Raw genomic sequence first — 57,671 nt, 5'->3', positions numbered from 1 at the left:
TGGTTCTTAGGGGGACTCAGTCCCTTTATATTCCTTGCTCTCTTTGGTTTTCCCCGTATAATTCATCTAAATGCTGTGGCAATTGGACGCATGTAACTGCAGTTAAGAATAGCCTACTATCTTTTAGGCTGTTCATGATGATGCGTTTATTCGCAATACCTATCGCTTGTTCAGAATATCAGTAAATCCAGTCCGCCATGTCGGATATAGCAGTTTCCAGCCGTATTCCTCACGAGCCTTCCTGTTCGATGCCCCTCGCTCCCAAGCACGGCTATTCGGTAGAGCATCAGGGATAGGCGCTCCTATGGATTGTGCATAAACTGGGAGCCAGTCCATTCCTCTTGCCGGTTCCTCGTCCACGATGTTCACTGATCCAGAGGGCCATTGTAAGGCAAGAAGTGCTGCCTCAGCGGCATCTTCCACACAAGCATAAACGGCTTCGCCGTCCTTTAGCAGCGATGAAACGTTTAGCGTTGAAATATAATCCTATGTATAAGCAGAAATACTTATAAATTCTTATATTTTGAAGAAAAGAAGTAACCCCTTTGGTTGCAGGAACCTGACCTTGATGAATTTGTTCTTCCATAAATCCATTTTCCTCGTACCAAGTGCCCGGACCATAGAACTACTAAATTTTCTGTTCCTTCTCTACGTATCCTTGTGTTGTCTGCAAAATTACAATTACTCAAAGAGGTCAATTGATGAATGACAACCTCGGGTTGAGATTCATCTAATGCGGATCGTATTGCCTCGCGATCAAAGACATCAGCGATTAATACACTTGCTCCCGTGTTCTTGATAATCGATTTCTTACTCTCGCTTTGCGTGATTCCAATTACTTCATGACCTGCAGAAATCAATTTTGGAAGCAAGTAACGTAGCTTCATACTGTTGTAAACCAATGTTGCAAGGTTCAAATGCAGTCTTTGACGATTCAAATGTACATTATATAGAACGGATAAAACTACTTTATGTGTTTTGTCTCTATTGATAGATTCAATCTGTAACAATATGTTGTAATTATGTATTTTTCATAAAAATTCTCGGATTATATGGATAATCATGTATAATATTGTAACAATCAAGTAGTTAGTGTTCTTGAGCTAACTTGTGGGTCAACAGGAGGTGATTGTTAATCCCCCGCACACTTGATGCCTCTCTTCTACTTCAAGAGTCTTGTTTGGATCGTTATTGAATTGCTCTTTTGATTGGTCGATGGTTCATTTCTCTTTGATATATTTATATAAGAGGACACTTTGTATTCATGTCATTCAGAAAAGCTAGAGTTATATAAAATGTTAATAAACCGAGGTGTAAAATGAAGAAAGCAGTACTATTGTTTTTATTTAGCGCACTAATACTATTATTCATGCCAGTTCAGTCTCATGCAGCAACATCTCAAATAAAAATCATTTTAGATGGCCAGGAACTAAATCTACCTAATGATGTTGAAGTCGTAAATGCTGGCAACAATATTATGATTCCCATTCGAGTGGTAGCCGAGAACTTAAAGTTTAATGTGAATTGGGATAAAAAAGCACAGAATGTAAATATTCAACAAGGCTCTAAATCAATTGCATTAACTGTTGGAAAGCAAGAAGCGACCGTGGGAAATAGTACGGTTTCGCTCAATATTGCCCCACTAATAAGTAAAAATACCGTTGTGGTTCCAATTCGGTTTGTTAGTGAAGAAATGGGTTTGAAGGTAGACTGGAATAACAAAGAAAAGTCAGTTACTCTAGCAAGCACTATTTCTCCACCATCGTCTCCTGCCAACGGTAGTCAGAATGACGAGACAACAAACCTTATTCACGAAATACATTACCTGAACAATCAACTCGAAGTCTCTTTAGACCGTGAGGTTACTCCAATGATTACCACACTGAAAAACCCCGACCGTATTGTTGTGGATTTCCCATCTACAAATTTCGGTAATATGAATCAACCTGTGCCAGTTGAGTCCATAGAAAGGTTGGATACTGGTTATATTCCGAATCTTACTGATGTGCGCTATTCTCTTTTCAAGAACGATCCAGCCCAAGTTCGAATAGTTATTGAATTAAACAATGTAAGTTCGGTTAATTATAATCAACAATACATCGCAGGCAAATTCATTCTTGATCTGAATATGGTTAACGATCCGACACTAGCAACCCCGATTAGTGGTTCTGGCAAAAAAATTGTAGTTATTGATCCAGGGCATGGAGGAATTGATCCAGGTACAACAAGTATTACAAACAAATATGAGAAGCAATTTAACCTTGCTTTAGCCCTTAAAGTTCAGGCGATCTTGTTACAAGAGCCCGGAATAGAAGTGGTCATGACTCGCGAAACAGATGTTTATCCTACACGTCCAGAACGGGTTAAATTAGCTAACGATTTAAATGCAGATGTATTTGTATCCATACATGGAAACAGCGTACCTTCTTCCCCACTGGTAACGGGAACTGAGACGTTCTATTACCAGCGCGCAAATAGTAAGGAACTTGCAAACATCGTTCATAAGTATTTAATCAATGCAATGGGACTAAACGATCGTGGTGTGAAAAACGGTAGCTTAGAAGTCATTAGAGATACAACGATGCCCGCAGTTCTTCTCGAAGTGGGTTTTTTAAGTAATAAGTCTGATGAAGAGGCTATGATGTCAGAGAGCGTTCAATCTAAAGCAGCTCAAGCCATCGTAGATGGGATAAAAGAGTATCTGAAGCTATAAGACAGCAAAAAAATAAAGAGGATGTGCTTCTATGAAAAAAGGAATTCATCTTGCTATCTTGGTATGTGTAATCAGTTTATTAGCCGTAGGTTGTGGAAACAAGCCCACTTCTTCAGGGCCGGTGCAAGGTTCTAATCCTGCAAGTACTGGAATTCCACAGGGAGCTGATCAGGAAGAGAAGAACAAGAAAACTCAAGAAATTCAGGTTTATTACGGTGATGCTCAACTAACCCGACTAGTGAAGAGTACGAAGGAAATTACTTTTGAAGATAACTCTGACAAATACAGTGCAACATTTGCCGCTTTCCAGAGTAAGGATCAAACCGGGTTGATCTCCTTGTGGAACAAGATTGACTTACTATCAACAAAATTCAATCAAGGAATGTTGATATTAGATGTGCATATTCCGGATGAAGCAAGATTAGGTTCTGGAGGAGAGCTTCTAGCTCTAGATGCACTTAGAGAAACATTTTTTCAGTTTGAGGAAGTTCACAGCATCGATCTGCTTGTCGATGGAGAATCACTTGAAAGTCTAATGGGTCATGCAGACTTGGTTCACCCATTAAGCCGTGAATAAGTTTTTTTAATAAAAGACATAATTCCGAAAGAATCTCGGGATAATCCTCCTTAATTTTGCTGAATTGCATTTGAGAAATTTGTAGTAATCTTTTTGAAAACGATCATCCCCCCATCAAGGTTTTAAAAATAAGAAATCAGTCTACAACTTCATTAAAAGGAAACCATTAAACAAATGCCTACAGATCATTAGATCTGTAGGCGTATGCTCAACCATCAGTATTTTTATACAACCAAATGTATAATGTTAACTTTTCTTAGTTTCTATGATTCACTTTTCGCAACTTTTGTAGATATTTTCGCAGCTTTCATGATCCATCACAACAACATTAAGCCTATTGTAAATTCACTCGAAGCTTACGAACACTTACTATACCCACAGTTACTGCACGTCTTACATCCCTCGACATTAATCAAAGATGCCGTACCACAGGCTGTACACAGGTCACGTGATGTTTCTACAGCGCTATGTTTATGACCACCGTCTCCACTTCCGTGACTCACGGTCGATTCCATCGCAAGCGTTGCTGCTACTGGTGCTGGATCATGTTCTCTACCCACATCAATCTGAATATGAGCTTCCAATGCTTTGGCTACAGCATCCGCAATCGATTCTACGCGATTCACACCGAAGCCGATAGCACCGGAGCCACCGATTCCTTTGAGATGCTTAATTAGAAGTTCTACTTTAAATCCATGGTCTCCATAACGAAGGAACAAGGAACATACACGGCCTAAGGCCTCTGCCATAGCAAATACATCAGAACCCGCTTTACCTACATTCAAGAATATCTCGCTAGGAATACCATCCAGATCATTAATAGTTATATATGCCATTCCGAATGGTGTGTTGATCTTATAAGTTGCACCACGAAGAACTTGTGGGCGACTCTTATACTGCTTATCTAGCACTTTCTTACTTGTGGATTCTACACTCTTCTCAACAGTTAGATTACCACTTAATGATTCAAGCGCTGCATCTTCTCCTGCGAAATGATCTGCAGCCTGCTGTTCTGCTTGCTCTTCAGATACCGAAACATCTGCTGTTTCTGGCTCTTCCTTCTTACTCGTATTTAAGACTTGTTGATCGCGGCTACCATCACGGTAGATCGTCACGCCTTTACAACCAAGATCGAATGCCATCTCATACAACTCTGCTGTTTCTTCCACTGTAAAGTCCGAAGGACAGTTGGCTGTCTTTGAAATAGAACTATCTACCCAGCGTTGAATCGCTGCTTGTACACGAATGTGATCTTTTGCAGATAGATCCATTGCTGTTACATAATAATCTGGCAAGGCTTGACCAGGATGTGCTTCAAGCCATTCTTGCGCGATCGGCACGAATTGCTCATCGTAACCTAAGCGGCTCTGACGGAAATATTTGAAAGCAAAGTACGGTTCAATACCCGTTGATGTACCAACCATCGTTCCTGTACTGCCTGTAGGAGCTTGGGTAATCACGGTAACGTTACGCATTCCCTTGTTTTTAATAGCTTCCCCTACTTCTGGGAACTCCTCTGTCATATTACGCATAAATCCGCTCTGTAGGTATTTCTCCGCATCAAATGCTGGGAAAGAACCTTTCTCAGCCGCAATATCCGCTGACGCCAAATAAGCTTCACGAGCCATAAATCCATAGATTTTATCTAAGAAAACTAAAGATTCTGGACTACCATAACGTATGTTTAACTTAATCATTAACTCTGCAAGGCCCATCGTACCCAGACCTACACGTCGTTCATTCTTCTGGTTCTTCTCATTCTCATCAAAGTGATAAGGTGTTGTATTAATAACATTATCCAAGAAGCGTACTGAATAATGGGTCGTTGTTGCTAGGTCGTCCCAATTTACATCATGTTTCTCTTCATCGTAGAACTTGGATAAATTAATCGCAGATAAATTACATACTCCCCAAGCCGGTAGACCTTGCTCACCACAAGGGTTCGTACAAATAATCGGATTAAAGTACCAACTATTCGACATATCATTATAGTGTTCCATGAAGACAACACCAGGTTCGGCAGATTTCCATGCTGCTTCAATGATCGTATTCCATATTTCACGTGCTTTCACCGTACGATAAGGAATAACTTTACGACCTGCTATCTTCCATTTCTCTAGATCGCCATCCCATACTTCATTGTAGTCAGGCTCCGTAGTGTCTGGAAATACCAATTCCCAATCTAAATCTTCCTTAACCGCCTTCATGAATCCATTACTCACACACACAGAGAGATTCGCATTCGTCACCTGTCCCATGGTCTGTTTCACGGTAATGAAATCTAGAACGTCGGGGTGCCAATCATTAATCATCAACATCAGCGCGCCACGTCGGCTTCCGCCTTGTTCAATTAAGCCTGTTGTATAACTAAATAACCCTCCCCAAGATACTGCACCGCTTGAAGAACCATTCACACCTCTAACAATAGCTCTGTGCGGACGAAGAGAAGATAAATTAATCCCTACGCCACCACCACGCGCCATAATCTCCGTCATTTCAGATAGGGTCTTCATAATGCCACCACGACTATCTTGCGGAGAAGGTATCACATAACAGTTAAACAGTGTTAACTCTTCACTCGCACCCGCACCTGCAGCAATTCTTCCTCCCGGTACCAGCTTCCAATCATCCAATAGATAACGGAACTTGTCTTCCCATTCAGCTTGAAGTTCAGGTGTTGCCTCTGCTCTTGACATCGCCTGTGCTAAACGGTCCCACATCTCTTCAGGAGTCTTCTCAATATTTAATGTAAGTTTATCTATGTCTGACTCAACGAGCTCTCCGCTCCGTGTTTTTACGGTTGCAATTCTACCTTCACGTTTTACAATTTCCCCCACTTCTTTTGTAGGGAACTTTGGATCATCCTTCGTCAAGACAAGAACAACATCGCCTACCTTGGCGTTATTACTATCCGCATCTTTCCAAGCATATCTATCTAGAAATATTTTCTCACTTAAGCCCTCTAATCGACTTGTACGCTGTAAATCACTCAAAAAAAACACCCTCCTAATATATTGCTATAAAAACTTAATAAGGATAACCAAGACCGATATTCCTCAATATATTGTACTCATACCATTATACTACACTACATCTTGGTACTCTATCTTTCATTAGCGAAATTTAAGGCAAGAAAGCCCATCCATGTTAGACTATCTTCAGTTTTCTTCAATTTTCTCATTTTTTTACCCATAGATTAAGAAAAAACATTGAAAATTCACTCAAACTCATACAGCGCTAGGGATTCATGGCTACCATGAAGTTAAAATATGAACAACCTATGGATATCTATAGTTATGAACTTAACAACTTCCGTGCATACTACACTTTACAAGATTCTAATAAGGAGGGCTGAACCATGAATTCTCCATCCATTCAACATATGAAGACAGCACACGCTCTACCCATTCCACTAGAAATAGACAACAGCTGGCTTGAGAATCTGGAGAACCGTCTTGATAAAGGAGGGCCATGGGGCGATTGGCGATTGTTCCAGATGGCTATTCAGGGTGAAGAGTCTCGCTTGGTTACCAGCTTTGATGAATTACAATGTGTTAAATATCTGCAGGATCTAACGCCTCTTCCCCATCAAATTGATACGGCTCGTAGAGTGTTGTTTGAAATGTCCGGGAGAGCTATTTTGGCTGATGAAGTAGGTCTTGGGAAGACGATAGAAGCCGGACTTATTCTTAAAGAATATATCATTCGTGGACTTGTCTCTAAAGTACTCATTCTCGTACCTGCCTCTCTCGTGCTCCAGTGGGTTCGTGAGTTGAATAGTAAATTTGGTGTTCCTGCCATCGCACAGAAAAAGGCCTATTCCTGGGGTTCAGATATCGTTGTTGCGTCCATCGATACAGCGAAGAGAGATCCACATAAAGATATTTTGTTAGACCAAGAATACGACATGCTGATCATTGATGAAGCTCACAAACTCAAGAATAAGAAAACATCCAATTACCAGTTCATTCAAAAATTACGTAAGAAATACTGTCTTCTACTCACAGCAACACCTGTTCAGAATGATCTCGGGGAGTTGTTTAACCTGATTACACTTCTGAAACCGGGGCAACTAGGGAAACAAGGAGAGTTCTCATCGAACTTTGTTGTTGATAAGCGTATAGCTAAGAATGAAGGGCAATTAAAGGATGAACTTTCAAAGATCATGATTCGAAATCGCCGTGGAGAAGGACCTACTATTTTCACCAAGCGGACTGTTCGGAACGTTAATCTGCAACTATCCCCTGAAGAACAAGCACTATATGATGGGGTAACTTCATATGTCAAAGATCAGTATCAGGTTGCAGGAGGTAATCTAAGCAGTATGCTATCGCTAGTTACGCTTCAACGCGAAGTCTGTAGCAGTCGTGATGCTGTATTCGTTACATTGGTTAACTTGACCAAAAAAATGGCTGAGGATTCTCCTCAACGAGCTAAGATCTGGGATCTTGTCTATATGATCAAAGAAATTAAGGCCAACACCAAAGCGGAAAAAACGATAGAGCTCATTCGCGAAATGGACGAAAAAGTCATTGTATTTACGGAATACCGTGCCACACAAGAGTATTTATTACAGTATTTTCGTGCCAATGGGATTTCTTGTGTTCCTTATCGTGGGGGGATGAACCGTGGCAAAAAAGACTGGATGATGGATTTATTCCGCGGTCGTGTGCAAGTCATGATTGCGACGGAAGCCGGCGGCGAAGGTATTAATCTACAGTTCTGCCATAACATGATCAACTTCGACTTACCCTGGAACCCTATGCGTGTAGAGCAACGAATTGGGAGAATCCACCGATTGGGTCAACAGAATGATGTGAAGATATTCAATTTATCTACCACCGGTACGATTGAAGAACATATTCTAAATCTGCTACACGAAAAAATTAATATGTTCGAAATGGTCATTGGTGGATTAGATGTCATACTAGAACGTTTCGAAAAGAAAGAATCTCTAGAGAAGAGCTTATATAAGATCGTATTAGAGTCACAGTCGGATGAGGAAATCCGTCAAAAAGTGAATTCGTTAGGACAGTCATTAGATGAAGTAAAGAGACAAGTCGAAGATGAAGTCGAGGTCGTAAGAGAGGAAGAAGCCTGAAATGAGTATGTCCCCAGATCAAGTACAACAACATGTCATGACTTATTTAGAGGTAACCGACTGTCAAGTCATCGAGAAGTCTCCCTTCCATATCACGGCGAAGCTGTCCCCCCAAGCGGATAAGCAATTAACGAATCGCCCTTATTATTGGGGATTTGTCGAACGGACGGGAGTTGAACCTGAGACTCTGTCCTTCACCTTTGTATTTGATCCTGAACGTTACACAGTTCCAGATGTGCCGGTCAATCCAGCTCCCAATGGTGGACCGCAAGACAGCATCCTGTCTCGTTATTTCGGAGTAACGCCTACGGCACCCCGAATTGGTCCTGGACGAATCCAACGTGAAGATGTGAGTTATGGTAGTCGGAGACTTCAACAAATATGGGATGCTGCTCGCCAAGATGGCTCCTATGTTTACTTATTTGAACAACCCGGTGACCTTCAACGCCGAGCTTTGTTCTCTGCTGCCTATGAACCTTGGCTCGCTGTTTGTTTCAAAGTAGAAATGACTTGTGATGTGAAGAAGGAAGAACTTCATTTCATGGGCATTTCATTATTGAGTGGAGAAATTACCGATGACTTTCGCCACTTATTGGTAGGAAAGAATCTAAGTCCTAGACTTCCAGAGAACGTTCACATCAATCCCGCAGAGTTATCCGTGACTAAAGCTGCTGAGATATTACAATCCAGCCTAACATCTAAGCTTAACCAGCTTGATTATCAATGGGCAGATCAAGCTCAAGAACGATTAAAGGACGAGCTCGCGATTATCGATGCGTATTATGAGAATATGATGAATGAACCTGAAGAAGAGCAGAATGATCATATCCGTGAGCAATATACTTGCAGACGCAGTGAAATGACATGGCAATACGAGCCGAAAGTGAAAATATCCGCCATAACCTGCGGTCTATTTCACCTTAGACCAATCCAATAGGCTTAGTATGACCTTCATCGCTAAAAGAGGGCAAAAAAAGCCCTCTCTTTCGAGGGTCCTCGTGACAGTTTGTAACACTCTTTTTAAAGCTTGTCCGTTACACTGTAATAAGTTACCTATATAGAAAGGTGGATTGTATGAAATCCTTGCCTTCAACCTCTAAAATGATTATCGTCCTACTTAGTCTTCACATGTTAATGCCAGCTATTCAAGCCTTTGCACCTGTATCTGCAGCTGACAATTCCATATCGAGTCCTAGTCCGACTATCGTTGAACTATCCAAAGATGGGGCACTTTCCATGGATCAGAGTCTTCTGAATCCTGCTCCTACGCTATTAAAGACATTCTCCGAGACCATCGTGCAACAACTCTCTGAGCAACAAGTATTTACGTCGTGGGCCCATTCTGAGCTTCAATATTTCCCACTCGGTCCTGGTACACATAGTTGGCTCGTAACGGTATCTAAGGATGATAAAGAGCTTGGATATCTTATTCTCACAGCAAAAGACACGGATTCTGAGGAATATGCTCTCAGCGAATATGGAACTTCTGCATCCGTACCCTATCATGTAACATCACTGCACCAGACCCTGGAGCAGTTAGAACTCATATCATCTTCTTCTTCTAAAAAGACCTTACATCCAATCACCATTGAACCTCTATACTCTCCACTTCTGCCCTTATGGAAAGTGTCATATGGACAGCAGGAAACATTATACCTGAACGCACTAACTATGGAGGTTCTACCATGGGATGAATCACACTGGAAGAAACTCAGTATGCAGAACACTGGGCTAAGTGGCGCCCATTTCTCTATAACGGATGCCTCTTACACTTCCTCGCAAGCGATATTGCGAAAAGGACAGAGAGACCCATTAAAGAATCTAATGTGGATTACATCACCTAAGTTAGCTGTGTATTCGGACCAAGAGTTTGAATCTTACATCAATCAACACAACTCCTTAATTTTCACCTCACCTAACCGTAATGATGAGTATGGAGGACCCTTTGCCATATCAGGCTTTCAGAAGTGGCATTCGAATCAAGGTGTTTCAGAACAGACCATATATGCAGGGACAGGTCTTAGTGGGCAGCGTTACCTCCCTCTATCCGTCCTACGAGCTCAAGGTGAATTCCATGCTTTTTCTACTGCAACGAAATAATAAACACAAGAAAGAAGGGACTATCCCAATTGTCAAACTACATTGACTTCTGGGATAGTCCCTTCTTATGTTCTAGCTAATTCACATGTTCTTGCTCTTTATGACTTTCCTCTTGCCATGAATCTTCAATGGCTGAACGTGTATTTGTTCTCCACAAGCTAAGACTAATCGGAATCATACCGAACCATTTCGTCGTCCAGGGTTCTTTTACAGTTGTATGCCGTTCTTCTCGTGGCGTTTCAATGTATGTCACTACTTGCTCTGTAATGTATTTCACTAATTTCAGTTCATCACCCATAACCGTTCATCCCCTCTATCTTGTGATTAGTAAGATGTGTAAGGTAACCTTATCTATAGCTTGCGCAGTTTCGCGCGAAATTAAACTTCCAACGAATGATATAAATACACAACAAACCGCGTGCTAACCGATACACGGCTAGCACGCGGTTCATGGTTATTACTGACCTAATAAAACTTTGGCATAAGGTGAATCAATCGGGATCATGATAACAGGTTCATTCTTCAAGGTCGTCACATAGCTCTCTAATGTCCGATATAGACTATAGAATTTGGGATCTTTGCCATAAGCAAGATTGTAGATTTTGGCTGCTTCTCCCTCACCTTCGGCAATGATCTTCTTAGCATCGGCTTCCGCTTGGGCAAGAAGCTCAGTCGATGTACGATCTGCCTTAGACGTTCTTTTTCGTGATTCCTCATCCCCTTCGGATAAATAACGAGCTGCAATGGATTGCCGGTCCGAAATCATTCGATTATATACACTTTGTTTATTTTCCTCCGGTAAATCCGTACGCTTAATGCGTACATCAATAATCTCAATACCATAATCATCACGCGTTAATGCATCAATAACATCCTTTGTGATCTCATCATTGATGTTGCCACGTTCTGTTTCTTCGCTGATGATATTCTCATAATTCACTTCAGATAACTTACGACGAACAGAGTTATATACAGCTTCATCTATTCGTGAAACACCGCCACTAACGGTTTGAACCGTTTTTAAGAATTGGGAAGCATTCTTAATACGCCAAACGGTATAATTATCCACCACAATAGGCTTCTGATCCTTCGTAAGAATTGTCGTAGGACTGCTATCATATGTCATCTGATATTTGGGTAGCATGGATACATTCTCGATAAATGGAATCTTGAACTTCAATCCCGGTTCTTCTACAGCTCTCATCGCTTCACCAAATCTTAGAACAACTTTATACTCTCCTTCCTTAACGATGTACATCGACCCAAATCCCAAAATGACTAGGAGTACGATAGAAATAAATGCTATCCATTTATTTTTCATTGTCCGTTACCTCCTGCTGGAGCCGTTGTTGTAGCTGAACTGGTGGTTGGAGTTGTTACACTTTTTGAACCACTAAGCAGTTCATTTAAGGGTAGATAATTAACCGTATCGCTGTTAGAGTTCGTAATAATAATCTGGGCATTAGGTAAAATTTTCTCTAACGTCTCTAATATCAGTCGACTTTCGGTAACACTTGAACTCTTCTTATACTCTTCATAAATGGCATTAAATTGAGCTACATCACCTTGTGCATTCAAGATCCGCGACTTTTTCTCACCTTCAGCATTTTCAAGAAGAGCCTGTGCTTCACCACGAGCTTTCGGAATGATGTCATTCTCATATTTCACGGCATTATTGATCTTCGTATTTTTCTCTTCCCTAGCATTGGTTACTTCACGGAAAGCTTCGGATACCTGCCCACTGGGTGGTTCAATATCCTGGAATTTAATATCGATAATCTGAATACCCGTTTGGTATTTCTTCTGAAGTTCTAATAACTGAATTCTAACCTTGTCTTGAATAACAGTCTTACCATCTGTAATGGCATAGTCTAATTTCTCTGATCCGATGACCGAACGTATAGAGGAGACTGCGGCATTACGTAGGAATGTCTCTGGGTCATCGATATTGAACAGGAAATCTTCAATATTGCTTATTTTCCATTGCACGACTGCGTCCGCTGAGACGATATTCTCATCCCCAGTAATCATCATCGCTTCTTCTTCAACGGGAACACTCTGACCATTCTCTTGACGATAACCGATATGAATTCGTTGCGTCAGTTCCGCCGGTACGGTAATAACCTGTTGGATGGGATTAGGCCATTTAAAATGTAATCCTGCCTTCGCCTCATTTGAATACTTACCAAATGTCAGTATGGCTGCACGCTCTTGCTCTTGTACCGTATAGAACGAGGTTGAACCTACAAAGATTAGGATCACTACTGCAATACCAATAACGACTTTTTTAATGACTCCCGGCTTTAAATCCGAGAACTTAAACCCTTTGTTGCGATTAGCTTGTGGGTTGTTATCTGGTTCCATGAAACTCAATATAATCTCTCCCCTCTAGAACGACTACTCATTATAGAAGGTATTACGTAAGACTGAGGAAAAGGTTACCAATTAAATTAAATAACATTCAGATGAATTTTTTTCCCATTTTTGTACATTCTAACTTTTAATTGCTTTTACCAAATTAGCTTAATTCAACCGGGAGGCACATCACTTCATGATCACATACCCAAGGAAGAAATACCTACTCATCTCCATCTTAGTTATGAGTCAACTTATCTGTTCTCTATTCCATTTAAGCCCTTTGTTCGCAGCACCAACCGAAGATCCATTTCTCCCAGCCTTTCCCAAGGAAATTATTCTCATTGATGTCGGTCATGGGGGAATAGACGGGGGAACATCTTTTCAAGACATTATTGAGAAGGATATTAACCTAAGTGTTGCTAAAAAGGTCTTCCTGCTTCTAAGAAGCCAAGGCTACGAAGCCGCAATGAATCGCTCAGGGGATTATGCTCTTAGTGATGAGAATCATTGGTTGAACAATTCCTCACGTCACAAACGCGATTTAGCACAACGTAAAGAGTTAAGTCGTACCGTTCCTACAAAGATAGTAGTAAGCCTACATGTCAATTGGGGGAAAAGACCTCAGAATCGAGGACCGTTAGTACTTTACCAGAATGAAGGCCGCAGTTTCCTTCTTGCCAATGTGATCCAACAACAATTAAATCCGTTATATGGCACTCGACTACAACCTGTTTATGGTAAACCTTATTACCTTCTTAACTATGTGAAAGACCCCGCTGTTATTGTGGAGATGGGATTTATAAGTAACGCTGAAGACCGCGCTATGTTGTGTAACCCACGCAAACAATTAGCAATAGCCGAAGCCATCGTTGCAGGTATTATTGGTTATCTGACGGTAACATAGGTGAAGGATTCCAGCCCCAGACATCTTTCACAAGATCACGGATCCCAACGAATTCCACACGTTCTTTCATCTGTGGAATTCGGGTTCTAATTGTCTCAGCGGTCTTATCACCTGCCGCACTCACATGACCAATCGTGATACAATATCGATTCTTCACAGCCCATGATTCAACCTCACGTAATTGTTTGCTGATGTGACTAATCGTGTGAGCATCATCTAGAAAAATGTTATTATTTACAGGAGGCATTCCCCTCTGGACTGCAAGTTGACTTACAATGGAGTGATAATTGGTTTTACTATCTACAAAAAACAATCCTCTTTCCTGGCATACTGCAAGCACAATAGACATGATTCTATCGTCACCTGTTATTTTGGAACCCATATGATTGTTCATCCCAACCGCATATGGAATGTCATCAATCGCTGCTTCCACCTTCTTACGAACTTCTGCATCACTAAGGTCAGCTGTGATCGCTCCTGGACCCATCCAACTGGACTTACCCGTCTTTGGCTCCATCGGCATATGCACAATCACGTCATGTCCTTGCTTATGGGCTAGCTCCGCATCAGTATGGCTTGTAGGCAGAAATGGCATAATGGCTACAGTTAATTTGACCGGCATTTTAAACATCTCTTCCGTCCCCTTTTGCCCATTACCGAAGTCATCTATAATAATGGCCACTTTGGGTTTAGCTTGCGATTCCGATATATTAGCTTCCACCTCTGATGCATCTACATACCCGACATTCATATTCCACACCATACTCAAGCTAAGACAACCCATTACCCAGTTACGCTTTCTCAAAAAACGTCTATCTTTAAACAAGTGACTACAAATTGTTCTCATAACGTTCACCCTTTCTTACCTTTGCTTTCATTGTTTGAGTAAGAGGGACTAAATATGTATCCGCGACAGAAAAAGAAATAACTTTGAATTTAGGCATGAGTACAGCCCTTGAAGCCGTTAATGAATCGTTGATGTAATTCAATACAACAAAGGATAGATAAAGTGAAGTCGATTCCACTTTATCTATCCTTGAATTTAGATCTTGTTTAATTTTCTTTGGTAGCAACTAACATCAATCGATATAGAAAGTACAGTCCAAGATAAGCACCTGTAATAAGGAAGAGCGGATTTAGAAAAATCGCATGTATGTTTGTCATGAATACTGTGTTATCTTTTATGATTTCATAGATGGCTAAAGCAGCTATATCTCCAAAGACAACGGCCGATCCAATAGAAACGACGTTAAAGACAATCCGACATTTGATCCAAAGCCTTTGTATAATGACCATAACGATGGGAAAAAAAATACTGCCAAGAATGATAAGTAACTTCATCACATTCACCTCATCCTCATTCTTGACGTATTTCAACCGATCAATACACGGAAATTCTACTTATGAGCGCGTATACCCTTGAATTTGACCTGGAGACAACTCCTTAAAGTCAGGTAACCCGGTTAGACCGATCTCTGCACCCCCTGGATTGTAAAAGGCCAATAGTCTCAGAGGCTCCCATCCAATATTGTAGGTCGAGTGAAACACAGCTGTAGGAATATGAATGATATCTCCTGCTTTTACGGAAAAAGGAGCACCGTCATTAAGTGTCTGTACTCCTTCACCTGAAAGAACATACAGAATTTCTTCAGATTCCGGATGATTATGGCGATCATGCCCCTTTCCTGGCAACAACACAACCTCTCCACAGGTTACCTTTGCACCCTCTGTGCTATCCGGCGTTACAAACCACTTAATCAGACCCCAATCAAAAGAATGCGTTGGAATAATACTTTTATCGATATTTGTCATTTGTGATTCCCTCCAAGAATGGATTTGAATTGAACCATATTCGATGTCATAGCAAGTTCAGATGGGAGACGCTCCATGCTGGAAGCTCCAAAGAAACCCACAATGCCATTCGTATGCTTAAGTACGTAGGCTGCATCCTCTGCCGTAGCAATAGGTCCACCGTGACAGAGAACGATGATATCGGGATTGACCGATTTCGCTGCGTCGTGCATAGCCTGTACACGTTGGACTGCTTCTTCCAGTGTAATCGCCGTTTGTGCCCCAATCGTTCCTTTTGTAGTCAGCCCCATGTGTGGGACTAGAATATCTGCTCCGGCTTGAGCCATTTGGATCGCTTGTTTCTCGTCAAACACATAAGGTGCTGTCAGAAGATCCATTTCGTGGGCCAGCCGAATCATGTCGACCTCAAGGTCGTAGCCCATGCCCGTTTCCTCCAAGTTGGCGCGAAATACACCATCAATGAGGCCCACCGTCGGAAAGTTCTGTACCCCTGCGAATCCCATTTCCTTAATCTGCTTCAAGAATACGGACATGACCCGAAAAGGATCCGTGCCACAAACGCCTGCCAGCACAGGTGTCTTTTCAACTATGGGAAGAACCTCACTTGCCATATCTACAACAATGGCATTAGCATCCCCATATGGCATAAGTCCAGCTAGCGAACCTCTTCCTGCCATTCTGTAACGGCCCGAGTTATAAATAATGATAAGATCAGCACCCCCAGCTTCCGCGCTTTTCGCCGAAAGACCGGTTCCAGCCCCTGATCCGATAATGGGGTTACCTGCTGCAATTTCATTGCGCATACGATCAAGTAATTCTCGCCTAGTAGCCATGTCATCCTCCCTTTTTTAATAAATTCAATTAGTCTATTTACACTGTACTCATACTACTGCGACTGTGAAATCCACTCTTGATAAAGCTCATGTAGGCGGTCAGCCATGGCTTCTGCAAACTTCGGGTTATTAATATCTGTGTCCATTTCAATAATCTCCACCACATTCGGATCAAGGTATTCCTTCAGTGCATCGATGAGCGCTTGATCAGCTTCTTTATGATAGAAAATTTGACCTTCTATTGAGATTATAGAGTTTCCTTGGAGTGGAATAAAAAGTGTAATCGGACCTTTCGATGCATTAAGCTTATCCGCAATACTTCGGCCTAATTCCGTACACTCATCAGGTGTTGTACGCATTAAAGTAATGGTGTCATTATGTTTATAAAGTAGTCTATCTTTGAACTTGGTCGGTACGGTCTCCATCGGACCAAAATTGACCATATCCAGCGCACCAAGGGAAACCACTTGTGGAATACCTGTCTCACCTGCTGATAGCAGGCGATGCGGTCCTGCCGAAAGTACCCCACCCACAAGTTCATCAGCTAATTCCGTCGTAGTCACATCCAGCGATGCCGTAATGAACCCATCTTTGATCAAAGACTCCATGGATTGTCCACCGGTTCCAGTCGCATGAAAGACTAGAACCTCATATCCAAGTTGTTCTAGTCTTTCTCTTGCCACATTTACAGATGGAGTCGTCACCCCAAACATAGTAGCGCCGATAAGAGGTTTTTCACTGATCAATGACGGTAGCGCAATCTTCACCATTCCCGACATCGCCCCAGCTGCATTGGTTAGAATTGTAGCCGATATCTGGTTGATTCCAGCAATATCCACAACCGAATGCATCATGGTAATATCAGTTGCTCCTACATAGGAACGAGTCTCCCCTGATGCCATCGTCGATACCATTAACTTTGGTACTCCTATTGGCAATGCTCGCATAACTTGTGTGATAAGTGCCGTCCCACCTGAACCTCCTAGTCCCAAAATCCCATTCATCCGGCCCTCTTCATATAATCGTTGAACAATAACACCCGCTCCTTGTGCCATTGTTGTGATAGAGGCCCCTCGATCATTGGAGGCAACCAACTCCGATATACTGGTGCCCGCCGCTTCAGCAACATCATGATGAGAAAAGTCTACTGCTGTAAGTGCCTCTCCCAATATACCTGAGTCAATCAGAATGGTATGAACGCCACTCTCATTTAACCGATCTTTGATATAGGCGTACTCCGTTCCTTTGGTATCAAAAGTACCGAGTAATACGACCGTAGGATTTTTACGGAAATCATCATTTCCCATTTAGGATTCCTCCTCGCCAACTGTAAGCCCTTACACAAAATAATTCCGTGATATCATCATTTACACTCTATAGATCAATCTAGATCCTATGAATTATATATAGTGTCCTACGATTCCTAATATTCCATCTATACTAATTTCAATAGAACACTAGTCAAATGCACGCCATATTCCATTCCATTTCATACAACAACAATGCAGGAAAGGTATACCCTCTCTTTCTTTTTCTAAAACAACTAAAAACAAGGCCTCTCCCCAGAAGGACGGCCTTGGCTTAGTTAAGTCACTATTCCAGTGTACTTGTTTGTTGAACTTTTACTTATGCTGTAATAAAGATATAATCCATGTCGCTGCCTCTGCTCGGGTTGCACTCTGATTCGGTGCAAAGCGATTGCCACCAACGCCATGTACAAGGCCCGCTTCGGCTACGGCTGCGATATAAGGAACTGCCCATTTCGGAGCCTCACTCGCATCCGCAAAAGTTAGTTTCGCCGCCTGATTAACCTGAATACCCATAGCACGGCCAATCAATACTGCCATTTCTGCCCGACTAATCTGCTGAATAGGGCGGAATTGATGATCATCATACCCACTTACGATCCCCGCTTGTACCGCCTGAGCCACAAATGTCTGAGCATAGACCGGGATTTGCTTGTTATCTTTAAAATCCAATGATTTACCCGTGTCCGTTAACGCTAATGCTTTAGCTAGCATGGTTATAAACTCTGCACGATTCACCATTTGATCTGGACGGAATGTTCCGTCAGCATATCCAGTAATGAATCCAAGACTTGCTGCCTGCTTAATTACATCTGTTGCCCAATGGTTGTTGATGTCTGAGAAGGTCGCTACTGGAATAACTGGAGTTATTGGTGTTGTCGTAGTACCTGTATCGCTATTCCCTGTTGTGTTGCTGGTAGTGGAACTTCCTGTAGTAGTACTTCCGGTTGTACTACCGGTGCTACTACCCGGAGAACTTCCGTTATTACCACTTGGGTTACTTCCAGTACCGCTTCCAGGATTACTTCCAGTGCCACTATCTGTAGATTGTTTCTTAATACCAAATTGATCAATAATATAAGGCTTCCCGCCATCTACATTCTGATCAATTTCATAAGATACTGCCGTCAACTTATCCCCGTCAATGGTAATTCCCACGAAGTTCTGAACCTGACCACGCAGTGGACGCGAATTGTCGCCCGGATCTGCTCCATATTTAGCCGCATGATTCTCATCTGCCACATTAAAGAGGCTATAGTAAGTATCGTCCATTTTTGTATTTTTGTAATATACCTTAGGTCCAGCTGTTGCTGGGATCATATAGATTGTGCCATCTGGATTCACGGTATACTTCATTTCTTGTCCGTTTAACGTTTCAGAGATCATTTCGGCTTCTGTTGCTTTGCCTTCTTTATTAATGGGTTTGCTGCGTGCATAGATATGATCGTGACCTTGTACAACGAAGTCGATGCCAAGCTCCGCCATAATTGGGGCAATTTTATTTCGTACGCCGTTCGTTCCCATGATGTCTTTGTCAGATGCATGATTCGAAGTCGTATATGGTCCTTTGTGGAAATTCACAATAATCCATTTCGCACCGGCTGTGCGAGCAGCGGCCACATCAGCTTTTAGCCATGCCACCTGTGCTGGCGTGAAATTCGCATATTCTTCCGAATTCTCATTCGAGTTCATAATAATGAAATGAGTATTGCTGTAATCATATGAGTAATAAGCACCTGTCTCCGTGTTGGAATCCGTCGCTTCTTTTACATTAAAATGCTCATAATAACCATAATTTTTATCTTCATGATTACCGGCAGCCGGAGCTATAGTAATATTCATTAAACTTGGTTGTGCATGGCCTAGGAGCCACTTCCACTGTTCTTCTTTCGTCCCGTTATCGACAATATCACCACTATGTAAGATAAAATTCGCATTTGGGATGGTTGTCATTGCCTTTGCAATCGTCTGTGCTGAGAGATCAGCCTCATCTTCATCTTTTGCCTGCGTATCGGTTAGATCGATGAAGGTGAATGCACCACTCACTGGGGCAGTACGGAATGTACCCACGTCACTCCAACTATTCAGCGATTCATTACCGATACGGAAATAATAGGAGGTATCAGGCTTCAAATTCGTAGCTTCCGCCTTATACATTTTATCATTGCTCGAGTTCTTAGCTACGGATGAGCGAGCTATGAAATGTTGTGAGGATGTGAAGTCAGGTTGAATGTCCTGCAGCTCGACAACCTGTAAATCGCTATATACAGAATCAACAACGCTATACCAGGTAAATCCTTTAGCAGTTGTTGTATCCCCGTTAAACGTTACGGTCACTCTATTTATAGCTGCAGGAGTTGCAAGTACTTCCAGTCCCTCAGTAGCAAGAGTCGTTACTTCATTAATAGTTGATTCCACTAGGGACGCTGCTGGTGTACTGCTTGTTTCACCTTCCACAGGAGGCGTTACCAGAGTGCTGCTTACTTCAGTACGGGTAGTAGGATCTGTAGGTGTAACATCATCGGCAAAGGCAGGTACACCAGAACCCATCAGCGTAAATGCCATGATAACGGATAGAACAGGTTTCGTAACCTTTTTGAATAAAAGTGTCATTTGAAAACTCCCTTGGTTATATTTTATATTCCTAACTACTTCAGAGTAACAAAGGAATGTTTGCTTATTGTTAGCTGTAAGGCGTTCTTGTGTAAATCTTTTAATGCCGTTCATACGATTGTTGTTCATTGTTTACATGATCACCCTGACATAACCATAGGTGTGAGTCATCTACCTCGCTTACACATGATAAATGTTGATTACTTCAGCAACAAAAAAACCACTTCAATACCATGAATGTAGCTTCATGATAAGAAAGTGGTTTAACTTTTCCAAAACAGATTTAATTATTTCTAATATCATGCGGCCAAGAGGACTCGAACCTCCACGGTTGTTACACCACTAGAACCTGAATCTAGCGCGTCTGCCAATTCCGCCATGACCGCATACTACGTAAGGGTTTATCGGACCCTAACTTCTACATTATTGCTAACTATATAACGGATTATACACTCCGACAGATTCAAAATACAAGTATTTCGCTGTATCTTCTTGATTTTCAGGTGACATATCTTTAAACCATTTTTCTTCCATATTCTCCTCGGTTAAATTCATATCTCTCCAAAATGAAAGTCCAATTTCAGGAAAATAATAAATATAACCATCTGATTTTTCCCGATCATAAGGAGAGATTGTATCAATTATCGGAATCAATGTAGATACTTTAGTGTTGAACAGATCTAATCCTTCATACATACAGACGAATTCAATCTCTGCACCTTTAAATAAATCTATAAAGGAACATTTATCATCTTTGTATTCAACCTTGAAAAAGAGTGGCGAATTCTGTGTTAGTCTATCAATTTCACTCATACTCATTCCTAAATTCAACTCTCCGATGGAAATGCCAGGTTTGACTTGGACAGTAGGTATCTCAGATTTCATAGTAATATTCCTTTCTATATCTCCATTCCTCACTTTTCAGAGTATAAAAGACATTTAAACAATTGGTATATTTTGAACCATCTGAAACAATTAATATATACCTTATCCAAAATCCTACCTGTATGGTAAAATTATGTAGTTCGATGTTATCTTGCCACGCCACATAAAGGAGTTAACAAAATGGTTGAATTAAGGAATGTTACATTTGAGAATGTTCATAAGGTATTACAATTAAAACCAGAGGAACATCAAAAAACTTATGTAGAGGATGTATCTACAACAATAGCATTAGCTTATGCAGGGATAAACGAACAGTGTCCAGGTGAATGTTGTGTCATTTATTATGAAAATGAGCCCGTTGGAGTAATTCTTATTGGACAAAGTCAAGTTCGCGAACATGAACCCACAGTTCTTGGACCATATCATTTTGCTTATAGAGTGATCGGATTTTTTATTGATTATCGTTACCAGAATAAAGGAATTGGAAGAAAGGCCTTTCAAAAAGCCTTAGATAAAATTAAAACATTTCCTGATGGCACATCTTTACCTATAACACTTGAAGTAAAAATGCAAAATACCAATGCAATCAAATTTTATGGATGGTTCGGATTTTATGATTCAGGCGTAAAATATGATGATGACTGCGTCTTTATTCGTTTGCCACAGAACAATGAATCAAATCTTTATCTTCATACAGTAAAAAACGCTACATGATCATCATCTCTGACGAAGGACATGTAGCGCCTGTGATATTAAGTACTTATGCTTGTCCCTTATTCCAATTCAGGACGTGGTTCACTTGCTAATTGGTACAAGTAATTCCGATCTAACTTTACCACATTCCGATTGGGTCTCCGAATGAGTACCTGCTCAGCATCCCAAGCAACCACAATTCCTCTTACATCATTACTTCTCTCTGAATCTCGTACGACTCTTACCTTCTCGCCACCCACACGAAAAGCATCCAATTCTTCATCACTAATCATCTATACTCACCCCCGTTAGATCTGTCCCGCTGTATCAAGTGAACTTCTCATATTAAAAAAAAGACCTAAACAGTTTCATTTAGGCCATTATTATTTACTCTCTATAATTAAGGAAAGTTAAATGATTATTCCATGACTATCGTTGGGCATGTTCTTTACTATCGTTCTTCTCAAACCAGAAATCTAACACCGTAGCTGACATCACTCGACTGTTCAAGTACTCAAATTGTTGTGGGGTAAACATTTCCTTCCATGAGAAGGCGAGTTCCTCACATAAGCTAACAATGGTCAATAATTCCGACCAGGCGACATAACGTTTATACCAAAAAAATTGAGGGTGTTCAAGCATATAGGGATATAGATCATCAAACTCTGTGTGCTTACAATCTAATGCTCGCTCAAAATGATCCTTTGCTGTGGCCAACTTATCAATAAAGAATTGTTCTGATACCGATTCTTTCCCCATTGTGTTGCCTCCTCTCTCCTTCTTATACTTTTTATTATAAGCGATAAAATAGAAGCTGGAAAGCCATTGTCTAAAATTGGGCTAAGCTTTCTTCAGAAATTATTCGCCAAAAGTTATCGTCCCGTTTGCAAGAGATTTAATCTTTACAAGTGATTCTAAAACGATACCTTGTTCACGTATTGTTCGTGCACCCGCTTGAAAACATTTCTCGATGACGATACCTAAGCCAATCAATTCTGCTCCTGAACGTTCGATAATCTTTATTAATCCTCTTGCTGCATCGCCATTCGCAATAATATCATCGATAAATAGGACACGATCGTCACTGTTTAAGTACTGCCGCGATAACATAATGTCTGTCACAATCCCCTTCGTAAAAGAAGGTACGCGTTCACAATATGCATCTGGATCTGCCAGAAGTGTCTTTTTACGTCGTGCAAATACGAGAGGTACTCCTAATTCATAAGCTGTGGCAAAAGCAACCGCAATCCCTGAGGATTCTACTGTTACTACTCGTGTTATACCCGCTTCCGCAAATTTTGAGGCGAATTCACGTCCCATGGCCATCGTAAGTTGTGGATCCACTTGGTGATTTAATAATCCATCCAGCTTTAACACCTGATCAGATACAATTACGCCTTCTTCTATAATTCTTTGTTTTAGTAGTTCCATCATCGTTTGCCCTCCCAAGCCAATCCTTTGACGTTAAAGTACCATAGTTTTAACCCGTACATCAAGTAAATTTGGACAGGTTACAGTCATGTCCTATCGATTTCCAACATACCTTGTACTAATGCGAGTATAGGTTCAAGGAGGAAAAGGATGAAAAATACAGTCCGTACAATGCAAATTGCATTCACTTACATAGGTACCGTAGTTGGCGCTGGATTTGCCACAGGACAGGAAATTCTCCAGTTCTTCACCCAATACGGCAAATGGGCGACATTGACCATCATACTCTCAACAGTTCTCTTTATTTGGTTAGGTACCAAAATGATGATCATCTCACGTAGAATTCATGCTAAATCGTATGAGGATCTCAATAAGCATCTATTTGGAGCTAAATCAGGGGGTTACATAAGCATTGCTATGCTCTTTATTCTTATAGGTGTAAATAGTATTATGTTAGCCGGCGCCGGTTCCGTATTTGTCCAGCACTTTAATCTACATTACCAAACGGGACTTATTCTTACAGTGATTGCCGCCTTCTTCTTGCTGAATAAAGGCATGAGTTCTATTATGCACATGAATAGTATTGTCGTACCGATGATGCTTACTCTTTCACTACTGATTATCTCGAATACATTACACATGCCGAACGCTGACAGTTTCCTGATCTTATCAACAGATCGTAATCTAGGTATAGCATGGTTATCGCCACTTTTATATACAGCATTTAATCTTGTGATGGCTCAAGCAGTGCTGGTACCTTTGGGTAGTCATACGGAAAGTATCTCGGCTATCAAATGGGGAGGCATATTGGGCGGATTTGGCGTTGGCTTCATGTTAATGGCAGCTCATTTTGCGATGTCTGCACAAATGCCTGGCATTATGCAATATGAAATCCCCATGGGTAGCATAGCCTTTCAATTGGGTGTTGTCGTGCAAATGATCTATGTCCTACTCATATTTCTAGAGATATTCACAACATTCGTTGCAGATATCTACGGAGTAACCTTACAATTACAGCAACATTTTCCTTATTCGCCCAAAATCATCGCTATATTCGTTATGATGTTATGTTATCTATTCAGCCAATTCGGATTCAGTAATTTATTATCCGTTCTATATCCCTTGTTCGGTTCCCTTAGTTTATTATGGGTGGTCAAACTGATGGTTGTAAGGAAATAACATTGACGTTCGGAATCATATTTCGAATATGCTTAACCATGTATGGATGACAAGTCATCATAATAATCTGGCGTGTTGTTGCAATCTCCTGCAGTAGAGATAATGACGCTATCATTCTCTCCTCGTCGAAATTAACGAAAATATCGTCAAAGATTAGAGGAATTGAGGTCTTTGTATTCATTGTACTGGCAAGAGCAAATCTCATAGCCAAATACATTTGTTCTGCTGTCCCACGACTCAATTTGGCACTTTCTATCAGGCCAAGATGACAATGTTCAGCAAGTAATTCCTTCGCTCCTAATTTCATAACAATGCGAGTATAGGCACCTTGGGTTAAATGTTCGAAATAGTTAGAAGCCATCTTCAATACTTGTGGCTGCTTCTCTTCCTCATAGATCAGGCGAGTTCTGGAGATGAGTTCCGCGCAAATGGACATCACTGCATATTCTGTAGTCATTTCTTTTAGAGCCGCTTTCTGATCTTCAAGGTGCTGTAATGCAGAATCATGTAGACATAATAATTCCAATTGGTCTTTTTCCTGTAACAATCTACCGTGTTGTTGCTGTAACTCTTTCCATCGGGTTTCAATCTCATTCATCTTCTGTTCTTGGTTGTGGCACGCCAGTGTTAACTCATTCTCATCCTGCGTATTTAATATCGTTAGTAGATCTTTTCTACGACGATCATCTATGCCACTGAACATCGCAACTTCTAATTGGCGATTGTTTGCTTTTAACTCTTCACAACGTTGATATATTCTTCCTCGTTGCAAGAAATCTTCTCCGCTATTTGCTGCTCCGTCCCTGATCAGCTCTTCCTTCAGAGATGTCGTTCGTTGCAATTCCCCTCGAACAACTTGTGTATCTTCTTCGACTGCTTCTATTCGCGCTTGCAACATATGTCGTTTACGGACTACTTCTTCATACTCATCCCATTCTTTCTTCTTTAGCTCAATCCACGCAACAATAGATATCTCTAAACGGTCTGAACCTTCAGGTAACATGCTTCTACATTCGTTTTCATATTCAAGGCAATCCTGTTGCATTTGGGATTCTCTTCGACGTATTTTATCAAGTTTATCTATATACTCCAACCCTTGTTCAGCAAGACCAAACATATCGATCACAGCTTCTGGTGAGAGATGAACATTTAACTCCCGTTCTTCAAGCCAGTTCTCCCACTTGTTCTCAAGCTCTTCAAATGTTCTTTCTTCTTTCGCCATACTTTCTCCAACCCGCGACAATTCACGAGACAGGACATGAATCCGTTCTTGGCATGCTTTTTGTTCTGCGTAGAATTTATCCAGACTTTGCTGCCATGTTTGCCATACATCCATCATTTTACGTATTTCACGTACACTAGATTCGACTTCACCCGCATCATTAACGCCCTTCATATAACCTTCATGTCCCGCAGCGTTCCAAGGATCTGAAATAAGCTTAGACATGAGCTTATGAATGTGTTCAAGTTCATCCTTTTCATCAGTAGCAAGGCTTAACTCAGATCGTTTAACGCGCTGTCGCGGAGACTTTATAACCCCCTTCCAGAATAGAAGGATATCTACTAGCAATAACAGTATCGCCATGGACACAGCTGCAATTACAGATTTCATACTCCACAATAATAGAATAGGTATGATTACGGTTAGAATTCCACTACCCCAGAGAAATTGAAGATATAGCTTCTGTACACGCCGTTGTACAGCTATTTCACTATCTACTTGTCCTTTGGATGAAAGTCTTAGGATACGATTCTCACGCCATCGTTCAACAGCTCCCTGTAGCTCATTCCACAGGCTAGCCATTTCTTGAGAACTCTGAGGTACCATCATGACGAAGCGATTCCGACCTAATTCTACCTCTTCCTTGGTTCTCTTTTGGGAATTACGGTAATCGTCCTCTGCTAGATCCATCTGTCGTCGCAATTGTTGCGTCTCTAGTGCCAAACTTTCAATTCTTCGATCATACGCTGCGAATCCTAATGCATATCTGCGGACCGATTCACGTTCACCCACAGAAGTAGAGAATGTCTGAAGTTCACTTCTCGTCCAACCCGGATTAATCTGTCGTAAAATATGAGTTAATCGCGTATCCATGGCTGTTGCCTCAGCTTCAGCTTCTTGCCAATCTTTTTTTCTAGCTTCATAAGATTCTCTACGATTATTTAACCGCTCAATAAGAGTACCTTGTTCCTCAAGTTCCTGATCATAAGGTAAATGAATCAATTGAGTATGTAGTTCTTCTTTACTTCGTAATAGTTGTGTATGTCTTCCATCAATGACATCCCACTCTCCTTGAAGTGAATCCCATCTTTGCAATCCCTTCACCGGAAAGGACATGATCGTTGGAAGTGTAGATTGTTCCAACTCCGCTTCGGTCCATTTCAACCACATCGGCCGGATTTCTATAGCCTTTCTAAGAAGTTGAAATTCAGCCGATTGAATGGAACGGTCAACCTCTAGTTGTTCTAAGACGTTTACAGCTTCATTCAAAGTTAACGTATTTACATTGTATCGCTGAAGAAAGGAACGGCTCTCCGTTATTTCTTTCTCTAATTGTTCCATGGATTGCAATATTTTTGCAATTTCTTGTACACGACCTTTCGGCTTATAGATTTTGTCCATATCCTGAACAAGCTTCCGTTCCGCTTGAACAATCGCTGCACCGCCACCGATTCCTGCATGGAATAAGTAACTACTCATCTCATCCGATTGAAGTGTACGAATCTCCTGCAATTCACTTAGCGAAATGGCAAATAACTGATTAAATATTTCCCGGGACATACCTCCAAGAAGGTCACGCTCCATATCCTGCTGCGTTAACTCATGAAGTTGGCCATTCTCATCCGTTTTGACAATCTTAAGTTTCTCTGCGCTCTTTCCAGATCCATTCCCCTCACCAGATGATGTGAATCGCGAAATGCTCCATCTTGCACCCGCTTCGTCTATTAACTTCAATACGCCGCCATGCACGCCACCACTAAGCGGTTCATATCTTTCCGTAGGGTATGTACGACTTGGGATTCCAAACAACATGGCTCGTACAAATTGCATAATTGTACTTTTGCCTGCTTCATTCGGTCCCATAAACACTGTAATTCCTGACGGGATCGTTATATCTTGTTCCTTAATACGTCCGAATCCATGAATCTGAATCCTTTCAATGATCATCACTTACTGCCTCCATCAGCAGACTTGTCGAGAAGCAGTACTGCACCAAGCTCTCCAGCGCGATGTAACCACTCCTGTCTCTCTTGTTCACTAGTCTCGCTAATCATCCGTCTAATCTCTCGATTACTCATAAGGGGAGCCAAGGCTTTCTCCATAATATCCTTCGCCAATACAGGATCCTGCTCAGCTCGGTCCTCCAGACGTAACAAATCACCTAGAAAGCTCTCCTCAAGTATCATTTCAGCTACATCAATCTCGATTCCAGATTGAATTGAGAAGCCTTCGCTCCATACTAGTCCTTCGCAATGTCCACTCTCTGCTCTTCCTATTTCTCTCCGTCGAAGTTCTTGCTCCAGATCATCGGTAACATGTCCGGTTTCTAGAGCTCGATGCATTGAACTGCGCCCAGTAATAATCCAGCGCACGATGCTCATTTCTTCAGGTCGCTGTTTCCGAATATCATCCACTTTATCTTCTACACGAATTCTCCATTCATCTTCGTTATCAATACCTTCAATCGATACTTCCTCTCGGAACCAACGCACACTGTCTAATTCATGAAAAGTCAATTGAAGAGAGGCATCTTCCTTCACTTCAACAACATAACATCCCTTAGGTCCAGTCTCTTTCACGCTTCTACCTTGAATATTTCCTGCGTATACGATATGAGGATATTCTTGAATAACTCTACGCTGATGAATATGACCTAACGCCCAGTAATCATAACCTGTTATTTCTAGCTCCTTGCGAGTGCATGGGGAATATGTCTCATGAGTGGGATCTCCATCTAGATTGGCATGATGTACCGCAATATGAAATAAAGGAACCGCTGGATCTCTATGAAACTTTAGCGCCGTATTCTCCGATACCTTGGCCGTGGGATATGAAATCCCACTTATGATAGCAACCTCTTGTTGATCGCTTCGACGTGTAGCCGTGTAACTCTCCACCTCAGTACCGAATACATGTACATGACCCGCATTCTTTATTTGCAGCCTTGGCCCGTCTAAGGGATCATGATTTCCGTGAATAAGATACACGTGAATACCGTGGTTCCCCAGTTCTTCAAATGCAGCTTGTAAGGACAAATGAGCTCTTAGTGAGCTATCTGCCGCATCATAAATATCACCACTGATAACAATGAAATCCACTTGTTCAGCCACAGCTAACTCTATTAAATGACGCAATGCCGTGAAGGTTGATTCTCTTAGATGTTGGCGAATAGCTTCCGACAACCCTCTCATTCCAGCGAATTTGCTGTCAAGGTGAAGATCAGCACTATGAATAAATCGAAAAGGAATCATTATTCCTCACTCTTTCTATTGTCGAATTGTAAGTACATTTTTTTGAGTTCGTTGACCACACGGGTCAATGAATAGTGGCTCTTCGCCTTCTCCCAAGCTGAACGAGCCAATTCATAGCGATAGGAAGGATCACTAATCATCTTCTCAAGAGCTTCACTAAGCGCAACGTAGTCTTCTAAAGGAACAAGAAGCCCATTAACGCCGTCTTCTATTTGTTCAGAAATCCCACCTACATCACTTCCTACTAGCGCAAGACAACTTAGGGCAGCTTCGGCAAATACGGAACCGAATGCTTCAGCTCTAGATGGCAATACGAATATGTCAAAAAAAGGAACAAATTCTTCTGGATGTAGTGTATATCCATAGAAAATCGTTTCATTATAAATGCCCAATTCCTTAGCCAGCTCTTCCAATTCCTTACGAAAGGGACCATCTCCAATAATATGAAGTACATAATCATAACCCCGATTTTTAAGTTCCGCACAGGCTTTTAATAGAATATCTAACCCTTTAGCTGGAACTAGACGACATACCGTTACGAGCTGTGGAACTTCATTCTCGTGAGGGACAGGCTTGAAACGTTTCTCATCAAATCCATTCGGAATAACGTTAATATGTTCAGGATGATCCACATAAGGTGACATGTATTTCGCAAAAGAATCAGAGACTGTAATTAATGACTCACTCTTATTTTCTAATTCTCGATACAAGGACACTAGAAATTGATGTTCTAGCCCATTCTCTTGAATACGACCATTAAGAATCAGTTCACGCTCATAACTTGAGTGAATCGTTTGGATGAGTGGCGTATCAGGAAATACTTGCTTTAATGCGAGTCCAGCTATCGGATGATGTGCATGAATGAGTTCAAAGGAATGTTGCATACGCATACGGCTCCACCACAGATAATCCCTGTAAGTCTGAATATATTTCTGAACGATATCGCTCTCTGCATACTGAGTCCAATCGAACGTATCAAATACAACATCTTCTTTACCTTTATTCCGCAGTCTTTTGGGAAGCCAGAACAATTCCATCTCCCAACGAGAAGAGCTGAAACGTTCCTGCATATAGGGAATCATAGAAGATACACCACCTGGTTGTTCTGGTGGAAAGAAAAGTGCTTGCAGCAATTTCATCGGATTATTCCTTCTTTCTATTCTGTCTTTACCTATTCAGAATCTGTGGATTTATGGTATATTTAGAATATACTTACTCTTTAGGAACGGGGAATTTTGATGGTATCTTCTCCATGGTCGTCCCCTGTCATACCGGGGATCGCCGCAGCAAGTGGTCTATACATAGTACTCATTATGACGGTAATGTGCTTCATTATGTACAGCAAACAACGCAAAAAAGCTTATCTTTATATGGTGCTTGCTTTCCTCTTTATTATGACATATGAAGGACTGAACATCCATTTCAACCTTTCAAGTGGCGGATCGGAATTTTCCATTTGGTCAGCTAGAATGCAGGTCTTCTCATTTCTTCTTTTAAACGTATCTGTCTTTTTACTGTATCGCAAAATGAACCGAAGAGCTTATATCTTTCTTGGTTTTATGATCTTCCTATTTCTTGTGCCGCTATTTGCGACAGGACTGCCTCTATTTGACACAAGTTTAGGCCAACATCTATATCTCAGTTTGTATCAAGGAGTTATTATTATTATCGGTCTCTGCGTCATCTCGCCACGCATTGGGCAACGAAGTAAATACATCACAGGTATATTAATCAGTCTTATCTGGGTCATCATGAACATCATCTATCGCTATGCTGACGACTTAAGTAGTACTTTTAATACCGTGAGATTATTTCTTCCTCTGACGTATTACACCGTCATTTTCTTTATCTTATTTGAACGAATTGTTGAGCAGATGCAATCCATCTATCGTTCTTCGATTACAGATGGTTTAACCAATCTATATAACCGACGTTTTTTCATGAAGAATATGAAGCGATATGTGGATCAAGGGTTGAAAGTCTCTGTTATCTTTTGTGATATTGATAATTTCAAGAAATTGAATGATACGCAGGGACATGGTAAGGCTGACCAAGTACTGAAGCAAGTATCCGCCATCATGGAGGAAGAAGTATCTGGAGTAGGGCTAACTGGCCGATATGGAGGAGAAGAACTCGTAGCGGCATTAGTGGACAAACGAGCTAAAGTAAGTCAGATCGCAGAAAGTATCCGAGCCCGTGTAGAACATGAGACGATCGTGACGATCAGTGTAGGCTACAGTAGTCTCCGAAAGAATGTTACTGCAGATGAATTGATATCCCAAGCGGATCAGGCGATGTATCGCTCCAAAACAACAGGTAAGAATAAAGTCTCACCTTTTCACACCCCATCTTCAAAAAAAGAAGCCAAATCAGAACCTATCTGACGTCATTAACTAGGTATAGAGTAATTTCGCTTTATTTTATAAAGTATAAAGATTATATTAAAGATAAGTTTGATATGCTCACATATCAGATGGACTACGATTAGCTGGTGATATGATGAAAAATAACATTGAACATGTATTGGAGAATCAATTATGTTTCCTTCTGTATGCAAGTTCGAGGGAAATGACAAAAAAGTATAAACCGTTGCTTGAGAAGCTTGATATCACGTATCCTCAATATCTTGTCCTTCTTCTCCTATGGGAGCAAGATACACTGACAGTTAAGAAGTTAGGTGAACTACTTTCTCTAGATTCAGGAACGTTAACCCCTATGCTGAAACGAATGGAGCACAATGGTCTAATCATTCGGAAGCGATCTTCTCAAGATGAACGATCTGTTATGGTTCAACTGACAGACAAAGGCTTTGGTCTACAAGAAGAGGCTTGCCTCATTCCCAAGACCATTGCAGAGATGGCTGGTGATGATAAGAAAACCGTTGAAGAACTGAAAGCTTCCCTTCTTCAGTTACTACAAACTTTACAGTCATTCTAACCAAATACAAAAGAACGCTTGAGATCATCTCAAGCGTTCTTTTGTTGTTTATATATAAATGTATGCCGAGGATTAATCTACATTAATTTCAAACGCGACATCAACATTCCCGCTGATCGCTTTTGAATATGGGCACATTTGATGTGCTTTATGAACCAATGCTTCAAATGTGTCTTTATCGACTCCAGAACCCTTTACGGCTAACTTTACAGCCAAGTTGTACTCGTTCATTTCACCCATCATTAGGCTGACGCTTGCAGTAACTTGGGATTCAAAGTTAACACGCTCAACTCTTCCGACGGTCTGCAAAGCACTATCAAAACAAGCCGCATAACCCGTTGCAAATAATTGTTCAGGATTCGTTGCTTCTGGCATTTCTTTTGCCCTAGGGGTTCCAGGCATTGCAATATCCACTGTAAAGTTTCCATCTTCAGATCTAGCCGTTCCTTCTCTTCCTCCATCAACCGTTACTGTTGTTGTAAATAATGTCTTTGTCATCGTTATTATCCCCTATCCAAATTATATTAGTTGTGCACAATTAAATTTTACAACACTATTATGAGAATAGCAATAGCAAATCAACAAATCATTTATACAATAGAAATAGACTACCTCTGTCCACGAGTGTGGTTGCAAAGGTAGTCTATTTGTAGTTAATTAGCTCTCACATACAATTAAGAAAGACAATATTTAACGAGCGCTGCATGTACGCCATCCTCATTATTGGATAACGTGATCTCATCTGCCGCTGCTTTAACTTCAATCGGCGAATTATCCATGGCAATTCCTTTACCTGCATAAGTAAGCATTGTAATGTCGTTATAATAATTCCCTATAGCTAGAATCTCTTCCTGTTGAATACCTCTCTTCATAGCAAGTTGTTTAAGAGCGTTCCCTTTGGAGGCTTCTTTGTTCATTAGATCAATGAAAAATTCTCCACTGCGGAGCATATTAATTTCATGTGTCCATGTACTTAATTCCTTAAATGCATCATCCAATTGTTTCGGTTCACCAAACATCGTAAATTTGACGATAGGCTCTTTAAAATCTGACCATGCTGGCAAATTCTCTGGTAATGTCAGATAATTCTCATACATACTACGTACTACTTCATCTAGTCCATCTACATTATCCACGAACATTTCAAATGCCGTATTTACATCGAAATGAATCCCCTTATCTCGACAATAATCTATATATGGGCTTAATATCATCGGGTCCATTGGAAATTGGTGAACAATCTCTCTTGTTTCAACTTTTGCAGTCGCTGCTCCATTATGACTAATAACGTATCCCTGTAACCCCATCTTTTCCATAAAAGGAATGGAGTTCTGAGGTCCTCGACCTGTACATACAATGATTTCTGCACCCGCATCAGATACAGCTTTAACAGTTTTCATAGTCTGCTCATTAATATCATGATCATCATTCAATAGTGTGCCATCTAGATCCAGAGCAATCAATTTGTATTGCATTTCTCATCCATCCTTTACTATCTCTATATTTATCTATTTCTATTTATTGTGATTCCTTGACTAGCAAGGATAATTCCTCAAGGCTCAGTTCTCGATATGTCCCTATTTCTAGCATAGGATCCAGATGAAGATCTCCCATCTGAACACGTTTGAGATATATTACTTTTTTACCTACGGCTTCAAACATGCGTTTGACCTGATGAAACTTTCCTTCATGTATCGTAAGCGAAATTCTCGAAATGACTTGATCTTCATTCTGTTCATGACTAAGCACTTCTAGCTCCCCTGGTAATGTCTTATACCCATCATCCAGCGTGACACCCATAGCGAACTGTTCTATATCATCTGATCCAACATCCCCGTCCACATATGCCTCATACGTCTTAGGAACATGTTTTCGTGGGGATAATAAATTGTGTGCAAACTTCCCATCGTTCGTAAGAAGTAACAAACCTTCCGTATCTTTATCTAGTCTACCCACAGGGAACGGTTCAAACACAGCATGCACTGGATCTAATAGGTCTAGAACTGTAGCCTCTCGTTTATCTTCCGTTGCTGATACAACACCAGGAGGCTTATGCATCATAAGATAAATAAATTCCTTATATTCAATGATTTCTCCATCTAACTCCACAGCATCGTTGTAAGGATCCACATGCAATCCGCTATCCTTCACGATGGTTCCGTTGACCTTAATATTTCCTTGTTTCACCATTCTCTTGATATCACTTCTTGAACCGTGGCCCAGATGAACTAGAATTTTGTCAATTCTTTGTGTCTTCCGTTTCCCTCCACTCATGGTCATGCCACCTCCAACCTACGATTACGTACCCATATATTTATACTTGTTAAGTAATTTACAAGTCTCTCATACATATGGCTCCTTGTCCAATCCTTCTCGCAAAGGAAAATTCATACATACGCATTCATTTAACGAAGCAACCCGCTATTATGTACATAGCGGGTTGCTCCTTTCATTATTCCAAAGACAATACTCATGCCATTGGTTCAGATCATTAAAGCTATTTACCGTCATGTGTCTCCTTCTTGTTCCGACTGCGCTCAGGTCCCCTACGTTGTGGAATATTAGGTTTAAGATTAATTTCAGCATCCTCTACCGCTTGTCGAAGTTCTGGATCAACAATCACAATGGAAAGGTCATAATAAGGAAATGGAGACTCCTCATATTGCTCTAACGCCTTGTCATATTGGCGAACTTGACTCACTAATGAACCCAATTCAATACCAAGTGTAATGGATGGGTATTTCTCCAGTTGTTCTGCTGCACTATGCATCATTTTTCTACCGCCACTAATGTTATGATTGCGAAAATGATATAGTCCAACCGCTATCTGCAGTAGTCCTTTATATAGTGGATCACGATTATTATGAAGCCATAACTCTTCTAATACCTCATGACATTCGAAGTAATCTTGGTCACGATTGAAATAAATGAGGTAGAAAATGTATAGCTTCTCATATTTCATCCGGATCTTCACCTTTTTTGGTTGCAGCAATCAGTTGCTTCACTTCATCCAATAGCAACTTCATTTCATCCATTTCATGTCGCTGCCAGATGTCATTAAATCGATCTTGGAAGCCAATCGCCTCATTAACGAGATGATAAAAGTATAACTGGTGGATAAGTGATAACACTTGTGTTGTCACATTGGAGTCTTCTTCGAATTGTTTCTGAGCTTCTAATATATCTTCACGGATACTCGACATCTCACTATCCAATATCGATGCCGCTTCTCCAGCCTTCTTCAATCGTTTACGGATATTATCAGGTAAGCTTTCCCGGTATTTATAACTTAGGGAATGTTCTATGGTTGCCCAGAAGTTCATAGCCAATGTACGAATTTGAATCTCAGCTAGAACAATCTTTTGTCCAAGAGCCGTCTGTACCGGATATTCAATAATCATATGAAAGCTTCGATATCCGCTCTCTTTATAATTCGTAATATAATCCTTCTCATACAATACTTTCAGATCTTTACGATTACGTATATATTCAGCTACGCGTCGTATGTCCTCTACGAATTGACACATAATCCGAATTCCAGCAATATCCTCAATCCCACTCTCAAGTTGATCCATAGGAACATCAAGGCGTTTTGCCTTATTGAGAATACTGGATATTTTCTTAACTCTACCTGTTACAAATTCAATCGGAGCATATTCTTCACGCTTCTTCAATTCAGATCGCATCGTTTTAAACTTAACTTTAAGTTCCTCTACTGTCTGTTCATATGGGAGCAAAAACATGCCCCAATCCCTGTTGTCCATCCCCATATTTCAACGTGCCTCCTGTCTCTCCATCCTCAGTGATGATCAGCACCTACTGCTTCAGATATATGACTGAATCCATCCTGACGAAGCAAATTTCTTAACTCTGCATGTATTTTCCGATTCACATCTGGACCCTCATAGATAAGGGATGTATAGATTTCAACCAGACTTGACCCTGCTCTAATTTTCTCGTAAGCATCTTTACCAGTAAAGATCCCCCCTGAACCTATAATAGGCAGGCGACCCTGACTCTGGCTGTAGATCCGAGATATAATTTCAGTGGATCTGGTGCGCAGTGGTTTGCCACTCAGTCCTCCACTTTCCTTCGCATTACCATGATTCAATCCTTCACGAGATAATGTCGTATTACATGCTATGACTCCTGAAACGCCACTTGCTTCAAGAACTTCTACCATAGATTCGAGTTCCAAATCACTAACATCCGGAGCAATTTTAACCAGAATATGTTTGCTAACACCATGTTTACGTTCTTGTTCCTTCATTTCTTCCATAATATGATCAAGAAGAGATGAGAGTTCATTACCATATTGCAGATTACGCAGGTCTGGAGTATTCGGTGAGCTGATGTTCACAACGAAGAAATCACCGTAAGGAAATAATACACGAATGCATTGCTGATAATCCATATAAGCTTCTTCATTTGGTGTCAACTTATTCTTCCCTATATTTATTGCCACAGGAATTCGACGGTTGTGAATGACTGAAAGTCTTTGTGCCATCGCTTCCGCGCCTTCGTTATTAAAGCCCATCCGATTGATAAGCGCTTCATCTGGTGGAAGTCTGAACAGCCGTGGCAAGTCATTCCCTGATTGTCCTTTAGGTGTAACAGTTCCCACTTCCATAAATCCAAAACCAATAGAGGAGAACCCATCTACAGATTCTGCATTCTTATCTAATCCAGCTGCAAGACCCACCGGTGTGTGAAAATGTAATCCGAACAAATCAACAGCCAAATCCGGAGTCTCCTTAACTCCCCACATACTACTTAATGCATGGGGTGCACCCGGTATGGAGCCAACCGTATGTAAACCTCCAACGACAAGATGATGTGCTTTCTCTGGATCTATTTTGAAAAATAACGGTTTAGCCACATTTCTGTACAACACAGGTTTATCTTCAACTCCATCCACTGTTTTCTCTATAGTACAGTTTAGCCTTTTACGGACTAAAAAGAAAGTAAATCCACCTTCTAGAGTTCCACAATATCTCTTAAATAGCGCTATAGCAATTTACATATAAACCTATTACAATTGGGTTACGCTACTAAAAATGATAGAAAGAGGGTTGATCATTATGACAACCAAACGCAAACCACCGACACTCCATCACAACAGTAAACAGGAAGTGAATAAAAAGGCGGTTTTATGGGTTGGTCTTAGTCTAGCTTTGATCATCATAGTCATGATCGTTTTACTTATTGTAAACGGTTAAAGCCAGCGGTATGTTTTGCGGGGGTTCGTCTGATCATGCCTATGCTGTGCTTGATAACGTTCTGTTGGAACCAGCAAGCCATCAGGCAAGGCCCCCTTCACTATCTTCACTTTTGTCCCCATAGGAATAAGATCAAATAACTCCTCTACATCTTCTTTCGACATACGGACACACCCATTGGATTCATCCCGTCCAATACTATCAGGTTCATTCGTTCCGTGAATAGCATACCTACTATCAGATAACTGCATGCCACGGCTACCAAATTCACCATTAGATTTACCATTCGGATTTACCACTTTATCTGTAATAACGAATTCAGCTATTGGCGTTTTGGATCCACCTAATCCCACTTTATAATTACGTAACATGATGTTACCACTAACGACAGCCAATCGATGGTTTTGTACATCAACAATGACTTCTAGTGGTTCTTTGAAATAGACATCATTCCCTATCGCGCTCGCCAATGGTGTAATTTCATTTCCCTTCGTAGTCCCCGAAGGTGACGAAGGCTGTGCTTTCGATAATTCACTAGCATACGCTGCATTAAGTTCACCAAAGTGACTCCTCATAACTTCTGTAGATCCAGATAACCAATTCCGAGGGAAAGGTTGTACCAATTCACTCAGACTTATAGGAGGTCGCCCTTCTTGTAGTGCGAAAGATCGGATAGCCTTCGAGAGGACTAGAAGATCCTCCTGTTTTTTTATCCACAGACGTCCAGCAGCTTTGACCTTCGAATCCTCAGATGGTTCACATTCGCATTCAGCCGGATCATAGGATTGATACGTCACTGTTTTATCTTCATTTCTGTTTAATGTATACGCAATAGGCATACTACTTTTCCATAAGAGCCACTGATTTTGTTTTTCCATACCTAGAACAACAAGGTTGACAGGTATTGTTGCAGGACGAGACAACATATGAGATAAAATACGTTCCCTTTCTTGTAAGGAACCTACAGCTCGCGCAGTAAATAATGGAGTCGCAACAACATCAGAATTCAGCGTTGCTTTCTTATCGACCTTTATCTCTGATTGTTCCTCTACTTCACTTGTTACATCTTGATCCACAGTAGCTATAGGTTGATGGCCTGGAGCATTTAATGTTGTAGGTATAAAGATTAACAGCATCATCATAAGAGCCAGTAAAAAGATACGAGCTTTATTCGAACGTCGTTCTTGATCACGTGTTAGCTGTAATAATCTATATTGATATTCTTCCCACAAATCATCTGGAACCTTACTATGTTCGAAAGCTTCGTATACTTCACTAGATTGGTTAAAGCAGTAATTTGCTTTACCTTCTTCACCATTTTTTTCGTATTCCTTACCCAATAAATACCATCCCATTTTATTATCAGGATGCATCTGTACATATTTTTTGAGGTATAACGAATCTTTCATCTGGACCTCCAAAAACTTATTTTAATTATTATATCGGCACATTAGTCAAAAAAAAATAGGCACCTCCCTCACAGATGGTCCGTGTGGAAAATGCCTATCAAACCAATTTATTGGATTCATTCATTCTAAACTAGCTAATTAACCCTCTTTATTAAAAGGAACGTCTGCAATTTTAATGGAATCTGTTGGGCATCCATCACATGCATCATCGAGATCATCATATAACTCTTCTGGAATTTCTGTATCACCATGATTAGCATCATCCTTATAGATGACTTCAGCAATACCCTCATCATCATAATCGTAAATATCTGGCGCTGTTGCACCACATGCTCCACATGCAATGCATGTATCCTTCTCTACCCATGTATATTTAGCCATAATTTCCTCTTCCTCCTGTGTACCCATTCATTACTGACTGTGAGTCCAATATCATTTAGCCATAATATTAAACCAAAAAATATGAATTTTCAATTCATTTTCGACATATTTGCTAAATGTTCAAACAATTTTGCTAAATGTTCAAACAATTATACTGAATTTCCATCCTCTTTATCCCTGAAATCCATTTGTAATGATGTACCTCTAACTTTATGATTTCTAAGTAATACAGATGGGTCATCTCCTAACATACCCGCCGTCAGGACAGCATTCTCGCCAAATTTATTACGTAATAGATCCATTGCTTTGGTTAATGATTCTTTCTTAGGTTGTTGTTCATAATTAAACAGATCTAATTGAATGGCTGATTCTTCTTTTGGCGTAAGTTGTTGCAACGTAACACCCAATAATCGAACGGGCTTATCCCAGCTCCAGTGTTCATTATATAATTTACATGCTTCCGTATAAATATCCTCTGTGTTTTCTGTTGGAGCACTCAACGTATGTGTTCGAGTAATCGTCTTCATATCTGGTGTACGAATCGTGATCTGTACCCCCCCAGCGACTAACTGCTTACGCCGAAGCCTACGGGCAACCTGATCACTCAGATTGAGAAGAACACGGTTCACATCTTCTTTCAGATAGATATCCGAAGGAAGTGTTGTAGTATGTCCTATGGACTTGCTCTGTTCACGAATCTCCAATACAGGAGAGTGATCTATTCCATTCGCTGCCTGCTTCATCCATACACCAAGCACACCGAAGGCCTGTTTTAGTAAGTTTTCTTCACTTTTAGCTAATTGCCCTATCGTATGAATATTTAATTTACGCAATTTATCTGCCGTTCTACCACCAATGCCAAACAATTGATCACATGGCTTATCCCACAGCACTTTAGGAACGTCTCGAATGCGCAGTATAGTAAGACCGTTAGGTTTATTCATATCTGAAGCCATCTTCGCAAGAAGTTTATTCGGAGCGATCCCGATAGAACAAGGAAGAGCGAGCTCCTCATAAATTTTCTTCTGAATGATTGTAGCAATCTCCTCAGGTGTACCAAATTGTTTGGAACCTGTAATATCTAAATAACATTCATCAATAGATGTCGCTTCCATACAAGGTGTGTATCCATAAGCTATCTCCATAAAAGCATTTGAGTATTTACGATATATATCGAAATTAGGTGATATCATTATAAGAGTAGGGCATTTCTTCAAGGCTTGATTCACAAGCATTCCTGTGGAAATACCAAGACGTCTTGCAGCATATGAACACGTCACGATGATTCCTTTGCGGAGTTCAACACTTCCAGCTACAGCGGTTGGTTTACCACGGTATTTATTAGGTTCTTCCGCTTCATGTACTGAGCAGTAGAATGCATTCATATCAACATGAAGGATAACCCTGCCTTTAGCCGGATAATATTCATCAAGGTTTCTCACACTAAAATCCTTTCTTCATCTATTATATAAATGAACTTAATGTCAGCATACCCCCCCGTTAAACTACAGGTCAAGGGATCATGCTAAGACAAAATATTGAATTCTTTGTTACATTCCAGCATAGAAGTGATATAATGTTGAACTATAAAAATCACGTTAGGGAAAGACTTCCAAGGAGGATACCATGTCTACATCTATTTCTATATTTGATACAACTTTACGAGATGGCACCCAAGGTGAAGGAGTCAGTTTATCAGCTGATGATAAATTAAAAATCGCCAAAAAACTAGACGATTTGGGTGTTGAATATATTGAAGGTGGTATTCCAGGAAGCAACAACAAGGATATCGAATTTTTTAAAAGAGTTCAAGATCTAGGCCTTAACGCAAAAATAACAGCATTCGGAAACACAAGACGTAAAAATACAGAAGCAGCGCAAGATCGGAATTTACAATCTATTATTGATTCTGGCGCACAAGCTGCAACCCTCGTAGGTAAGTCATGGGATTTCCATGTTCATACCGCACTGCAGACAACATTGGAAGAAAATCTAGCTATGATCTACGATTCCATTGCTTATCTAAAACAAAATGGACTTGAAGTCGTATTTGATTCAGAACATTTCTTCGATGGATTTAAGAATAATCCGGAGTATGCCATTGCGGTTCTCAAGAAAGCGCAGGATGCGGGCGCCAATTGGTTGACGATGTGTGATACGAACGGAGGAACTTTACCACATGAGATTCATGATATCGTTTCCTCAGTAGTCTCACAAATCCCACAAGCGAAATTGAGTATTCATACACACAATGACTGTGAACTTGCTGTTGCCAATACACTAAGTGCTATTCAAGCAGGAGCGCGTCAAGTTCAAGGTACGATTAATGGGTATGGTGAGCGCTGTGGAAATGCCAATCTATGTTCGATTATCCCTACTCTTCAGCTAAAGATGGGATACGACTGTATCGAACCCACTTCATTATCTCAACTATCTAACACTGCTCGATTTGTAAGTGAAATTGCTAATGTTCACATGCCTGTGAACCAACCCTACGTAGGCAATGCAGCATTTGCACACAAGGGAGGCATTCATGTCTCGGCAATACTTAGAGATTCACGCACCTATGAGCATATTTCACCAGAACTTGTTGGTAACAAACAACGGATCCTTGTATCCGAATTAGCTGGTCAGAGTAATATTCTATCTAAAGCACAGGGAATGGGCTTAGAATTCGATCCAAGTAACGAGCAATCCCGTAAGGTCATTGATAAGATAAAAGATCTAGAACATCAAGGCTATCAATTCGAAGCAGCGGATGCTTCATTGGAGTTACTTCTGCGTGAAGCTAATGGACAGATATCTGAACTATTCAGCTTCGAATCATTCAAGATGCTTGTTGAGAAAAGTGCAGGTAAACCTGTTGTATCTGAAGCTTTTGTTAAATTAAACATTGATGGTCAGAGCGTCTATACCGCTGCAGAGGGAAATGGACCCGTCAATGCACTTGATAATGCGCTACGTAAGGCTCTTGTGCAATCCTTTCCAATCCTCAAAGAAATGCACCTTTCTGACTATAAAGTTCGCGTCTTAGATGAGAAAGATGCCACAGCAGCTAAAGTACGTGTCCTTATCGAATCCAAAAATGTGAATAGTACATGGAATACCGTTGGAGTGTCAGGCAATGTCATTGAAGCCAGTTGGGAAGCGTTAGTCGATAGTATTCGCTATGCCCTCTTAGGTCAAAGTCCACAAAATGCAACAGAAATGGACAACAACGGGCAACATGGCCTTGTTAATCATTAACTGTTACGAAATGTTCTAATGTTTTCATAAAAAGCACGGTAGCCAGGTGGCTACCGTGCTTTTTAGCAACAGTTATGATTGAATTAGCTTTTTCACCTTTTTCTCTAAATCTTTCTCAGATACGATACCAAGAATAATCTCTTGAATAACGCCGTGCTTATCAATCAATACATTCGTAGGAAATACTGCCCCTTTGTATTGATCAAATACCGTTGATTCTAAATCCAGCATCACTGGAAAATCGATATGATATTTATCTACGAATTTTTCAGCATTCTTCTTATTATCATACTTGGTAACATTTACTCCAAGTATGGTAAGTTCTTTTTGATACGTATCCGCCAGTTTAATTAATTCAGGAGCTTCTTCCTGACAAGGGTCACACCACGAAGCCCAGAAGTTCACAATAACAGCTTTCTCTTGCTCGCCACCTACATGATACTTCTCCCCATCCAATCCTTCTAAGGAGAACGGAGGAGCTAACAATCCCGCTTGTGGACCTGTCTCCGTAGGAAGAGGTCGATCCATCTGAAATACAGCTTGAATCCTCGAACTTGAACCTGTATTCTGAAAAATAGCGATCGCTATCAGAATTAATGCAGCGATGACAATATAACCATTACGTTTCATGACATATCGTTTCCTTTACGTTAAGTTGTTACCTATTATTCTACCCTCTTTCTTCAAGAACTTACAATTGATTCATACTATCCATAAACAAGTCTAACCGGCTTCGCCGTTCTTTAGCCGCAAAGCAACGTTTAGCGTTGAAATATAAGCTTAAATTATATATAAAAAGGACTTCTGCGAGAACGCAGAAGCCAAAGAAGAGAGAGGGGTAAATCAAAATGACCAAACTTCCAGTAAATGATGAAATGTTTATTGATGCTGCCGTAGCTCGGGAGCTTACAGCGCACACACTTCTTCAGCTACCACGAGAAGCTTGCGGGGTCTTACTGGGTACTGCTACAGCGGGCGGCATACGAATTGAGCAATTTCAACCCATCCGTAACGTAGCGCCAGACCCGCTGCACGCATTCACTTTCCATCCAGAAGAATGGATTCCGATCTGTCTGAAATCTGAAAAGTTAATAGGAATTGTACATTCCCATCCCCATTCACTTCCCATCCCTTCTCAAGATGATTTAACCCATCTACATGCGTATGGACATTTATTGGATGTATATTTGATCTGTTCACCTATTCAAGATGGCACATCTATTAACATCCAGGCCTATCGTATCGTTCATCCTACCTATCACTCTAATACAGAAACAACGCAAATCTATGGTCTCACACCCACCCAGTTAACACTGACTTAAGTAAGCATATAGATCTCCCAGGGTGTCTACCCTGCGCTTCGAAAGATCCTCCATATAAGATTGCCAGAGCTTGGCTGTCATCAATGCATCCTCTAAAGCATGATGTCTTCCTTTAATGGGAATATCATGATCCATTAGTAATTCATCGAGACCATATCCTCCTCGCTGCGGTTCAAGCCAGCGAGCGATCATCATCGTGTCAATCACACGATGGCCTAAGTTTACCTTTGACGTCTTCCACAAAGCCGCATTCAAGAATGCCTTGTCGTGAGCGCTACCGTGAGCGATGAGCACTCTTCCCCCGACAAAAAACATAAAGTCATGCAGACCATTCATTAGTGTTGGAGCGCCATCTGTCATCTCCTGTGTGATTCCTGTTAATTCAGTAATAGATTCCGGAACAAGCTTACGGCAATTCACCAATGAGTAGAACTGTTCTTCTTCTATAATCTCTTCACCCACCATTCTAACAGCACCGAAAGATAAAATTTCATCCCCGTGTTGATGAGCGAAACCTGTCGTTTCAAGATCGAATACAACGGTTTCGAGTTTAGATAAAGGAACACTAAGAACCTCAGGTCTACGTTGTTCTCTCATTAATGAACGAATAAATGCCATATGTTGAGCGGTAGGGGCTCCCATTACAGACGCTATAGCAGAAGGTATACCTCCCTGCCGAAACGTGCTCCATAATCCATTGTTACCCCGTACCGGCTCCTTCATGTATTTCTCCTTTCCGCGTAACGCAACTGACGTTGTAGTGCTCTATGTGTCCTTTTAACTACACCTAAGCATTCACGAAGTTCTTGCATTAGCGGTTTTTTCTTGAGCTCTTTCTCTGATAAATAGTTACTGCTGATGTACAGTCCATCTGATACTATAAATGGCGTACTCACCCTTCGTTTCACAGATATTTCAAAAGCCATTTGACAGCTTTCTAGCAACACATTGTCAGAGTCCAAAGATAATAACTTTTCTAATCTTTTTTTAGTGGAGGTTTCTCTCACACCAAATTGCAAAGCCATGAACCTCACGAAATTTACTAATGGGATATACAGCCCGTATTTAATATCAAAACCACCAGCATGCTCACCAAAACGTTCAGTCACCACTTGTCCTAGTACGTTTAATGTTGCCTTGTGCCTGACCGTATTCCGTAATATAGCATCATGAAGGTTAGGAACGTTCTTGAACCCGCGATAGAAAACTTCTTTCAACCCATCAGCTAAGCTCTGATCTCCAGCAATGTGACGCATATCCGCAGCAATAATTAGATAACGAATAGGTTCCCAACTCAGATCATTTTGCCAATTTGTTAAAGTCTCTTCCCATTCTTTCAAGGATTTCCTCCAAAGTGGTTCCGAGCACATGACCTTTCCCTTACATTTGTCATATCCTAAATACGCTAATTGATCACATAAAAGGTTAGAAAACAATTCAAAATATTGATCTTTATAGTCGTGTGACTCATCACTCAGAACAAGACCATTATCTTGATCACTCCACATGGTAGATTCCATGCGTCCTGCACTACCGAATACGATAAAAGAATAAACAACGGGAGGCAGACCATGTCCGCCCTCCATCATCTCTTTCTCACAAAGGTTCAATGCTCTAATTGTAATTAGATCATGCATCTGATTAATAAGTAACAACCACTCCGAGACCGGCATGATAGTCCTCAACTGTTGAAGATGACTCTGGTATGCGATACGTTGTTCCTTTAATTGGTCCCACGAGCTCGCATCTGTAATCCCTGTAAAATCTAAATTGGGATCCATTGAAGTCAGCGATTTCATGTTGTACGCCCCTCTCCTCCGAGCATTCTGATCTGTATTTCAACCAGAATATCAGGACATGATTTCCATTTAGTTCACAGGGGGAGTCGATTTATTCAGACGGGATAAAGCTTCAGCATCTGTAAGCAATTTCATTTGCTCTGGATATCCATAAGTTCCATGCTCACTAATATCTAGACCCATCATTTCTTCTTCTTCTGTAACACGAATTCCCATCGTAGCTTTCATAACTCCAAGAATAATAGCTGAGATCACTAATACAAATGCGAAGGTACCTGCAACACCTAACGCTTGAACTCCTAATTGGTGAAGACCACCACCATAGAACAATCCCGCTTGACCTACACCCGTCGATTCAGCCAATTCTGCTGTTGCGAATAATCCTGTTGAAATAGCTCCCCAGATCCCTGCAATACCATGAACAGATACAGCGTAGATCGGATCATCTAGACCAGCACGTTCTAACCATTGACCTGCTAAGAATGCTATCGTACCCGCAACTGCACCAATGAGAACTGCAGCCCAAGGTTCAACGAAAGCACAAGAACCTGTTATAGCTACCAATGCAGCAAGTACACCATTTAGCATACTTGGAATATCACCCTTACCAAATACCAACCATGAGATTGCAAGTGCCGCGAGTGCTCCTCCAGCAGCTGCAATATTAGTGTTAAGGGATACGTATCCGAAGAAATCGCCTAACCCTGATAACCCACTACCTGGATTAAATCCAAACCAACCAATCCAGAGAATAATAACACCCAGTACAGTATATACCTGGTTATGTCCTGGAATAACATTTGGTTTACCTTCTTTATTATATTTTCCTAGACGTGGTTTCAATAAGAATGTTGCTACAAGAGCCGCTGTTGCACCTGTCAAATGAACTACAGTTGATCCGGCATAGTCTTGCATACCCATTGTTCCAAGCCATCCTCCACCCCATACCCAGTGAGCTACGACTGGATATATGACAAGCATGAACAATGTACCAAAGATAATATAAACACTCAGCTTAGCACGTTCCGCCATACCACCTGAGGCAATAGCTAATGCGATCGCTGCAAAAGATAATTGAAATAGGAACTTAACGGTTAAAGATACATCCGAGAAAGCGAGGGAATCGAATGAACTAGCCATATCTTCTCCACTTAAGAAAAAGCCTGTTGTACCAATAATTCCATTACCATTACCAAACCCTAGACCGAATCCAACGGCCCAGAAAACAATAACGGAAATTCCTAAAGTTAATATTGTTTTACCTGCAACGTGACCGGCATTCTTCATTCGAACTGATCCAGCTTCTAAAAGTACAAATCCAGCTTGCATGAAGAACACAAGCATAACCGCTAGAAAAACGAAGACCGAATTAATTCCCGCTTGTAATTGTGCATTCGTTGCACCGTCATCTGCAAAAGCACTCAAAGGAAAAGCCAACAGCGCAAGCATTCCAAAAGCAATCCCCAACATTCTCTTTTTCATGATTCCCACTCCCTCTAATGTATTTATATGTTATATATGCTTACACAGGATGAAACTCTTATTGCCATTATAAGCAAAACGGGTTATTTTTGACAAGACTTTTTTTAAAATATTTATCATCTAACAATTCATGTTATGTATTGTCTTGATTCAACTTACATTAGAGAGCATAACGTTTGACTGTATGGTTATCCATCAGGTATCATAATTTAATGGATATGATGAGAGTTTCAATCATACTTTATATTAAACGGGGTGATTCACATTGGGGATATGATATTGTACCGGATCGGAGAGTTAGCAAAGGTAGCCGGCGTTAGCCAAAGAACAATCGACTACTATACTAAATTAGGATTAATTACTCCTGAAAGTCGAACAGAGAAAAATTATCGCCTTTATAGCTTTGAAACCTCTGCGCGTTTAATGCGTATTAATCAATTAAAACAAGAGAAGTATACTTTGGAAGAAATAAAGGAAAAACTCGACAAATGGAACACGATCACCGAGGAAGCTCAGGTATCGGACAAACTAACCCATCTAGAACAGTGTATGCTGCAGTTAGAGAAAGAGGTTAAGGAACTCAGTCCTTTCATTGAACAAATGAAGCCTGTGCAAGCTAAACGCATGCTGACACAGCTGCTCCCTTCGGGAGCAGCTTGCATAGAAGCATTGAAGCTCTTATTGGATCACGGACCATTGATGTGAATCCTTCAGAACAATTCGAGGTATAACTATTAATAGGAGGTCAAGTAAATGAATTCTAATTCCATGTTTATTCTCATCATTATTGCGTTTATTTTCTCACTATGGGCGCAATTTCGAGTTAAAGGTACATTTAATAAATGGGCAAAGGTAGAGAATCATAACGGTCTTACAGGATATGAAGCTGCTCGACGCATGCTCGATGCAAACGGTCTACAAGATATACCGATCGAACCTGTAAGAGGTTCACTAACCGATCATTATGACCCTATCCACAAAGTCGTACGCTTATCCGAACCGGTGTATTACGAGAACACTATCTCAGCTGTCTCAGTAGCCTGCCATGAGATCGGCCATGCCATTCAACACAAAGAAAGTTATCCCATGTTAGTCTTGAGACATCGGATGTTCCCTGTCGTGAATTTCGCTTCAGGATTAGCACCATTCTTACTCATTGCAGGAATTATTTTTTCTTACACCAATCTAATTGGTCTAGGGATCATTTTCTTCTCCGCTGCTGTTGCCTTCCAAGTTGTTACTTTGCCTGTTGAATTCAATGCCAGCAGTCGCGCTCGTAACATTATGGTAGAACAAGGCTACATTACGAACGATGAAGAACGTGGTGTTGCCAAAGTATTAAATGCCGCTGCTTTAACTTATGTGGCCGCTGCTTTAATCTCTCTTCTTGAGTTAATTCGATATATCATGATGTTCACTAGTAGTCGCGATTAATAGTTACAACAAAAGAAACCCCGATCGGTTAAGAACCGAACGGGGTTTTGTTATTTGTAGTTATAAGTTCGAAATAATGAAGTAAGAAATTACGAAATGCCTGAGCAACTAAAGGGAGCTTGTCATCTGATCTATGAATTAATCCAATCGTACGTGTGACTCTAGGTTCACTTATTTTAACTCGTGCAGGTTGTAGTGGATTACTTTGAAAGAAAGCCATTCCTGGCAAAAGACTAACACCCATCCCCGCTGCAACAAGCCCACGAATGGTATCTGTTTCCTCCCCCTCAAATGCTATCTGAGGTGTAAATCCAGCTTCAAGACAAGCTTGCCAAACAATGGGACGTAAAGAATAGCCCTTACTAAACAAAATGAATTTATCATCTTTCAATTGATCCAATGTTATAGACTCTTCTTGAGCCAGTGGATGGTTGAGAGGTAGAATAGCGTACATCTCTTCAGTTAGGACCACATCTCCCTCTACCTGATCATGACCTTCAGGAAATGGAGATATGAATGCAAGGTCCACTTCAGCAGATATAACGTCCTTTATCAGTGATGGATACATTCCTTGTTTGAATCGAAATTTCACATTAGGATAACGTTTTTTAAATTCTGACACCACCGATGGGATCAGATGAATACCTAGACTGTGTGGAAAACCAATGCGGATCTCCCCTCGCTCAGGATCCAGGAATTCATGGACCTCAGCAACAGCCTTATCTAAATCCTTCATCAGACTCTCAACACGTTTGCAGAATAAATGACCAACAGGAGTTAATTGCAGATTTCTTCCCTTTTGCATAAACAAATCTACGCCTAGCTCCTGTTCCAATTGATGGATCTGCCTACTCACAGCAGACTGAGCTACATGAAGTTCCTCGGCTGCTTGAGTTACATGCTCTTTCTGTGCAACTTTCATGAAATAGTGCAACTGTCTCAGTTCCACGCGGGTGATCTCTCCATTCTAGAATGTATGATCTTGATCTTTAGTTATCGTCGTCGTAATTTAAGCAATCTGATAATAAGTCCATATATGAAGAAACCTCCAACTAGACCGCCAAGATGTGCCATCCAGTTGATACTTGCAACAACGAATGAAAATACAACTCCAAACATAAGCATAGCATACAATGTCTTGCGTGAGGCCTCATCCATAATTTTTCGTTGAAACAATGCAATGTACAAGAAAGCACCGTACACCCCATAAATAGCCCCTGAGGCTCCTACAGATATAAACAACTCACCTATTTGAGTGAAGTAAGCAGATGATAGAACATTTGCTATAATGCCACTCAACATATACAACACAGCATATCTCCACCAACCCAGTAGTCGTTCAAGAGGTGGCGCAAATACTAATAAAGCAAAGCAATTAAACAACAGATGCTCAAACCCATTGTGAAGAAACATTGAGGTCACAAACCTCCAGCTTTCTCCTTCATATACCAACGCACCAAACTTATACAGCGTCTCTCGATTGGTAGATCCGCCATTGAAAGTTAAAACGAAGAACATAATAATGTTAGCCAACAACAATAGCGATGTTACAGGGTAATACTTCAAATAACTTTTCCAGTTTTCATATCGGATAAATATCATAGTACCCTTCCTTTACTCTATACTAACAACATAAGCATTGGTAATGCTATTCCAAAAAGACTATAATTACTTTGACAGTCTTTACTTAATTCAAAATATCAAGGAGGAAAATCACATTGGCACAAGAACGTACTGGTATTGCAACTTTTAAGAGTAACCCTATTACATTGGTTGGACCTAAATTAAAAGCAGGTGATTCCGCTCCTGACTTCACAGTTAGTAAGAATCTTCTTGAAGATGTTTCACTTAAAGATTATGCAGGAAAAATCAAACTTATCAGTGTTGTTCCTTCTCTAGACACAGGAGTATGTGATGCACAGACTCATCGTTTCAATGAAGAAGCTGACAAATTAGGTGACGACGTTATCATCCTTACGATCAGTATGGACCTTCCATTCGCACAAGATCGTTGGTGCGGTGCAGCAGGTGTAGAACGCATTGTAACACTATCTGACCATAAGTCAGCTTCATTTGGAGAAGCTTATGGTGTACTAATCAAAGAATTCCGTCTTGATATGCGCTCGATCTTTGTAATCGACAAAAACGATAAGATCACTTATGTTGAATATCTTGCTGAAATGACTGAACATCCAAATTATGAAGCTGCTGTAGCAGCTGTTAAATCATTGCTGTAATTTACGTTTTAAAAAAGCGGGAGAAAGAGACTATCTTTCTCCCGCTTTTTTCTTCATATAACGTGTACAAATTATTGCGATACTTTGTATTTAGCCAACTTCTTATCTAACGTACCAAATAAATGTAGAATGAATCGATAATTCGCTCCCAAATCACCAAGCGAACCTCTAGAGGCAGAATATATATCCACAGCACTACGCACAGGACCAACCGAAAGAATAGATACAGTAATGTCCACAGTACGTCCAAAAGAAGTCTTTTTCTCTAGAATAATCTCTCCAACAGATGGAACTTCATGCAGAACTTTGTACCCTGGAATTTTTTTGAGCGTGGACGAAATTTCCTCCCATGCCTTGTCTTTCGATAAATTGTAATAGCGCGTTTTCATTTTAGGATCTTTCGCTCGGTCACCCGTTCCTTCTTGACTACGTATGATCCCCACTAAAACTCTCTTTAACGACAAGACCGTTCCCCCTTTATATATATCCATCAATACCTAATAGTTTAACATTGAACTCTTCAGAACAAAAGAGGTTGACTACAGAATCTCATAATCCAACCAAAAATAGCATTCCAATATCGATAAATCTTCGACATTGGAATGCTACTAACAAAATCATTATAAATAAAAGGAATCCCGCTTATGCCGTCCGGTTAAATTGTCTTCTGAACCTGCAGTAGCAGGTGGGTGACCGCAGAAATGTTTTTGAAGTCCCCATGTCATATAGACAGGGCGTTTCAGCTACGCTTCTTATTGATCTCCCTAGACATCATCATTGGTTCAAAATAACGATTAACCGTGGCGAACATCGCAGGATGTGATTTTATTATAATCCCAATGAATATAAAAGTAAACTCAAATGAAGCCGTTTTCTCAATCCATTTTATTACAACTTCATTTCGCTGTTTATGATTTATGTCCAGTCATATTTTCTTCAATAGAAGATACTTCTATTTCATTCTCTTCGGCAATCTTTTCTTGTTTCTCTTCTTCCAACAATCTCAAACGTTCTGCTTGCTCCTGCATCTTCAGGAAAGATCCATGGAAATTAAAGAACGCCCACAAAGCGATGATCGTGATACTGAAGAAGATGATTACTACTGGGTACATTGAAGAAATGTATAACAATAACCCTGTCCCCAATACCGTAGCAATCATTCGAAATGGACGAATAATCGTTAGAAGAACAGCATTTTTAATAATAAGTAAAATACCCATGTGATAATGGACAACCATAGAGAAGAAATTAAACATGGATACAAGTAGTACAAATAACAGAAGGAGCATGACTCCACCAATTAACTGCAGGTTATCCATGGTCATATAAACCTTATAATCTACCCACATAATCACTACTAGTAATGTATAAAAGATACCACCAATCATCGATTGTTTATAATTATCTTTATACCCCTTAAAAAAGGTACGAAAGATTGGCACATCTGAATCACCCATTACCCATTTACGTACGACATTAAATAAAGCAGAAATGGCCGGGAACAATGTAAACGGTGCCAAGATACCCATAACCCAATTTAACAATACGTGATCATTTGCCGTCGCTTCCGTCTGCTGAAGCATAATAAATTTAAGTAATAATACAAGTAGAAATGGCGACGAACAGACTAGCCACAGAATGTTACTATACGCAATCCTCGTAATCCATTCTGTTAATTTATAGATTCCTCCCATGGTTCCTTTAAATTCCAAGAATTCTCCTCCTCAGTAAACAAGCTTGTACATAATAATATACCGTATTTAGTATGAACAATACCAGTGTCTAATTTCAAAAGATACGTTAGGTACTTTAGATCTCCCAATTTCTAGTTATGTATATGCTATCTCATGTAATTATTGAGCATAAAGAAAAAGACGAAGTGTATAATACTCTTCGTCTTTTATTTATGATCATCCTATTATTCGAAAGAACTGTCAGGACGTTTAGCTGGACGGCTAGTGTTGCTACTGCTTGGACGTGGTTTGTTCGTACGTGCAGAAGAATCACGACTAGCTCCACCATCTTTGTTGTAGCTGCTTTTACCTGCGTATCCACCGCGACTTCCGCCACCACTGCTATCACGATCACGGCGATAATTACCACTACCGCTACCACCTGAACCTGATCCATTACGTGAACCACCGTAGCTACCTGATGGTTTACGACCGTTACGAATGTCTGGTTTACGACGTTTCGCACGCATTGGATCTTCTGGAGTCAAATGGATATCTGTATCCTTTTTCTCACCAGTCAATAATTTCATAGCTGCAGTTAACAATTGAACGGAATCATATTGTTCCAACAATTGAATTGCAATGCCTTTGTACTCGTTCAAATCACCATTCTCCAACGTTTCAAGCAATCTTTCAGCTGTAACGCGTTGTTTACCTTCAATAGCCTCAGCCATTGTTGGAAGTGGTTTACGTGTAATGCGGTGACGAGTAACACGCTCGATGAAGTGGAAATGATCCATTTCACGTGGTGTTACGAACGACCAAGCCGTTCCTTCTTTACCGGCACGACCCGTACGACCGATACGGTGTACATAACTTTCTGGATCTTGAGGTAGATCGAAGTTAATAACATGTGTTACACCCGAAACATCAAGTCCACGTGCTGCAACGTCTGTAGCAACAAGAACATCAATACTTCCATCACGGAACTTACGCATTACTGCGTCACGTTGATTCTGTGACAAATCACCATGTAGTCCGTCTGCTGAATATCCACGTTTCTGTAAAGCTTCAGACAATTCATCAACACGACGTTTAGTACGTCCAAATACGATAGCAAGTTCAGGAGATTCCATGTCAATTAGACGGCTAAGTGCTTCGAATTTTTGACGTTCTGGAACTTCAATGTACGCTTGATCGATAAGTGGAGCACTTACGTGCTTAGGAATAACAGATACGTGTTCAGGGTTATTCAAGAACTGCTGAGCAAGCTTCTGAATGTTAGCAGGCATCGTTGCAGAGAATAACATCGTTTGGCGTTCTGCTGGAACCAACTTCAGAATGGATTGGATATCATCCATGAAACCCATATCAAGCATTTCATCTGCTTCATCCAATACAACAGTTTGAACATCAGTCAATTTAATTGTTTTACGGTTAATATGATCAAGAAGACGTCCAGGTGTTCCAATGATAACCTGAGGTTTGTTCTTAAGGGAACGAATCTGACGGCTAATATCTTGACCACCGTAAATAGCTAATGAACGAATTCCTTTGAAGCGAGAAAGCTTACCGATTTCTTCTGCTACTTGAATTGCAAGCTCACGAGTTGGGGTCATGATCAACGCCATAATTCTTTCTTCTTCTTTAGGGATTTTGGAAATCAAAGGTAAACCAAATGCTGCTGTCTTTCCGGTACCTGTCTGTGCTTGACCGATCAGATCTCTTCCTGACATAGCGATAGGAATAGCTTGGTCTTGAATTGGCGTAGATTCTTCAAATCCAAGCTCCGTAATTGCTTGGAGGATCTTAGGCTCCAAGCCAAATTCTGCAAATGTTTTCAAATATATTCATGCTCCTTCTATATAGTGGACATTCCACTTTGTCGTTCAAGTAGACATTCCACATTCATCTCTGTATTCTTAAGTAGCGGCATACGTATAGGGTAGCCATACATGCCGTAAATATTGTATGAACGAATGGTTGAATGTTCATACCTTTTATCCGGATTTTTAACCTTTTAAATGACTATTCGGTTATTATTTAGCCGAAATAATGCAAAAATAATACTATTGTACAACCCTACTCAAGAACATCCAATACATTATATCACAAAACAAATTGTTATTACTACTAAGTTACTCTGTTTTTTAAAAATTTAGCATAAAGCTGACATTAAGAGGTGGTTTATTTTGTTAAAAGATGGTTGGAATGCATTTGTTGTTATTCTCGGCGCCGTAGCTATAGCATGCGGTTTTAATTTATTTCTTATTCCGCACCAATTATTAAGTGGTGGTGTTTCTGGAGTATCCTTACTAATCAGTTATTTCAGTGATTTCAGTCTAAGTACTTTGTACTTAGTGATCAATATCCCTATTCTTATTGCAGGTTGGTTTAAATTGGGCAAACGTTTCATTGGTCTCAGTATTCTTTCCGTTGCGGCAACCACATGGTTCCTAACCCTTATTCCAGTGAAGCTTATTGTAACGGATTATCTTCTCGCTAGTGTATTTGGAGGGGTTCTCGTTGGTTTAGGAAGCGGCGTGTCCTTCCGAGTAGGAGGATCTTCAGGAGGATTTGACATCATTGGCTCGCTTGTCACACGTTACAGGGATTTCCCAGTTGGAAATATTATCGTTGGAATGAATGGCATGGTCATTCTTGCGGCAGGATATTTAAATGACAATTGGAATGTTGCCTTAGCTTCTATGGCTTCCATTTACATCAGTGGTAAGGTATTGGATCTCATCCACATTAGTCACATCAAAGTAACAGTATATATTGTGACCAATCAGACCGAAGATCTACTTTCTAAATTACTTAAAATTCCACGTGGTGTTACCAAGATCAAGACGGAGGGTGCATTCTCTCATGAACCCCGAGATATGCTGATGACCGTTACAACTCAGTACGAGCTAGCAGAACTGAAACGAATTATCAAACAATCAGATCCGAATGCTTTTGTTAATATTGTAGAAACGGTAGGCATTATGGGATCATTCCGCAGGAGATGATTTTTACGGAATGCCGTATGATGTCTTCACATAATGTGGTATATTAGAGATGCGCTATTTCCGTTCATATCCATGATTCTGATTCACCCCTTACAGCTAAGGTCGAAAGATTTTTCCTATTCGCTACTCAAGAAATTTGATGGTAAGAATTCAAAGGAGAAAGGGTGATTTTTGTGGAAATGGAATCGGTCAAACTGTCTCAGATTGTTAAGCGCTGGTATCCTGATATGTTACCTTTCTTAAAACAAAAAGAACTTAACTCCCTCATTATGTTACGAGACGGACTAAGTATTCTTGAACCCCATGATGCTATGGAGATTATTCAAATTAGTATTTGTGAACACCAGAATCTTGCACATCTTCATTAACAGAAGTTAGTTAGTTATTCATGCCGTCTCTTCCCCATTTTTGGCGGAATAGGCGGCATTTTATCTTTTATCTTTGTTTTATTTCTTGCATTTACGGTTAAAAACGACAATAGGTTGTTTTAGATTACTGAATGTTACAAAGATGTTGTTTTTAATTACTCACGATTTCTATATAATCATAAAAGTGAGAACGCATACGCCAAGGGAGAGATACATAATGAACATCATTTGGGCTTTAATGGTTTTATTAATGGGAAGTACGACGGGTCAGCAAGCAGAGAACCCGGGCTCATTAAGTACGTTGCAATCATCTATTCATTCCGTTGTAGCTGCAGCACAAGGTAAAGGGACCGAAACAACCTTAGGTACAATTGATCCATCTAAACCAACTGTCAAAGTTGACCCGCAGACGGATGCTCCTATTGTTAAGGGGATTTATGTCACAGCTTATAGTGCTGGTGGATCACGAATGACCGAGTTACTTGATCTGATTGATTCAACTGAACTCAATGCCATGGTTATTGACCTTAAAGATGATGCTGGATACATAACGTATAAGACCGAAAACCCAATCCTTCAAGAACTGGGTAAACCTCAACCTTTCATTGGTGATATTCAGAAACTTATGGTGCGGTTAGAGAAACATAAAGTATATCCTATTGCACGCATTGTCGTATTTAAGGACACGATCCTTGCTACGAAGAATCCAGAACTTTCATTTGTGAAAAAGGATGGAACACTATGGAAGAATGGAAACGGAGACGCGTTTGTCAATCCCTATAGCAAGGAAGTATGGGATTACAACATCGAACTAGCTAAAGAGGCAGCAAAGCTAGGATTCAAGGAGATCCAATTTGACTACGTTCGTTTTCCAGAAGGATTTGAGAAACGTGCCGACTCCATGACTTATGTTAAAAATGATGCATCTCGTGTCGATATCATCACTGAATTCGTAAAATATGCACGCCAAGAATTGGCTCCGCTCGGCATTCGTGTGTCGGTTGATATTTTTGGGTATGCTGCATCCGTTCCTGCTGCTGAAGGAATTGGACAAGATATGGTCAAAATTTCAGGAAATGTCGATGTCATTGCACCTATGGTATACCCAAGTCATTATTCCACAGGTTGGTTTGGTGCTACAAATCCAGATAAAGAACCTTATAAGACTATCAAAGGTTCGATGGTCGACACTCATAAGAAATTAGAGACGCTCGGAGAGCAGAAACCGATTATTCGACCTTGGATTCAAGATTTCACCGCTAGTTGGCTCGGAAGTGGACACTATAGCAAATATGGTAAACATGAAGTTGAAGAGCAAATTCGCGCAATGAAAGAAATGAATGTGAACGAATATCTTTTATGGAATGCTAATAATAGATATAGTAAGGGTGTAACTTACAAATAGTTTACATGTGCCGTAATCTTTGCCAAAAAGGCCCGGTTATTCTAACCTGGGCCTTTTGCATATGAATATATCTAACGTATTACAAGTTCATTAGCTTGGTAATCTAGAAAGGGATACGTATGAAACCAACCTTAACAATAAAAGAGAAATTCAAACAATTTCTAGTCATCCTAATACCTATTTTAATTACACAAATTACATTATCAGCTATCACTTTCTTTGACACGAATATGTCAGGTAAGTCTAGCTCCATTGATCTTGCTGGGGTTGCCATTGGTTCTAGTCTCTGGGTACCTATTCAAGTTGGACTTAGCGGAATTCTCATGGGACTAACCCCCATCGTGTCTCAACTAATAGGAAACCACCAATCGAATAGAGTTTCCTATCAAGTTATACAAGCCCTTTGGCTCTCTATTTTTCTCGGTATACTCGTATTACTCATCGGAGGATCCCTCATTTCACCCGTGCTGCATGCGATGAACTTAGAATCCGGTGTACGCGATATTGCTTTTCGATTCCTCATAGGTATCTCTATTGGAATTATCCCTTTGTTCGGGTACACAGTATTACGAAGCTTAATTGATGCACTAGGCGAGACCCGCATATCAATGACCATTACGCTTATTGCATTACCTATTAACGTCAGCCTTAATTATCTATTGATCTTCGGTAAATGGGGCTTCCCTCGTCTTGGTGGTGCAGGAGCAGGTATCGCTTCAGGTATTACGTATTGGTGTATATTTATCATTGCGATCTGGCTTGTTCA

57 protein-coding genes, 1 tRNA gene and 1 other RNA gene (1 of these 59 running past the window's edge) are annotated in these 57,671 nt (G+C 40.6%); 20 read left to right on the top strand and 39 right to left on the bottom strand.

What is annotated here, in order from left to right:
- Window positions 1-159: 159 nt before the first annotated feature.
- Both AC1D69_RS07790 and AC1D69_RS07785 read right to left on the bottom strand, forming a co-directional pair.
- Complete coding sequence (locus tag AC1D69_RS07790; RefSeq protein WP_495455562.1) at window positions 160-423, bottom strand: hypothetical protein; 264 nt, start codon at window positions 421-423, stop codon at window positions 160-162.
- A gap of 83 nt (window positions 424-506) precedes the next feature.
- Complete coding sequence (locus AC1D69_RS07785; protein ID WP_495455561.1) at window positions 507-938, bottom strand: NAD-dependent epimerase/dehydratase family protein; 432 nt, start codon at window positions 936-938, stop codon at window positions 507-509.
- A 380-nt stretch (window positions 939-1,318) separates the two neighbouring features.
- Between AC1D69_RS07785 and AC1D69_RS07780 the strand changes: the two genes are divergently transcribed.
- Together AC1D69_RS07780 and AC1D69_RS07775 are read left to right on the top strand one after the other, a co-directional pair.
- Window positions 1,319-2,713: an N-acetylmuramoyl-L-alanine amidase family protein gene (locus tag AC1D69_RS07780; protein WP_495455560.1), complete on the top strand. Its 1,395-nt coding sequence runs from the start codon at window positions 1,319-1,321 to the stop codon at window positions 2,711-2,713.
- 31 nt (window positions 2,714-2,744) lie between these two features.
- Complete coding sequence (locus tag AC1D69_RS07775; protein ID WP_495455559.1) at window positions 2,745-3,290, top strand: GerMN domain-containing protein; 546 nt, start codon at window positions 2,745-2,747, stop codon at window positions 3,288-3,290.
- Window positions 3,291-3,646: 356 nt separating this feature from the next.
- On the opposite strand, the gene AC1D69_RS07770 is transcribed toward AC1D69_RS07775, so the two are convergent.
- Window positions 3,647-6,283 (bottom strand): adenosylcobalamin-dependent ribonucleoside-diphosphate reductase, encoded by a 2,637-nt coding sequence (locus tag AC1D69_RS07770; RefSeq protein WP_495455558.1) that lies wholly within the window; start codon window positions 6,281-6,283, stop codon window positions 3,647-3,649.
- 365 nt (window positions 6,284-6,648) lie between these two features.
- Between AC1D69_RS07770 and AC1D69_RS07765 the strand changes: the two genes are divergently transcribed.
- From AC1D69_RS07765 to AC1D69_RS07755, 3 genes are all read left to right on the top strand, one after another.
- The gene (locus AC1D69_RS07765) at window positions 6,649-8,391 is read left to right on the top strand and encodes a DEAD/DEAH box helicase (RefSeq protein WP_495455557.1); all 1,743 of its coding nucleotides are present in this window, start codon (window positions 6,649-6,651) and stop codon (window positions 8,389-8,391) included.
- 1 nt (window position 8,392) lies between these two features.
- Window positions 8,393-9,328, top strand: a complete 936-nt coding sequence (locus AC1D69_RS07760) for a YqhG family protein (RefSeq protein WP_495455556.1) — start codon at window positions 8,393-8,395, stop codon at window positions 9,326-9,328.
- 137 nt (window positions 9,329-9,465) lie between these two features.
- The gene (locus tag AC1D69_RS07755) at window positions 9,466-10,491 is read left to right on the top strand and encodes a hypothetical protein (protein WP_495455555.1); all 1,026 of its coding nucleotides are present in this window, start codon (window positions 9,466-9,468) and stop codon (window positions 10,489-10,491) included.
- A gap of 76 nt (window positions 10,492-10,567) precedes the next feature.
- On the opposite strand, the gene AC1D69_RS07750 is transcribed toward AC1D69_RS07755, so the two are convergent.
- The 3 genes from AC1D69_RS07750 to hflK form a co-directional block, all read right to left on the bottom strand.
- Window positions 10,568-10,789 carry a YqzE family protein gene (locus AC1D69_RS07750; RefSeq protein ID WP_495455554.1) on the bottom strand — a complete coding sequence of 74 codons (222 nt, stop codon included), beginning with the start codon at window positions 10,787-10,789 and terminating at the stop codon, window positions 10,568-10,570.
- 159 nt (window positions 10,790-10,948) lie between these two features.
- Complete coding sequence (gene hflC / locus AC1D69_RS07745; protein ID WP_495455553.1) at window positions 10,949-11,812, bottom strand: protease modulator HflC; 864 nt, start codon at window positions 11,810-11,812, stop codon at window positions 10,949-10,951.
- Window positions 11,809-12,855, bottom strand: a complete 1,047-nt coding sequence (gene hflK / locus AC1D69_RS07740) for an FtsH protease activity modulator HflK (protein ID WP_495455691.1) — start codon at window positions 12,853-12,855, stop codon at window positions 11,809-11,811. The genes hflC and hflK overlap by 4 nt, the downstream gene beginning before the upstream one ends.
- A gap of 187 nt (window positions 12,856-13,042) precedes the next feature.
- On the opposite strand from hflK, the gene AC1D69_RS07735 reads away from it, so the two are divergent.
- Window positions 13,043-13,753, top strand: a complete 711-nt coding sequence (locus AC1D69_RS07735; RefSeq protein WP_495455552.1) for an N-acetylmuramoyl-L-alanine amidase — start codon at window positions 13,043-13,045, stop codon at window positions 13,751-13,753.
- Here the strand turns inward: AC1D69_RS07735 and AC1D69_RS07730 are convergent.
- The 8 genes from AC1D69_RS07730 to AC1D69_RS07695 form a co-directional block, all read right to left on the bottom strand.
- Complete coding sequence (locus AC1D69_RS07730) at window positions 13,728-14,516, bottom strand: divergent polysaccharide deacetylase family protein (protein ID WP_495455551.1); 789 nt, start codon at window positions 14,514-14,516, stop codon at window positions 13,728-13,730. The two genes, AC1D69_RS07735 and AC1D69_RS07730, sit on opposite strands and share 26 nt — an antisense overlap.
- A 290-nt stretch (window positions 14,517-14,806) precedes the next feature.
- Window positions 14,807-15,094, bottom strand: coding sequence for a transposase (locus tag AC1D69_RS07725; RefSeq protein ID WP_495455690.1), 288 nt, complete (start codon window positions 15,092-15,094; stop codon window positions 14,807-14,809).
- Between the two features lie 60 nt (window positions 15,095-15,154).
- Window positions 15,155-15,565, bottom strand: a complete 411-nt coding sequence (locus tag AC1D69_RS07720) for a cupin domain-containing protein (RefSeq protein WP_495455550.1) — start codon at window positions 15,563-15,565, stop codon at window positions 15,155-15,157.
- Window positions 15,562-16,398 (bottom strand): phosphoenolpyruvate hydrolase family protein, encoded by an 837-nt coding sequence (locus AC1D69_RS07715; RefSeq protein ID WP_495455549.1) that lies wholly within the window; start codon window positions 16,396-16,398, stop codon window positions 15,562-15,564. The genes AC1D69_RS07720 and AC1D69_RS07715 overlap by 4 nt, the downstream gene beginning before the upstream one ends.
- A 53-nt stretch (window positions 16,399-16,451) precedes the next feature.
- On the bottom strand, window positions 16,452-17,705 hold the full coding sequence (locus AC1D69_RS07710) for a Tm-1-like ATP-binding domain-containing protein (RefSeq protein WP_495455548.1): 1,254 nt from the start codon (window positions 17,703-17,705) through the stop codon (window positions 16,452-16,454).
- A gap of 315 nt (window positions 17,706-18,020) precedes the next feature.
- Entirely contained in the window at window positions 18,021-20,318 is a 2,298-nt protein-coding gene (locus AC1D69_RS07705; protein WP_495455547.1) for an S-layer homology domain-containing protein, read from the bottom strand.
- A gap of 302 nt (window positions 20,319-20,620) precedes the next feature.
- Window positions 20,621-20,704, bottom strand: a tRNA-Leu gene (locus tag AC1D69_RS07700).
- Window positions 20,705-20,747: 43 nt separating this feature from the next.
- Entirely contained in the window at window positions 20,748-21,203 is a 456-nt protein-coding gene (locus AC1D69_RS07695; RefSeq protein WP_495455546.1) for a hypothetical protein, read from the bottom strand.
- A 180-nt stretch (window positions 21,204-21,383) separates the two neighbouring features.
- On the opposite strand from AC1D69_RS07695, the gene AC1D69_RS07690 reads away from it, so the two are divergent.
- Complete coding sequence (locus AC1D69_RS07690) at window positions 21,384-21,917, top strand: GNAT family N-acetyltransferase (protein WP_495455545.1); 534 nt, start codon at window positions 21,384-21,386, stop codon at window positions 21,915-21,917.
- 59 nt (window positions 21,918-21,976) lie between these two features.
- On the opposite strand, the gene AC1D69_RS07685 is transcribed toward AC1D69_RS07690, so the two are convergent.
- The 3 genes from AC1D69_RS07685 to AC1D69_RS07675 form a co-directional block, all read right to left on the bottom strand.
- The gene (locus AC1D69_RS07685; RefSeq protein ID WP_495455544.1) at window positions 21,977-22,189 is read right to left on the bottom strand and encodes a hypothetical protein; all 213 of its coding nucleotides are present in this window, start codon (window positions 22,187-22,189) and stop codon (window positions 21,977-21,979) included.
- Window positions 22,190-22,325: 136 nt separating this feature from the next.
- Entirely contained in the window at window positions 22,326-22,655 is a 330-nt protein-coding gene (locus AC1D69_RS07680; protein ID WP_495455543.1) for a hypothetical protein, read from the bottom strand.
- A 99-nt stretch (window positions 22,656-22,754) separates the two neighbouring features.
- Window positions 22,755-23,327: a xanthine phosphoribosyltransferase gene (locus AC1D69_RS07675; protein WP_495455689.1), complete on the bottom strand. Its 573-nt coding sequence runs from the start codon at window positions 23,325-23,327 to the stop codon at window positions 22,755-22,757.
- Window positions 23,328-23,477: 150 nt separating this feature from the next.
- Here AC1D69_RS07675 and AC1D69_RS07670 point away from each other — a divergent pair, with 150 nt between their 5' ends.
- Window positions 23,478-24,506 carry a YkvI family membrane protein gene (locus AC1D69_RS07670; protein ID WP_495455542.1) on the top strand — a complete coding sequence of 343 codons (1,029 nt, stop codon included), beginning with the start codon at window positions 23,478-23,480 and terminating at the stop codon, window positions 24,504-24,506.
- Here AC1D69_RS07670 and AC1D69_RS07665 read toward each other — a convergent pair.
- The 3 genes from AC1D69_RS07665 to AC1D69_RS07655 are packed head-to-tail and all read right to left on the bottom strand — an operon-like array spanning window position 24,481 to window position 30,118.
- On the bottom strand, window positions 24,481-27,675 hold the full coding sequence (locus AC1D69_RS07665) for an AAA family ATPase (protein ID WP_495455541.1): 3,195 nt from the start codon (window positions 27,673-27,675) through the stop codon (window positions 24,481-24,483). The genes AC1D69_RS07670 and AC1D69_RS07665 overlap by 26 nt on opposite strands.
- The gene (locus AC1D69_RS07660; RefSeq protein ID WP_495455540.1) at window positions 27,675-28,979 is read right to left on the bottom strand and encodes a metallophosphoesterase family protein; all 1,305 of its coding nucleotides are present in this window, start codon (window positions 28,977-28,979) and stop codon (window positions 27,675-27,677) included. The genes AC1D69_RS07665 and AC1D69_RS07660 overlap by 1 nt, the downstream gene beginning before the upstream one ends.
- Window positions 28,979-30,118: a glycosyltransferase family 4 protein gene (locus tag AC1D69_RS07655; RefSeq protein ID WP_495455539.1), complete on the bottom strand. Its 1,140-nt coding sequence runs from the start codon at window positions 30,116-30,118 to the stop codon at window positions 28,979-28,981. The genes AC1D69_RS07660 and AC1D69_RS07655 overlap by 1 nt, the downstream gene beginning before the upstream one ends.
- A 99-nt stretch (window positions 30,119-30,217) precedes the next feature.
- Here AC1D69_RS07655 and AC1D69_RS07650 point away from each other — a divergent pair, with 99 nt between their 5' ends.
- Both AC1D69_RS07650 and AC1D69_RS07645 read left to right on the top strand, forming a co-directional pair.
- The gene (locus AC1D69_RS07650; RefSeq protein WP_495455688.1) at window positions 30,218-31,363 is read left to right on the top strand and encodes a GGDEF domain-containing protein; all 1,146 of its coding nucleotides are present in this window, start codon (window positions 30,218-30,220) and stop codon (window positions 31,361-31,363) included.
- 115 nt (window positions 31,364-31,478) lie between these two features.
- Window positions 31,479-31,916, top strand: coding sequence for a MarR family winged helix-turn-helix transcriptional regulator (locus tag AC1D69_RS07645; protein ID WP_495455687.1), 438 nt, complete (start codon window positions 31,479-31,481; stop codon window positions 31,914-31,916).
- Between the two features lie 72 nt (window positions 31,917-31,988).
- Here AC1D69_RS07645 and AC1D69_RS07640 read toward each other — a convergent pair whose 3' ends face one another.
- The 6 genes from AC1D69_RS07640 to AC1D69_RS07615 all read right to left on the bottom strand — a co-directional run bounded on the left by AC1D69_RS07640 (window position 31,989) and on the right by AC1D69_RS07615 (window position 36,810).
- The gene (locus tag AC1D69_RS07640; protein WP_495455538.1) at window positions 31,989-32,414 is read right to left on the bottom strand and encodes an Ohr family peroxiredoxin; all 426 of its coding nucleotides are present in this window, start codon (window positions 32,412-32,414) and stop codon (window positions 31,989-31,991) included.
- A gap of 176 nt (window positions 32,415-32,590) precedes the next feature.
- Window positions 32,591-33,391, bottom strand: coding sequence for a Cof-type HAD-IIB family hydrolase (locus AC1D69_RS07635; RefSeq protein WP_495455537.1), 801 nt, complete (start codon window positions 33,389-33,391; stop codon window positions 32,591-32,593).
- 43 nt (window positions 33,392-33,434) lie between these two features.
- On the bottom strand, window positions 33,435-34,190 hold the full coding sequence (locus AC1D69_RS07630) for a pseudouridine synthase (RefSeq protein ID WP_495455536.1): 756 nt from the start codon (window positions 34,188-34,190) through the stop codon (window positions 33,435-33,437).
- Between the two features lie 223 nt (window positions 34,191-34,413).
- Window positions 34,414-34,878, bottom strand: a complete 465-nt coding sequence (locus tag AC1D69_RS07625) for a DUF309 domain-containing protein (RefSeq protein ID WP_495455535.1) — start codon at window positions 34,876-34,878, stop codon at window positions 34,414-34,416.
- Complete coding sequence (gene yjbM / locus AC1D69_RS07620) at window positions 34,868-35,680, bottom strand: GTP diphosphokinase (RefSeq protein WP_495455686.1); 813 nt, start codon at window positions 35,678-35,680, stop codon at window positions 34,868-34,870. Before yjbM ends, AC1D69_RS07625 begins: the two co-directional genes overlap by 11 nt.
- A gap of 35 nt (window positions 35,681-35,715) precedes the next feature.
- The gene (locus AC1D69_RS07615; protein ID WP_495455685.1) at window positions 35,716-36,810 is read right to left on the bottom strand and encodes a quinone-dependent dihydroorotate dehydrogenase; all 1,095 of its coding nucleotides are present in this window, start codon (window positions 36,808-36,810) and stop codon (window positions 35,716-35,718) included.
- A 187-nt stretch (window positions 36,811-36,997) separates the two neighbouring features.
- Between AC1D69_RS07615 and AC1D69_RS07610 the strand changes: the two genes are divergently transcribed.
- The gene (locus AC1D69_RS07610; RefSeq protein WP_495455534.1) at window positions 36,998-37,135 is read left to right on the top strand and encodes a hypothetical protein; all 138 of its coding nucleotides are present in this window, start codon (window positions 36,998-37,000) and stop codon (window positions 37,133-37,135) included.
- Here the strand turns inward: AC1D69_RS07610 and AC1D69_RS07605 are convergent.
- From AC1D69_RS07605 to AC1D69_RS07595, 3 genes are all read right to left on the bottom strand, one after another.
- Window positions 37,132-38,544: a L,D-transpeptidase gene (locus AC1D69_RS07605; protein ID WP_495455533.1), complete on the bottom strand. Its 1,413-nt coding sequence runs from the start codon at window positions 38,542-38,544 to the stop codon at window positions 37,132-37,134. The two genes, AC1D69_RS07610 and AC1D69_RS07605, sit on opposite strands and share 4 nt — an antisense overlap.
- 138 nt (window positions 38,545-38,682) lie before the next feature.
- Window positions 38,683-38,925 carry a ferredoxin gene (locus AC1D69_RS07600; protein WP_495455532.1) on the bottom strand — a complete coding sequence of 81 codons (243 nt, stop codon included), beginning with the start codon at window positions 38,923-38,925 and terminating at the stop codon, window positions 38,683-38,685.
- 149 nt (window positions 38,926-39,074) lie between these two features.
- Entirely contained in the window at window positions 39,075-40,367 is a 1,293-nt protein-coding gene (locus AC1D69_RS07595) for a DNA polymerase IV (protein WP_495455531.1), read from the bottom strand.
- 184 nt (window positions 40,368-40,551) lie between these two features.
- Between AC1D69_RS07595 and cimA the strand changes: the two genes are divergently transcribed.
- Entirely contained in the window at window positions 40,552-42,171 is a 1,620-nt protein-coding gene (cimA, locus tag AC1D69_RS07590; protein ID WP_495455530.1) for a citramalate synthase, read from the top strand.
- Window positions 42,172-42,243: 72 nt separating this feature from the next.
- On the opposite strand, the gene AC1D69_RS07585 is transcribed toward cimA, so the two are convergent.
- A complete protein-coding gene (locus AC1D69_RS07585; protein ID WP_495455529.1) occupies window positions 42,244-42,801 on the bottom strand; it encodes a TlpA family protein disulfide reductase in 558 nt (185 codons plus the stop codon).
- A gap of 218 nt (window positions 42,802-43,019) precedes the next feature.
- Between AC1D69_RS07585 and AC1D69_RS07580 the strand changes: the two genes are divergently transcribed.
- A complete protein-coding gene (locus AC1D69_RS07580) occupies window positions 43,020-43,493 on the top strand; it encodes a M67 family metallopeptidase (RefSeq protein WP_495455528.1) in 474 nt (157 codons plus the stop codon).
- Here the strand turns inward: AC1D69_RS07580 and AC1D69_RS07575 are convergent.
- The 3 genes from AC1D69_RS07575 to AC1D69_RS07565 form a co-directional block, all read right to left on the bottom strand.
- Complete coding sequence (locus AC1D69_RS07575; RefSeq protein ID WP_495455527.1) at window positions 43,479-44,216, bottom strand: exonuclease domain-containing protein; 738 nt, start codon at window positions 44,214-44,216, stop codon at window positions 43,479-43,481. The genes AC1D69_RS07580 and AC1D69_RS07575 overlap by 15 nt on opposite strands.
- The gene (locus tag AC1D69_RS07570; protein WP_495455526.1) at window positions 44,213-45,292 is read right to left on the bottom strand and encodes a DUF294 nucleotidyltransferase-like domain-containing protein; all 1,080 of its coding nucleotides are present in this window, start codon (window positions 45,290-45,292) and stop codon (window positions 44,213-44,215) included. The genes AC1D69_RS07575 and AC1D69_RS07570 overlap by 4 nt, the downstream gene beginning before the upstream one ends.
- A gap of 69 nt (window positions 45,293-45,361) precedes the next feature.
- Window positions 45,362-46,774: an ammonium transporter gene (locus AC1D69_RS07565; protein WP_495455525.1), complete on the bottom strand. Its 1,413-nt coding sequence runs from the start codon at window positions 46,772-46,774 to the stop codon at window positions 45,362-45,364.
- A 273-nt stretch (window positions 46,775-47,047) separates the two neighbouring features.
- Between AC1D69_RS07565 and AC1D69_RS07560 the strand changes: the two genes are divergently transcribed.
- Together AC1D69_RS07560 and AC1D69_RS07555 are read left to right on the top strand one after the other, a co-directional pair.
- Window positions 47,048-47,479: a MerR family transcriptional regulator gene (locus tag AC1D69_RS07560; protein WP_495455524.1), complete on the top strand. Its 432-nt coding sequence runs from the start codon at window positions 47,048-47,050 to the stop codon at window positions 47,477-47,479.
- A 48-nt stretch (window positions 47,480-47,527) separates the two neighbouring features.
- Window positions 47,528-48,208: a zinc metallopeptidase gene (locus tag AC1D69_RS07555; protein WP_495455523.1), complete on the top strand. Its 681-nt coding sequence runs from the start codon at window positions 47,528-47,530 to the stop codon at window positions 48,206-48,208.
- A gap of 28 nt (window positions 48,209-48,236) precedes the next feature.
- Here the strand turns inward: AC1D69_RS07555 and gltC are convergent, their stop codons facing one another.
- Together gltC and AC1D69_RS07545 are read right to left on the bottom strand one after the other, a co-directional pair.
- A complete protein-coding gene (gltC, locus tag AC1D69_RS07550; protein WP_495455522.1) occupies window positions 48,237-49,157 on the bottom strand; it encodes a glutamate biosynthesis transcriptional regulator GltC in 921 nt (306 codons plus the stop codon).
- A 44-nt stretch (window positions 49,158-49,201) separates the two neighbouring features.
- The gene (locus AC1D69_RS07545) at window positions 49,202-49,810 is read right to left on the bottom strand and encodes a rhomboid family intramembrane serine protease (protein WP_495455521.1); all 609 of its coding nucleotides are present in this window, start codon (window positions 49,808-49,810) and stop codon (window positions 49,202-49,204) included.
- A gap of 116 nt (window positions 49,811-49,926) precedes the next feature.
- Between AC1D69_RS07545 and tpx the strand changes: the two genes are divergently transcribed.
- Window positions 49,927-50,445, top strand: a complete 519-nt coding sequence (gene tpx / locus AC1D69_RS07540) for a thiol peroxidase (RefSeq protein ID WP_495455520.1) — start codon at window positions 49,927-49,929, stop codon at window positions 50,443-50,445.
- 71 nt (window positions 50,446-50,516) lie between these two features.
- Here the strand turns inward: tpx and AC1D69_RS07535 are convergent, their stop codons facing one another.
- The 4 genes from AC1D69_RS07535 to cshA all read right to left on the bottom strand — a co-directional run bounded on the left by AC1D69_RS07535 (window position 50,517) and on the right by cshA (window position 53,962).
- Entirely contained in the window at window positions 50,517-50,909 is a 393-nt protein-coding gene (locus tag AC1D69_RS07535; protein ID WP_495455519.1) for a DUF1499 domain-containing protein, read from the bottom strand.
- A 167-nt stretch (window positions 50,910-51,076) separates the two neighbouring features.
- Window positions 51,077-51,267: non-coding RNA, 6S RNA (gene ssrS / locus AC1D69_RS07530), on the bottom strand.
- Window positions 51,268-51,353: 86 nt separating this feature from the next.
- Complete coding sequence (locus tag AC1D69_RS07525) at window positions 51,354-52,157, bottom strand: YesL family protein (RefSeq protein ID WP_495455518.1); 804 nt, start codon at window positions 52,155-52,157, stop codon at window positions 51,354-51,356.
- 206 nt (window positions 52,158-52,363) lie between these two features.
- Window positions 52,364-53,962, bottom strand: coding sequence for a degradosome RNA helicase CshA (gene cshA, locus AC1D69_RS07520; protein ID WP_495455517.1), 1,599 nt, complete (start codon window positions 53,960-53,962; stop codon window positions 52,364-52,366).
- A gap of 348 nt (window positions 53,963-54,310) precedes the next feature.
- Here cshA and AC1D69_RS07515 point away from each other — a divergent pair, with 348 nt between their 5' ends.
- The 4 genes from AC1D69_RS07515 to AC1D69_RS07500 all read left to right on the top strand — a co-directional run.
- The gene (locus AC1D69_RS07515) at window positions 54,311-55,132 is read left to right on the top strand and encodes a YitT family protein (RefSeq protein ID WP_495455516.1); all 822 of its coding nucleotides are present in this window, start codon (window positions 54,311-54,313) and stop codon (window positions 55,130-55,132) included.
- Between the two features lie 179 nt (window positions 55,133-55,311).
- Complete coding sequence (locus AC1D69_RS07510; RefSeq protein ID WP_495455515.1) at window positions 55,312-55,500, top strand: hypothetical protein; 189 nt, start codon at window positions 55,312-55,314, stop codon at window positions 55,498-55,500.
- Window positions 55,501-55,717: 217 nt separating this feature from the next.
- The gene (locus AC1D69_RS07505) at window positions 55,718-56,905 is read left to right on the top strand and encodes a putative glycoside hydrolase (protein WP_495455514.1); all 1,188 of its coding nucleotides are present in this window, start codon (window positions 55,718-55,720) and stop codon (window positions 56,903-56,905) included.
- A 119-nt stretch (window positions 56,906-57,024) separates the two neighbouring features.
- On the top strand, window positions 57,025-57,671 hold the start of the coding sequence (locus AC1D69_RS07500) for an MATE family efflux transporter (RefSeq protein WP_495455513.1). It continues 709 nt past the right edge of the window; only the first 647 of its 1,356 coding nucleotides appear in the window; the start codon lies at window positions 57,025-57,027; its stop codon lies beyond the right edge, outside the window.

The sequence above is a fragment of the Paenibacillus sp. Y301 genome, assembly GCF_059445505.1.
The sequence above is the reverse complement of the archived record's forward strand: the minus strand, read 5'-3'. Positions and strand labels throughout refer to the sequence as shown.

Bases quoted from the DNA above. Each gene is read 5' to 3' on its own strand.
- hflC (WP_495455553.1), bottom strand. From the start codon at position 11,812: ATGAAAAATAAATGGATAGCATTTATTTCTATCGTACTCCTAGTCATT.
- AC1D69_RS07655 (WP_495455539.1), bottom strand. From the start codon at position 30,118: ATGAAATTGCTGCAAGCACTTTTCTTTCCACCAGAACAACCAGGTGGT.
- AC1D69_RS07680 (WP_495455543.1), bottom strand. From the start codon at position 22,655: ATGGGGAAAGAATCGGTATCAGAACAATTCTTTATTGATAAGTTGGCC.
- AC1D69_RS07610 (WP_495455534.1), top strand. From the start codon at position 36,998: ATGACAACCAAACGCAAACCACCGACACTCCATCACAACAGTAAACAG.
- AC1D69_RS07630 (WP_495455536.1), bottom strand. From the start codon at position 34,190: ATGAGTGGAGGGAAACGGAAGACACAAAGAATTGACAAAATTCTAGTT.
- AC1D69_RS07710 (WP_495455548.1), bottom strand. From the start codon at position 17,705: ATGGGAAATGATGATTTCCGTAAAAATCCTACGGTCGTATTACTCGGT.
- AC1D69_RS07665 (WP_495455541.1), bottom strand. From the start codon at position 27,675: ATGATCATTGAAAGGATTCAGATTCATGGATTCGGACGTATTAAGGAA.
- AC1D69_RS07575 (WP_495455527.1), bottom strand. From the start codon at position 44,216: ATGAAGGAGCCGGTACGGGGTAACAATGGATTATGGAGCACGTTTCGG.
- AC1D69_RS07660 (WP_495455540.1), bottom strand. From the start codon at position 28,979: ATGATTCCTTTTCGATTTATTCATAGTGCTGATCTTCACCTTGACAGC.
- cimA (WP_495455530.1), top strand. From the start codon at position 40,552: ATGTCTACATCTATTTCTATATTTGATACAACTTTACGAGATGGCACC.
- AC1D69_RS07670 (WP_495455542.1), top strand. From the start codon at position 23,478: ATGAAAAATACAGTCCGTACAATGCAAATTGCATTCACTTACATAGGT.
- AC1D69_RS07690 (WP_495455545.1), top strand. From the start codon at position 21,384: ATGGTTGAATTAAGGAATGTTACATTTGAGAATGTTCATAAGGTATTA.
- AC1D69_RS07585 (WP_495455529.1), bottom strand. From the start codon at position 42,801: ATGAAACGTAATGGTTATATTGTCATCGCTGCATTAATTCTGATAGCG.
- AC1D69_RS07640 (WP_495455538.1), bottom strand. From the start codon at position 32,414: ATGACAAAGACATTATTTACAACAACAGTAACGGTTGATGGAGGAAGA.
- AC1D69_RS07780 (WP_495455560.1), top strand. From the start codon at position 1,319: ATGAAGAAAGCAGTACTATTGTTTTTATTTAGCGCACTAATACTATTA.
- AC1D69_RS07605 (WP_495455533.1), bottom strand. From the start codon at position 38,544: ATGAAAGATTCGTTATACCTCAAAAAATATGTACAGATGCATCCTGAT.
- AC1D69_RS07570 (WP_495455526.1), bottom strand. From the start codon at position 45,292: ATGAAATCGCTGACTTCAATGGATCCCAATTTAGATTTTACAGGGATT.
- AC1D69_RS07750 (WP_495455554.1), bottom strand. From the start codon at position 10,789: ATGGGTGATGAACTGAAATTAGTGAAATACATTACAGAGCAAGTAGTG.
- AC1D69_RS07625 (WP_495455535.1), bottom strand. From the start codon at position 34,878: ATGAAATATGAGAAGCTATACATTTTCTACCTCATTTATTTCAATCGT.
- AC1D69_RS07635 (WP_495455537.1), bottom strand. From the start codon at position 33,391: ATGCAATACAAATTGATTGCTCTGGATCTAGATGGCACACTATTGAAT.
- AC1D69_RS07715 (WP_495455549.1), bottom strand. From the start codon at position 16,398: ATGGCTACTAGGCGAGAATTACTTGATCGTATGCGCAATGAAATTGCA.
- AC1D69_RS07730 (WP_495455551.1), bottom strand. From the start codon at position 14,516: ATGGTGTGGAATATGAATGTCGGGTATGTAGATGCATCAGAGGTGGAA.
- AC1D69_RS07675 (WP_495455689.1), bottom strand. From the start codon at position 23,327: ATGGAACTACTAAAACAAAGAATTATAGAAGAAGGCGTAATTGTATCT.
- AC1D69_RS07735 (WP_495455552.1), top strand. From the start codon at position 13,043: ATGATCACATACCCAAGGAAGAAATACCTACTCATCTCCATCTTAGTT.
- AC1D69_RS07755 (WP_495455555.1), top strand. From the start codon at position 9,466: ATGAAATCCTTGCCTTCAACCTCTAAAATGATTATCGTCCTACTTAGT.
- AC1D69_RS07695 (WP_495455546.1), bottom strand. From the start codon at position 21,203: ATGAAATCTGAGATACCTACTGTCCAAGTCAAACCTGGCATTTCCATC.
- AC1D69_RS07760 (WP_495455556.1), top strand. From the start codon at position 8,393: ATGAGTATGTCCCCAGATCAAGTACAACAACATGTCATGACTTATTTA.
- AC1D69_RS07545 (WP_495455521.1), bottom strand. From the start codon at position 49,810: ATGATATTTATCCGATATGAAAACTGGAAAAGTTATTTGAAGTATTAC.
- AC1D69_RS07565 (WP_495455525.1), bottom strand. From the start codon at position 46,774: ATGAAAAAGAGAATGTTGGGGATTGCTTTTGGAATGCTTGCGCTGTTG.
- AC1D69_RS07775 (WP_495455559.1), top strand. From the start codon at position 2,745: ATGAAAAAAGGAATTCATCTTGCTATCTTGGTATGTGTAATCAGTTTA.
- AC1D69_RS07725 (WP_495455690.1), bottom strand. From the start codon at position 15,094: ATGAAGTTACTTATCATTCTTGGCAGTATTTTTTTTCCCATCGTTATG.
- hflK (WP_495455691.1), bottom strand. From the start codon at position 12,855: ATGGAACCAGATAACAACCCACAAGCTAATCGCAACAAAGGGTTTAAG.
- AC1D69_RS07720 (WP_495455550.1), bottom strand. From the start codon at position 15,565: ATGACAAATATCGATAAAAGTATTATTCCAACGCATTCTTTTGATTGG.
- AC1D69_RS07510 (WP_495455515.1), top strand. From the start codon at position 55,312: ATGGAATCGGTCAAACTGTCTCAGATTGTTAAGCGCTGGTATCCTGAT.
- AC1D69_RS07685 (WP_495455544.1), bottom strand. From the start codon at position 22,189: ATGATTAGTGATGAAGAATTGGATGCTTTTCGTGTGGGTGGCGAGAAG.
- AC1D69_RS07560 (WP_495455524.1), top strand. From the start codon at position 47,048: ATGATATTGTACCGGATCGGAGAGTTAGCAAAGGTAGCCGGCGTTAGC.
- AC1D69_RS07705 (WP_495455547.1), bottom strand. From the start codon at position 20,318: ATGACACTTTTATTCAAAAAGGTTACGAAACCTGTTCTATCCGTTATC.
- AC1D69_RS07765 (WP_495455557.1), top strand. From the start codon at position 6,649: ATGAATTCTCCATCCATTCAACATATGAAGACAGCACACGCTCTACCC.
- yjbM (WP_495455686.1), bottom strand. From the start codon at position 35,680: ATGGACAACAGGGATTGGGGCATGTTTTTGCTCCCATATGAACAGACA.
- AC1D69_RS07600 (WP_495455532.1), bottom strand. From the start codon at position 38,925: ATGGCTAAATATACATGGGTAGAGAAGGATACATGCATTGCATGTGGA.
- AC1D69_RS07505 (WP_495455514.1), top strand. From the start codon at position 55,718: ATGAACATCATTTGGGCTTTAATGGTTTTATTAATGGGAAGTACGACG.
- AC1D69_RS07580 (WP_495455528.1), top strand. From the start codon at position 43,020: ATGACCAAACTTCCAGTAAATGATGAAATGTTTATTGATGCTGCCGTA.
- AC1D69_RS07555 (WP_495455523.1), top strand. From the start codon at position 47,528: ATGAATTCTAATTCCATGTTTATTCTCATCATTATTGCGTTTATTTTC.
- AC1D69_RS07645 (WP_495455687.1), top strand. From the start codon at position 31,479: ATGAAAAATAACATTGAACATGTATTGGAGAATCAATTATGTTTCCTT.
- AC1D69_RS07650 (WP_495455688.1), top strand. From the start codon at position 30,218: ATGGTATCTTCTCCATGGTCGTCCCCTGTCATACCGGGGATCGCCGCA.